58 protein-coding genes (2 of these 58 running past the window's edge) are annotated in these 57,278 nt (G+C 40.7%); 15 read left to right on the top strand and 43 right to left on the bottom strand.

Annotated elements, in window-relative coordinates; translation table 11 throughout:
* On the bottom strand, window positions 1-1,411 hold the 5' portion of the coding sequence (gene mutS / locus D7D53_RS09750) for a DNA mismatch repair protein MutS (RefSeq protein ID WP_120770821.1). 1,124 nt of this gene lie to the left of the window's left edge; 1,411 of the gene's 2,535 nt are visible here — the first part of the coding sequence; the start codon lies at window positions 1,409-1,411; its stop codon lies beyond the left edge, outside the window.
* Window positions 1,412-1,461: 50 nt separating this feature from the next.
* A complete protein-coding gene (gene argR, locus D7D53_RS09745; protein WP_001231476.1) occupies window positions 1,462-1,908 on the bottom strand; it encodes an arginine repressor in 447 nt (148 codons plus the stop codon).
* Window positions 1,909-2,043: 135 nt separating this feature from the next.
* Here argR and argS point away from each other — a divergent pair, with 135 nt between their 5' ends.
* Window positions 2,044-3,735, top strand: coding sequence for an arginine--tRNA ligase (gene argS / locus D7D53_RS09740; RefSeq protein WP_120770820.1), 1,692 nt, complete (start codon window positions 2,044-2,046; stop codon window positions 3,733-3,735).
* A gap of 328 nt (window positions 3,736-4,063) precedes the next feature.
* Window positions 4,064-4,309: a hypothetical protein gene (locus D7D53_RS09735; protein WP_000084858.1), complete on the top strand. Its 246-nt coding sequence runs from the start codon at window positions 4,064-4,066 to the stop codon at window positions 4,307-4,309.
* Between the two features lie 166 nt (window positions 4,310-4,475).
* Here D7D53_RS09735 and nrdI read toward each other — a convergent pair whose 3' ends face one another.
* From nrdI to D7D53_RS09710, 5 genes are all read right to left on the bottom strand, one after another.
* Window positions 4,476-4,940, bottom strand: a complete 465-nt coding sequence (gene nrdI / locus D7D53_RS09730) for a class Ib ribonucleoside-diphosphate reductase assembly flavoprotein NrdI (RefSeq protein ID WP_120770819.1) — start codon at window positions 4,938-4,940, stop codon at window positions 4,476-4,478.
* Window positions 4,941-5,013: 73 nt separating this feature from the next.
* Window positions 5,014-5,547 carry an ABC transporter permease gene (locus tag D7D53_RS09725; RefSeq protein WP_049487383.1) on the bottom strand — a complete coding sequence of 178 codons (534 nt, stop codon included), beginning with the start codon at window positions 5,545-5,547 and terminating at the stop codon, window positions 5,014-5,016.
* 60 nt (window positions 5,548-5,607) lie between these two features.
* The gene (locus D7D53_RS09720) at window positions 5,608-6,894 is read right to left on the bottom strand and encodes a response regulator transcription factor (protein ID WP_049510499.1); all 1,287 of its coding nucleotides are present in this window, start codon (window positions 6,892-6,894) and stop codon (window positions 5,608-5,610) included.
* Between the two features lie 11 nt (window positions 6,895-6,905).
* Window positions 6,906-8,576, bottom strand: coding sequence for a sensor histidine kinase (locus tag D7D53_RS09715; RefSeq protein WP_342767990.1), 1,671 nt, complete (start codon window positions 8,574-8,576; stop codon window positions 6,906-6,908).
* Window positions 8,554-9,168, bottom strand: coding sequence for a YesL family protein (locus tag D7D53_RS09710; protein ID WP_120770817.1), 615 nt, complete (start codon window positions 9,166-9,168; stop codon window positions 8,554-8,556). Before D7D53_RS09710 ends, D7D53_RS09715 begins: the two co-directional genes overlap by 23 nt.
* A 134-nt stretch (window positions 9,169-9,302) precedes the next feature.
* Here D7D53_RS09710 and D7D53_RS09705 point away from each other — a divergent pair, with 134 nt between their 5' ends.
* Window positions 9,303-9,872, top strand: coding sequence for an MptD family putative ECF transporter S component (locus D7D53_RS09705; protein WP_120770816.1), 570 nt, complete (start codon window positions 9,303-9,305; stop codon window positions 9,870-9,872).
* A gap of 87 nt (window positions 9,873-9,959) precedes the next feature.
* Here the strand turns inward: D7D53_RS09705 and D7D53_RS09700 are convergent, their stop codons facing one another.
* From D7D53_RS09700 to D7D53_RS09610, 18 genes are all read right to left on the bottom strand, one after another.
* Window positions 9,960-11,204 (bottom strand): MFS transporter, encoded by a 1,245-nt coding sequence (locus tag D7D53_RS09700; RefSeq protein ID WP_120770815.1) that lies wholly within the window; start codon window positions 11,202-11,204, stop codon window positions 9,960-9,962.
* A 184-nt stretch (window positions 11,205-11,388) separates the two neighbouring features.
* Window positions 11,389-12,126, bottom strand: coding sequence for an Rgg family transcriptional regulator (locus tag D7D53_RS09695; protein WP_245941797.1), 738 nt, complete (start codon window positions 12,124-12,126; stop codon window positions 11,389-11,391).
* 262 nt (window positions 12,127-12,388) lie between these two features.
* Window positions 12,389-13,081 (bottom strand): methionine ABC transporter permease, encoded by a 693-nt coding sequence (locus tag D7D53_RS09690; RefSeq protein WP_000444647.1) that lies wholly within the window; start codon window positions 13,079-13,081, stop codon window positions 12,389-12,391.
* 1 nt (window position 13,082) lies between these two features.
* Window positions 13,083-14,144, bottom strand: a complete 1,062-nt coding sequence (locus D7D53_RS09685) for a methionine ABC transporter ATP-binding protein (protein ID WP_000085666.1) — start codon at window positions 14,142-14,144, stop codon at window positions 13,083-13,085.
* Complete coding sequence (locus D7D53_RS09680) at window positions 14,137-15,510, bottom strand: M20 family metallopeptidase (RefSeq protein ID WP_120770813.1); 1,374 nt, start codon at window positions 15,508-15,510, stop codon at window positions 14,137-14,139. Before D7D53_RS09680 ends, D7D53_RS09685 begins: the two co-directional genes overlap by 8 nt.
* A 99-nt stretch (window positions 15,511-15,609) precedes the next feature.
* Complete coding sequence (locus D7D53_RS09675) at window positions 15,610-16,464, bottom strand: MetQ/NlpA family ABC transporter substrate-binding protein (RefSeq protein ID WP_120770812.1); 855 nt, start codon at window positions 16,462-16,464, stop codon at window positions 15,610-15,612.
* Window positions 16,465-16,617: 153 nt separating this feature from the next.
* Window positions 16,618-17,448 carry an amino acid ABC transporter substrate-binding protein gene (locus D7D53_RS09670; RefSeq protein WP_000724956.1) on the bottom strand — a complete coding sequence of 277 codons (831 nt, stop codon included), beginning with the start codon at window positions 17,446-17,448 and terminating at the stop codon, window positions 16,618-16,620.
* A gap of 208 nt (window positions 17,449-17,656) precedes the next feature.
* The gene (locus tag D7D53_RS09660; RefSeq protein WP_000253922.1) at window positions 17,657-17,980 is read right to left on the bottom strand and encodes an AzlD domain-containing protein; all 324 of its coding nucleotides are present in this window, start codon (window positions 17,978-17,980) and stop codon (window positions 17,657-17,659) included.
* On the bottom strand, window positions 17,970-18,665 hold the full coding sequence (locus D7D53_RS09655; protein WP_000659742.1) for an AzlC family ABC transporter permease: 696 nt from the start codon (window positions 18,663-18,665) through the stop codon (window positions 17,970-17,972). The genes D7D53_RS09660 and D7D53_RS09655 overlap by 11 nt, the downstream gene beginning before the upstream one ends.
* 125 nt (window positions 18,666-18,790) lie before the next feature.
* Entirely contained in the window at window positions 18,791-19,303 is a 513-nt protein-coding gene (locus tag D7D53_RS09650) for an HdeD family acid-resistance protein (protein WP_120770811.1), read from the bottom strand.
* A gap of 49 nt (window positions 19,304-19,352) precedes the next feature.
* On the bottom strand, window positions 19,353-19,574 hold the full coding sequence (locus D7D53_RS09645) for a TetR/AcrR family transcriptional regulator (protein WP_004250194.1): 222 nt from the start codon (window positions 19,572-19,574) through the stop codon (window positions 19,353-19,355).
* A 143-nt stretch (window positions 19,575-19,717) separates the two neighbouring features.
* Complete coding sequence (locus D7D53_RS09640) at window positions 19,718-20,944, bottom strand: MFS transporter (protein WP_000862437.1); 1,227 nt, start codon at window positions 20,942-20,944, stop codon at window positions 19,718-19,720.
* A 71-nt stretch (window positions 20,945-21,015) separates the two neighbouring features.
* Window positions 21,016-21,681 (bottom strand): CPBP family intramembrane glutamic endopeptidase, encoded by a 666-nt coding sequence (locus D7D53_RS09635; protein WP_023948227.1) that lies wholly within the window; start codon window positions 21,679-21,681, stop codon window positions 21,016-21,018.
* Window positions 21,682-21,921: 240 nt separating this feature from the next.
* The gene (locus D7D53_RS09630; RefSeq protein ID WP_023948225.1) at window positions 21,922-22,785 is read right to left on the bottom strand and encodes an XRE/MutR family transcriptional regulator; all 864 of its coding nucleotides are present in this window, start codon (window positions 22,783-22,785) and stop codon (window positions 21,922-21,924) included.
* 103 nt (window positions 22,786-22,888) lie between these two features.
* Window positions 22,889-23,899, bottom strand: coding sequence for a tRNA (adenosine(37)-N6)-threonylcarbamoyltransferase complex transferase subunit TsaD (gene tsaD, locus D7D53_RS09625; RefSeq protein WP_120770810.1), 1,011 nt, complete (start codon window positions 23,897-23,899; stop codon window positions 22,889-22,891).
* Entirely contained in the window at window positions 23,889-24,326 is a 438-nt protein-coding gene (rimI, locus tag D7D53_RS09620) for a ribosomal protein S18-alanine N-acetyltransferase (protein WP_000569837.1), read from the bottom strand. Before rimI ends, tsaD begins: the two co-directional genes overlap by 11 nt.
* A complete protein-coding gene (gene tsaB / locus D7D53_RS09615; RefSeq protein WP_000865703.1) occupies window positions 24,323-25,006 on the bottom strand; it encodes a tRNA (adenosine(37)-N6)-threonylcarbamoyltransferase complex dimerization subunit type 1 TsaB in 684 nt (227 codons plus the stop codon). Before tsaB ends, rimI begins: the two co-directional genes overlap by 4 nt.
* Window positions 25,007-25,110: 104 nt before the next feature.
* Complete coding sequence (locus tag D7D53_RS09610) at window positions 25,111-25,326, bottom strand: hypothetical protein (protein WP_120770809.1); 216 nt, start codon at window positions 25,324-25,326, stop codon at window positions 25,111-25,113.
* 278 nt (window positions 25,327-25,604) lie between these two features.
* Here D7D53_RS09610 and D7D53_RS09605 point away from each other — a divergent pair, with 278 nt between their 5' ends.
* Together D7D53_RS09605 and rnjA are read left to right on the top strand one after the other, a co-directional pair.
* Complete coding sequence (locus D7D53_RS09605) at window positions 25,605-25,838, top strand: DNA-dependent RNA polymerase subunit epsilon (RefSeq protein WP_000639571.1); 234 nt, start codon at window positions 25,605-25,607, stop codon at window positions 25,836-25,838.
* Window position 25,839: 1 nt separating this feature from the next.
* Complete coding sequence (gene rnjA / locus D7D53_RS09600; protein WP_000331986.1) at window positions 25,840-27,519, top strand: ribonuclease J1; 1,680 nt, start codon at window positions 25,840-25,842, stop codon at window positions 27,517-27,519.
* A 36-nt stretch (window positions 27,520-27,555) separates the two neighbouring features.
* Here the strand turns inward: rnjA and mnmG are convergent, their stop codons facing one another.
* From mnmG to D7D53_RS09570, 6 genes are all read right to left on the bottom strand, one after another.
* Window positions 27,556-29,469: a tRNA uridine-5-carboxymethylaminomethyl(34) synthesis enzyme MnmG gene (gene mnmG, locus D7D53_RS09595; protein WP_120770808.1), complete on the bottom strand. Its 1,914-nt coding sequence runs from the start codon at window positions 29,467-29,469 to the stop codon at window positions 27,556-27,558.
* Window positions 29,470-29,478: 9 nt separating this feature from the next.
* Window positions 29,479-29,934, bottom strand: a complete 456-nt coding sequence (locus tag D7D53_RS09590; protein WP_162927900.1) for an NUDIX hydrolase — start codon at window positions 29,932-29,934, stop codon at window positions 29,479-29,481.
* Window positions 29,935-30,074: 140 nt separating this feature from the next.
* Window positions 30,075-31,196, bottom strand: a complete 1,122-nt coding sequence (gene mnmA, locus D7D53_RS09585) for a tRNA 2-thiouridine(34) synthase MnmA (RefSeq protein ID WP_120770806.1) — start codon at window positions 31,194-31,196, stop codon at window positions 30,075-30,077.
* Between the two features lie 591 nt (window positions 31,197-31,787).
* Window positions 31,788-32,417 carry an ABC transporter ATP-binding protein gene (locus tag D7D53_RS09580; protein WP_033682448.1) on the bottom strand — a complete coding sequence of 210 codons (630 nt, stop codon included), beginning with the start codon at window positions 32,415-32,417 and terminating at the stop codon, window positions 31,788-31,790.
* Window positions 32,414-34,522, bottom strand: coding sequence for an amino acid ABC transporter permease (locus D7D53_RS09575; protein ID WP_033682450.1), 2,109 nt, complete (start codon window positions 34,520-34,522; stop codon window positions 32,414-32,416). Before D7D53_RS09575 ends, D7D53_RS09580 begins: the two co-directional genes overlap by 4 nt.
* A 54-nt stretch (window positions 34,523-34,576) precedes the next feature.
* A complete protein-coding gene (locus D7D53_RS09570) occupies window positions 34,577-34,861 on the bottom strand; it encodes a lactococcin 972 family bacteriocin (protein ID WP_033682452.1) in 285 nt (94 codons plus the stop codon).
* 381 nt (window positions 34,862-35,242) lie between these two features.
* Here D7D53_RS09570 and D7D53_RS09565 point away from each other — a divergent pair, with 381 nt between their 5' ends.
* Together D7D53_RS09565 and D7D53_RS09560 are read left to right on the top strand one after the other, a co-directional pair.
* A complete protein-coding gene (locus D7D53_RS09565) occupies window positions 35,243-36,106 on the top strand; it encodes a helix-turn-helix domain-containing protein (protein WP_033682453.1) in 864 nt (287 codons plus the stop codon).
* A 428-nt stretch (window positions 36,107-36,534) separates the two neighbouring features.
* Window positions 36,535-37,416, top strand: coding sequence for a hypothetical protein (locus D7D53_RS09560; protein WP_120770882.1), 882 nt, complete (start codon window positions 36,535-36,537; stop codon window positions 37,414-37,416).
* An 87-nt stretch (window positions 37,417-37,503) separates the two neighbouring features.
* On the opposite strand, the gene apf is transcribed toward D7D53_RS09560, so the two are convergent.
* Window positions 37,504-38,151 carry an aggregation-promoting factor gene (apf, locus tag D7D53_RS09555; protein WP_120770805.1) on the bottom strand — a complete coding sequence of 216 codons (648 nt, stop codon included), beginning with the start codon at window positions 38,149-38,151 and terminating at the stop codon, window positions 37,504-37,506.
* Window positions 38,152-38,390: 239 nt separating this feature from the next.
* On the opposite strand from apf, the gene sdaAB reads away from it, so the two are divergent.
* From sdaAB to D7D53_RS09540, 3 genes are read left to right on the top strand one after another with little or no spacing between them, the layout of a single operon-like run.
* Window positions 38,391-39,062 (top strand): L-serine ammonia-lyase, iron-sulfur-dependent subunit beta, encoded by a 672-nt coding sequence (sdaAB, locus tag D7D53_RS09550; protein WP_049487361.1) that lies wholly within the window; start codon window positions 38,391-38,393, stop codon window positions 39,060-39,062.
* Window positions 39,063-39,070: 8 nt separating this feature from the next.
* Complete coding sequence (sdaAA, locus tag D7D53_RS09545; RefSeq protein ID WP_120770804.1) at window positions 39,071-39,943, top strand: L-serine ammonia-lyase, iron-sulfur-dependent, subunit alpha; 873 nt, start codon at window positions 39,071-39,073, stop codon at window positions 39,941-39,943.
* Window positions 39,944-39,964: 21 nt separating this feature from the next.
* Window positions 39,965-40,597: an HAD family hydrolase gene (locus tag D7D53_RS09540; RefSeq protein ID WP_120770803.1), complete on the top strand. Its 633-nt coding sequence runs from the start codon at window positions 39,965-39,967 to the stop codon at window positions 40,595-40,597.
* A 108-nt stretch (window positions 40,598-40,705) separates the two neighbouring features.
* On the opposite strand, the gene D7D53_RS09535 is transcribed toward D7D53_RS09540, so the two are convergent.
* Window positions 40,706-42,556, bottom strand: coding sequence for a polysaccharide biosynthesis protein (locus D7D53_RS09535; RefSeq protein WP_120770802.1), 1,851 nt, complete (start codon window positions 42,554-42,556; stop codon window positions 40,706-40,708).
* 67 nt (window positions 42,557-42,623) lie between these two features.
* The gene (locus tag D7D53_RS09530; protein WP_407829557.1) at window positions 42,624-43,661 is read right to left on the bottom strand and encodes a glycosyltransferase family 2 protein; all 1,038 of its coding nucleotides are present in this window, start codon (window positions 43,659-43,661) and stop codon (window positions 42,624-42,626) included.
* A 150-nt stretch (window positions 43,662-43,811) separates the two neighbouring features.
* Between D7D53_RS09530 and D7D53_RS09525 the strand changes: the two genes are divergently transcribed.
* The 5 genes from D7D53_RS09525 (at window position 43,812) to D7D53_RS09505 (ending at window position 48,057) form a co-directional block, all read left to right on the top strand.
* A complete protein-coding gene (locus D7D53_RS09525) occupies window positions 43,812-44,978 on the top strand; it encodes a CynX/NimT family MFS transporter (RefSeq protein WP_120770801.1) in 1,167 nt (388 codons plus the stop codon).
* Between the two features lie 138 nt (window positions 44,979-45,116).
* Window positions 45,117-45,443 carry a PadR family transcriptional regulator gene (locus tag D7D53_RS09520; RefSeq protein ID WP_000273858.1) on the top strand — a complete coding sequence of 109 codons (327 nt, stop codon included), beginning with the start codon at window positions 45,117-45,119 and terminating at the stop codon, window positions 45,441-45,443.
* Complete coding sequence (locus D7D53_RS09515; protein ID WP_120770800.1) at window positions 45,430-46,023, top strand: DUF1700 domain-containing protein; 594 nt, start codon at window positions 45,430-45,432, stop codon at window positions 46,021-46,023. Before D7D53_RS09520 ends, D7D53_RS09515 begins: the two co-directional genes overlap by 14 nt.
* Window positions 46,016-46,930, top strand: a complete 915-nt coding sequence (locus D7D53_RS09510; RefSeq protein WP_120770799.1) for a DUF4097 family beta strand repeat-containing protein — start codon at window positions 46,016-46,018, stop codon at window positions 46,928-46,930. Before D7D53_RS09515 ends, D7D53_RS09510 begins: the two co-directional genes overlap by 8 nt.
* Before the next feature lie 62 nt (window positions 46,931-46,992).
* Window positions 46,993-48,057 carry a DUF6574 domain-containing protein gene (locus D7D53_RS09505; RefSeq protein WP_120770798.1) on the top strand — a complete coding sequence of 355 codons (1,065 nt, stop codon included), beginning with the start codon at window positions 46,993-46,995 and terminating at the stop codon, window positions 48,055-48,057.
* A 65-nt stretch (window positions 48,058-48,122) separates the two neighbouring features.
* On the opposite strand, the gene D7D53_RS09500 is transcribed toward D7D53_RS09505, so the two are convergent.
* The 9 genes from D7D53_RS09500 to D7D53_RS09460 form a co-directional block, all read right to left on the bottom strand.
* Window positions 48,123-48,983 carry a DUF4299 family protein gene (locus D7D53_RS09500; protein WP_120770797.1) on the bottom strand — a complete coding sequence of 287 codons (861 nt, stop codon included), beginning with the start codon at window positions 48,981-48,983 and terminating at the stop codon, window positions 48,123-48,125.
* 121 nt (window positions 48,984-49,104) lie between these two features.
* On the bottom strand, window positions 49,105-50,091 hold the full coding sequence (gene trhO / locus D7D53_RS09495; RefSeq protein WP_001030024.1) for an oxygen-dependent tRNA uridine(34) hydroxylase TrhO: 987 nt from the start codon (window positions 50,089-50,091) through the stop codon (window positions 49,105-49,107).
* Between the two features lie 132 nt (window positions 50,092-50,223).
* On the bottom strand, window positions 50,224-50,520 hold the full coding sequence (locus D7D53_RS09490) for a bacteriocin immunity protein (RefSeq protein ID WP_061864778.1): 297 nt from the start codon (window positions 50,518-50,520) through the stop codon (window positions 50,224-50,226).
* Window positions 50,521-50,588: 68 nt separating this feature from the next.
* Window positions 50,589-51,278, bottom strand: coding sequence for a CPBP family intramembrane glutamic endopeptidase (locus tag D7D53_RS09485; RefSeq protein WP_061864779.1), 690 nt, complete (start codon window positions 51,276-51,278; stop codon window positions 50,589-50,591).
* Window positions 51,279-51,513: 235 nt separating this feature from the next.
* Window positions 51,514-52,995 carry an ABC transporter substrate-binding protein gene (locus D7D53_RS09480; RefSeq protein ID WP_004263115.1) on the bottom strand — a complete coding sequence of 494 codons (1,482 nt, stop codon included), beginning with the start codon at window positions 52,993-52,995 and terminating at the stop codon, window positions 51,514-51,516.
* A 103-nt stretch (window positions 52,996-53,098) separates the two neighbouring features.
* Complete coding sequence (locus D7D53_RS09475) at window positions 53,099-54,022, bottom strand: carbohydrate ABC transporter permease (RefSeq protein ID WP_000818352.1); 924 nt, start codon at window positions 54,020-54,022, stop codon at window positions 53,099-53,101.
* A gap of 13 nt (window positions 54,023-54,035) precedes the next feature.
* Window positions 54,036-54,965 (bottom strand): ABC transporter permease, encoded by a 930-nt coding sequence (locus D7D53_RS09470; RefSeq protein ID WP_049552653.1) that lies wholly within the window; start codon window positions 54,963-54,965, stop codon window positions 54,036-54,038.
* A 209-nt stretch (window positions 54,966-55,174) separates the two neighbouring features.
* Window positions 55,175-57,055, bottom strand: a complete 1,881-nt coding sequence (locus D7D53_RS09465; RefSeq protein ID WP_120770795.1) for a beta-N-acetylhexosaminidase — start codon at window positions 57,053-57,055, stop codon at window positions 55,175-55,177.
* Window positions 57,049-57,278, bottom strand: partial view of an ROK family protein gene (locus D7D53_RS09460; protein WP_162927925.1) — the final stretch only. Its footprint extends 640 nt past the window's final position; the window shows 230 of its 870 coding nt (coding positions 641-870); its start codon lies beyond the right edge, outside the window — the gene reads right to left on this strand; the stop codon is at window positions 57,049-57,051. Before D7D53_RS09460 ends, D7D53_RS09465 begins: the two co-directional genes overlap by 7 nt.

Below are 57,278 nucleotides of genomic sequence, written 5' to 3'. Positions count from 1 at the left end.
TTCCCAGTTGCGAATTGGTCACATGGAAATAATAGCCATCCTTCTTATTGTAGTCAATCTTAAGCGTGCTGATACCAGAGTTTTCTCGCTCCTTAGCCTCAATCTCAGCAATCCAGCTAGCCCCTTCTCTGAGAACGCGACGGTACTTGTCTAAAGTCTCATCAAATCCAGTCCGGATAATACCACCTTCTGTAATCACATGGGGAGCTTCAGGAGCAATCGCTGCGCTAATCAAACTCTCTAACTCAGGGATTCCATCCAGTTGTTCAATGAGATAGGCTAGAGCAGGTTGCTCCATCCCTTCTAAAATCGCACGAATCCGTGGTACGCTAGACAAGGTAGTCGCCAACTGCAAGAGATCCTTGGGATTGGTTTTGCCAAAAGAAACACGACTAGCCAAGCGTTCAATATCATAAACACCCTTGAGACTGTCTGTCAAATCACTGCGCTCAAAGAAATGGTCGAGGAAGACCTGCACCACTTCTTGGCGTTGGATGATTCGCTCCTTGTCAATCAAAGGACGATGAATCCAAGAACGTAACAGACGCATACCCATTGCCGTCTTAGTTTCATCTAAAAGCCAGAAAAGACTGCCTTGCTTCTTGCCCGAACGGGCATTCTCAACCAAATCCAGACTAGCCTTGGTCGCATAATCCATCTGCAAGAAATCTTTGATTTCATAGCGGATAACAGGCTTGAGGTGGTTCAATTCCCTCATCTGAGTCCGATGAACATACTGAAGCAGTTTACTAGACGCCGCTTGCTCCACCGCTGCCAATCGTGAATCCAGCAAATGAAGGTCCTCAAAGCCTTCTTTTTCATAAGAGAGCACCAGATTCATCTGGCGACTGAGGATTTGTTCTTCCTCCTCAGACAAGTCATAACCCAACACCACTTCTCGCGCCTTAAGGTTACGGACTTCCCCACAAACCAGCGTGAAATCCAATAAACCTGTCACATAAAAGTCACCGGTCACCAGGTCCATATAAGCTAGACCAAATTGATTGCCTTCGCGGTCTATAGCAACCAAAAAATTATTCTGACTGTCCGGCTTACTACTGTCGACCACTGTCCCTGGCGTAATGACTTGAACAACCTCTCGTTTCACAACTCCAACAGCTTGTTTAGGATCTTCCATCTGCTCTGCGATAGCTACCTTATAGCCCTGCTCAATCAAGACATCGATATACTGTTGGGCAGAATGATAAGGAACACCCGCCATAGGAATCGGATTGTCGGCATTCTTGTTGCGACTCGTTAAGGAAATTTCCAGAATTTGCGCAGCATTGACCGCATCCTCATAAAATAATTCATAAAAATCACCCATCCGAAAGAGCAAAAAAGCATCTGGATATTGCTTTTTAATATCCACATACTGTTGCATGCCGGGTGATAGCTTTTCTGTCGTCATTGTCCGTCTCTCCTTGTCAAAAATAAGTCTTGAGAGCAACTCCCAAGACCTTACTTATCTTTCATCAAATCTAGCAAACGATCTTCCATGAGTTTGGCAACGTGCTGGTCTCGACAAATGACCAATAAGGTATTGGCACCAGCAACTGTTCCTAAAATCCATTCATCCTTGTTTGCATCTACAATATTTGCTAAAACAGAGGCTTCGCCCAATTTGGTATGAAGTACCAAGGTAAACTCTGCTCTTGCAACACCTTCTAAATGATGAGACAAAAATTCCACCAAATCAATCTTTTCTGTCTCATTTGCTAGTACATAATACACCATATCATTTTTCTTGACCTTGGTCAAGCCGATTTCGCGCAAATCACGAGACAGGGTTGTCTGCGTCACAAAAACATTGTGCGCCTCCAACCGATCTTGAATTTCTTTTTGTGTACTTAATTTCTCCTCAGTAATCATTTTTTTTATTAACTGATGACGATCTCTTTTTCTCATAAAATCCTCTTATATGCATATTTATAACTAATTTTATAACTATATTATACCAAAAAAACAGGAGATTTCAAAAATTTTTTCTTCTTTCTTTAAAATTGTGATAAAATAGTAGAAAAGTCCAAAAAGGAGCTCTTAATGAATACAAAAGAATTGATTGCTAGCGAATTGGCTAGCGTCATTGATAGCCTGGACCAAGAGGCTATTTTAAATTTACTGGAAACCCCTAAAAACTCAGAAATGGGAGACATCGCTTTCCCTGCTTTTTCTCTTGCAAAAGTCGAACGTAAAGCACCTCAAATGATTGCGGCTGAACTGGCTGAAAAGATTAACAGCCAAGCCTTTGAAAAGGTTGTTGCAACAGGACCTTACGTTAACTTTTTCCTTGATAAATCTGCCATTTCTGCTCAAGTATTGCAAGCTGTTATCACTGAAAAAGAACACTATGCTGACCAACATATTGGTAAACAAGAAAATGTTGTTATCGATATGTCTAGTCCAAATATCGCTAAACCATTCTCTATTGGTCACCTGCGCTCAACTGTTATCGGAGATAGCTTATCACATATTTTCCAAAAAATCGGTTATCAAACAGTCAAGGTCAACCATTTGGGAGACTGGGGTAAACAGTTTGGAATGCTGATTGTTGCCTACAAAAAATGGGGTGACGAAGAAGCTGTAAAAGCTCATCCAATCGATGAACTCCTTAAACTCTATGTCCGCATCAACGCTGAAGCTGAAAATGACCCTAGCTTGGATGAAGAAGCACGCGAATGGTTCCGTAAACTTGAAAATGGAGACGAGGAAGCTCTCGCTCTTTGGCAATGGTTCCGCGATGAAAGTTTAGTGGAATTTAACCGCCTTTACAATGAACTGAAGGTTGAATTTGACAGCTACAATGGAGAAGCCTTCTACAACGATAAGATGGATGCAGTTGTAGAAATTCTTTCTGAAAAAGGCCTTCTTGTTGAGTCAGAAGGTGCCCAAGTTGTCAATCTTGAGAAATATGGAATTGAACATCCTGCCCTCATCAAGAAATCTGATGGAGCAACTCTCTATATCACACGTGACTTGGCTGCAGCCCTTTACCGTAAAAACGAATACCAATTTGCTAAATCTATCTATGTCGTTGGTCAAGAGCAATCTGCCCACTTTAAACAACTCAAAGCCGTCTTGCAAGAAATGGGCTACGACTGGAGTGACGACATTACTCACGTTCCTTTTGGTTTGGTTACAAAAGAAGGTAAGAAACTCTCTACTCGTAAAGGGAATGTCATCTTGCTAGAGCCTACTGTTGCAGAGGCTGTTAGCCGTGCCAAGGCCCAAATCGAAGCTAAAAATCCTGAACTGGAAAATAAAGACCAGGTAGCGCATGCTGTTGGAGTTGGAGCCATTAAATTCTATGACCTCAAGACCGACCGTACAAATGGATACGACTTCGACCTAGAGGCTATGGTATCCTTCGAGGGTGAAACTGGACCTTACGTTCAATACGCCTACGCTCGTATCCAATCTATCTTGCGCAAAGCAGATTTCAAGCCAGAAACAACTGGCAACTATAGCTTGAATGATGCTGAAAGTTGGGAAATCATCAAACTCATCCAAGACTTCCCACGTATTATCAACCGTGCGGCGGATAACTTTGAACCTTCTATCATTGCTAAATTTGCAATTAGCCTGGCTCAAGCCTTTAACAAATATTATGCACATACACGTATCTTGGATGAAAGTCCAGAACGCGACAGCCGTCTAGCCCTCAGCTATGCAACAGCAATCGTTCTCAAAGAAGCCCTTCGCTTGCTTGGAGTAGAAGCACCTGAGAAGATGTAAATCGCCAAAGTTACTTGATTGCAGAGCAATCTAAGTAACTAACGCCAAATCCTATTCGGACTTTGGCTAGGCGCTTCACTAGTTTTAGGACATAAATATGATTGATTTATGTCCTAAAACGTCGTAATCTTAAAGTTATTGGAACTAAAGTTCCTAATTGTTAGACGCTAGCCGCTTATATGCGGACTAGCTAACTGCTTCACTAGTCATGGCCCCCTAGATATAATCGATTTAGAGAACATGACGTCGAAACTATGGTGATTTGGTTAGGCGCTTCACTAATTCAATCTACTCACTACTACTTCTTTATCATACAGGGAGATATCCTATGAGCCAATATGCTTATATCCTCGTTGTGATTAGTTTGGTTTTCCTTTTTCTGCTCAATAAGTACGAGAAGGAGAGACTGCAAAAACTCTACCAAGAACAACTTTTAAAGGATGAAACATTTAGGACTGACATCAAAGAGAAAATTCACACAACTGAAAACATCAATGATGTCATTGCTTACATCAATAAAACTTATCACCTAGGAATGTTGCTATCAAAAGACATTACAGATCAATTGAAATAATCAAAAACCGAGAAGAAAGCTTCTCGGTTTTTTTAGGGCATAATTTTTATCTTCCAACTATAGCAAATAACATTTATATTAAAAAGTTTATAGGTAATTTTCATCTCTGCTATAGAGGGGGATATAATAAGTTCTTTCTTCTAATGATTGAAAGATCGTTATCAGCTCAACTTTCCAACTCATACAAATCTGCAATAATCCCTGCGACACGTTTGATATCTCCCAGCATACCTCGCATTTCAAAGTCAGCTAATACAGGGAAACCAAAACGTTGACTGTATTGCTTGGCTGTCAGGCAGTATTGGTTATTAAAGTTACGATTTCCTGAACCAACCACACCAAAACACTTACTAGCATTATCACCATAGGCGATAAAATCTCCCACTGGCGTTGTCAATATCTCGACATCTCCGTTATCCACGCCATTCCCACCTTCTAGGTAAGTCGGCAAAAAAGCAACATAGGGATGCTCCATTTCATAGAAATCTTGGCCTTCTTTGACCAAATCCTTGATATGAATCTTTTGAACCTCAATTCCCTCGTACCGGGACAAGAGATAGTCTTTCAAGCGCGTCACAAAACTCTCCGTATTTCCGCTCAAACTGATGTAGACCAAGGAAACTTTTTTCATGTTCTCCTCCTTTTTTTAAATCATAAAAAATAACTACCAAGATTGTATCTTGATAGTTATGCTTTGTCAACTCTTAGGCAAGTTCTTCCTCTTCTTGAGTTTCTGTCAATTCTTTTTGCTGACGCCACATTTTATAGAAGACGATTGCTAGGAAGATAACATTGAGTACGATCCCAAAAATAGCAGAACCTTTGGCACCAAGCTCCGCTCCCATACGGATGTTAGGATCTGTAAAAAGTAAAACCGCATCCTGAACGCCGATAAAGTTGTAGATAGAACCAACGATGGCAACGAAGACATAAGCAAGATAAGTGTAGTTGGCCAATTGGATGTTTTTACGAACAAGGAAAACCAAAGACACAACCACCAGAATAACAGATAAGACAACCAAGAGAATGTTGAAGATAGAATGACCATGCTCCGATACCTTAATGGTGTAAGCAACGAGCTCCTTAGCATAAGTAGCATTAACACCTGATGCTGATGTTTCTAGATTGTTCATACCCTCCGCAGTGGGTACTGGAGATATGATTCCAAATAGTGACATTGCTGAGAGTAAGGCTGAAAAAATCAGTAATACCCATAGATAGATTGGTTTCTTTTTCATAATAGAACCTCCTGATATTATTATCGATATTATAGCACTTTTTGTAAAGGGATACAAATATTATAGTGTGGTTTCCACCTGTTTTCGGTAGGCTTTTGGCGATTTTCCGCACAATTTTCGGAACACTTTATAGAAATATCCAACATTACTGTAACCAACAGCATAACAAATATCTTCAATACTGTCACTAGTTGAAAGCAAGAGCTGCTGGGCAGCCTTAATGCGTTGTTTATTTAGTAACTCTGCGAAGGTCGAATTGGTTTCACGCTTAATCAACTGTCCCAGATAAACAGGATTGATAAAGAGATCCTTACTGATATCCTTGAGAGAAAGTTCTTTCTGATAATCACTCCCAATGACTTCTAGCACACTAACCACATTTTCATTCATCCGATATTGTCCAAAGAATCGAGTCAGAGTTTCCTTGATATAAGGAACCAATTCATCGAAGGTTTGAATAGCATGAATCGTTTTGACAATATCCGTCAAATCATCAGCCTTTAGATGTTCAAACAAATGAAAGACATCCATGACAAACTGGATAAAAAGCTGTTTGGTAATCGGAACACGCGGCGTATTTTCAAGAACCACCTTCTCCAAGAGATTTAACTCTTCTACGATTTGATTGAGATTCCCCTGAATGATAACCCTATAAATCGGTTCGTAGTAGGCAAAGAGACTCTCAGACCGTTGTAGATTTACAGAGCCGTAAAAGAGGGCTTTCTCAGCATTCAGCTTCCAGCGTTCAAAGTGTTCTTGATAGGGAGCTTCAAAGGGAGTAACGACTAAACCATCTAGGGGTTGGTCAGAAATGAAAATCTGCCAGTCTTGACCCAAGACATAGTAGGGAATGGTGAAAGAGCCTTGTTTTTCCTTGGATAGGCCTATCCACCAATTCTCCTTACCTCCTAGATAACTAACAAATCCAGCCTCGTCTAAATCTTGACTGAGGATCTGACTTTTCTTTCCTCTCTCGCCGAGCTGACCTGCAATCTTCTCCAGCAGATTTCCCAACTCTACCTTATCAACAGGTTTGACCAGATAGTCCACCACACTAAGGTTCATTGCTCTTTTTACATAATCAAACTCCTGATAACCTGAGAGCAGGATATAGGCAGCATCTGGTAAGATTTCTTTCATCTCCCGAATCATATCAAGCCCTGTTTTGTCGGGCATATTGACATCGGAAATGACTACATCGACGGGATTTTTCTGAACATATTCTAGGGCTTCATCGGCATGACTGGCTGTTGCGACGACCTCCATATCCCACTTATCAAAAGGAATCAAACGTTTCAGACCTTCTGTCACCATGTACTCATCATCTACTAATAATACTTTATACATTTTCTCCCTTTCTACTCATCTTGAATTGTAATACGATACTGAACACCTGCTTGCTCCGCAGACTCTATAGTAATGGCATAGCGATCCCCAAAATAGAGCACAAAACGCTCATGGACATTGACAATCCCGATAGACTGCTTTTGTTCACTATAACTGGCTTGGTGTTCAAAATGTCTCTGCCTTAACTTTTCTCGGATATCGACCAGCTTTTCAGTCGACATTCCACGGCCATTATCTACCACCAAAATTTCTACAAAACCAGCCTGTTTAAGCGCCTTGATGCTAATCACATTATCTGTCCGTCTGTGGTCAACACCATGCGCGAAATAATTTTCTACCAGCGGTTGTAAGGTAAACTTAGGAATCTTCATATTCTCTAACTCTGGGTCTATCTTGAAACCATAGGCAATGGACTTGGGATAACGAACCATGCAAAGATAACTATATTTACGACAAAATTCTAATTCCTGCTTGAGAAGAGTTTCTCTTTCGTCCGAAATATTATTACGCAACAGGCTACTGAACTCATAAATGATATCTGCCAACTCATCTTGACTTTGCATGACTGCGTACATGCGCAAGAACTCCAGCGTATTGTACATGAAGTGAGGGTTGATTTGCGCCTGCAAGGCCCGCATATTGGCATCTTTTTGACTAAGCTCTAACTGATAAATATCATGGATATTCTTTTCCAATCGATCCAACATATCATTGGTCGTCTCCGCGATTAGGAGCAATTCCTGATCCTTTTCAAGTGTGTCAATACGAAGACCTTCCTCTCCTTGGGCAATAGCTTGGATGGAATCCACTAAATCCACTACCTGCTTTTGATAATTTGAAAAAGTCTTCCTCAAAGTCAGATAGAGAATGACAATAAAGAGAAGGCTCAAACCCACAATCAAAGCAGAGCTGGCAACTGTTCCTTGTAAAACAAAGTTTTTAGGAACTGCCACCTGAACCTGATATCCATGAGAAGTCATACCAACAAACCAGTTCTCATGTTCCCTATTGACCCTCTCACCAATATGAAAAATCTCCGTATCAAATGGTGATGTCACAGTAACAGCCATCGGAATATGACCTCGGGTATTGTCAATGGCATGATATAAAACTTCTGGATCCAAGGAGATGTATATCACTCCTATAGATTGATCCGTTGCTGGATCCAGAACTGGAATTCCAAAACTATTGGCCTCTGGTTTAAAGGCCTCAGCTGGCAAGACATGACCACTTCTTTTATCCCTTGTTGAAACATAAACTTCTTTAAAATCCTGCAAGACGATTGCAACACCCGTTATAGAGTCATTTTGGACATAAAGATCATCAATGTTTTCATACAGAGAAATAGAAGTTGACGAAGCTGCTTGATGCTCCAACAGCCAATAAAAATACTCAGAAGTTGACAAGCTAAAGTACTTATAAACCCCTTGTATCCGGTCTTGATTGGCTACCAAATCTTGCGCTAGCTGGGCTGACTCGCGATAATAATACTCTACCTCATCGACTGTTCGAGTGGTTACACGTTGGGCTACTCTCTGGGCTTCCTTTTCCCGTGAATCCCAGTCAGCGTAAGAGAGTAAGATTGCAAAACTCGCAATAATAATCATCATAACTGAACTGTAGGTTCTTAGAAGCGTATGTAGCCAAAACTGCTTCATTCTATCTTGTCGCCAATTTTTCATGGATACTTTCATAGACCGGTTCCAACATATCACTGATAAAGAAATGCCACATCCCAATTCCTACAAAGAAGAGCAGAGCAGGCATATAGTAACCAATTGCCACAAGTAACACTGTCCCAAGGAGAACCTTGGCCACAGCTGCTAGGCTCATAAAGATGCCAATCAAGGATAGTTTGAGGCTATTTCGATAGGATAAGTCAAAATAAACTTGTAATTTCAAAGACACTGTATAGGCCAAAAAGAGCAGGGCGACTACTAGGACATTCAAAAAGGTAGCAATCAAATGAATGATGGTTTGATGAGGCAATTGCACCAAGAGATACAAGCCATAGATTAAAACTAAATCCACCCCTAAAAAGCTATAGAAAATCAGGTTGCTTGAGACAAAATTTTGCTTGTAAAGAGACCAAGCCTCCTTCAAACTGTATTCCCGAAAGCTATAACCATGTTCTGCATACAAGCTCATCAAGGTGGCACCAGCTGGCGCTAGACCAAGGATAATCCCTCCTGCCAATGTTAATAGCCAAAAGAAGGCTGTCGCAATCATTCCTAAAAAGAAACGATTAAAGACAAAGTCTAAAAATCTCCCCATGATATCCTCCTAAAAATAACTATGAAACTATTATATCATATTTCAAACGTTTTCAAAAACTTCTAGTATCCATTTACAATCCCATCAAACCATGGTAAAATGAGAATTGTGAAAAAATTATCAGGAGACAATTCATGAAGAAATCTATCTTAACTACACTTCTTTTTGCAGTTCTTTACTTCCTCTGCATGGGGATTGGTGTCCTTTTGGGCAATCTCCTTGACCAAACTGGAAACATGTTTTATGCACCTGCCTTTACTGCCCTTGTCGGCGGTAGCGTCTATATGATTCTAGTCGCAAAAGTTCCGCGCTTTGGAGCCATTACCACTATCGGCCTTGTCATCGCCCTCTTTTTCTTGGGGAGCAAACACGGTGCCGGTGCCTTCCTTCCTGGAATTATCTGTGGTCTCCTAGCAGATGGAGTAGCTCATTTAGGAAAATACAAGGACCAAACAAAAAATTTGCTTTCTTTCATTATTTTCGCCTTTAGCTCAACTGGCCCAATCTTACTCATGTGGATTGCTCCCAAAGCCTATATGGCAACCCTTCTAGCAAGAGGAAAATCCCAAGAATATATCGACCGTATCATGGTCGCACCAAACCCTGGAACCGTCCTTCTATTTATCGTAAGTATTATCATCGGAGCCCTAGTTGGTGCCTTGATTGGACAAGCCTTGAGTAAAAAATTTGCACAGAAAATCTGATAAATAAAAAGAGCCAGGCGGCTCTTTTTTATTTATGACTCAAGACTTAGTCAAGAAGATTTTTCTAGTAATCCTGAGCTTTCTAGGTTAAAATTTTTTACCTGAAAAACTTCTTTTTTCTAACGATAAAATGAACCCTATCACACTCCCTGCTAAAAAGACCCACCAACAAATCCTGATATCTTGTAAAGCTAAGAAGGAAAATACAGACATCCCCAAGGGTAATGTTAAGGAAAAAATCATACTCAAGAGATTATTACTTCGAGCTAATACATCCGCGCTCAAATTAGACAGTAACAGAGTATCTAATTTAGGCATTGATTTCGACATCAAATACATGACAAAAGCTAAGCAAGCAACACCTACTAGAGGAGAAAAATCTAAAATATTAGCAGTAGCAAGCAAGACAAACAGAATTGCATTGAGCGATAACAAACTTGAAAACGACAATTTTCCAAAATAATCATGGGGAGTTAGGCTACCAAGAATAGCTCCTCCCAAGCTGACACATTCAATTAAAAATAGGGCTTGAGCATAGCTGAGATGGTAGATAGTATGGTCTAATAAGTAAAAGTGATAAATACCTCCAACAGCTCCTCCCAAAGTATTCATTACCAAAATGACAAGGATCATTTTAAACAATGATTTACTTTCTCTCTGCCTAAAGATATCATCCATGTCCGCATAGATTGCCTTAACTTGTTGAAGTAAACTAATCGACTCATTCTCTACCGTTACAGACAAGTGCGTCAGTTCTCTTCTATTTTTGAACAAAATAAGAGAAGATAGCAAAAAGAAACCAGCATTCACAATTGCAACAAAAGAAAAATTTTGATGGCTGGTTGTGAGTAACCACACTCCTAAGGCTTGACCTCCTAGATTTGATAAATAGGAAACAAACTGAGTAAAGGAATAAGCTTCATAGAGCTTATTTTCCGAAATATTATGCTGGATAATCGGCATACGAAGGCCTGCTGTATAATCTGATAAAATATCCGAACAGATATTAACCATACAGATAAAAGCAAACGTTACGAAGTTCTGGTCATGAATCACACTAGCAATCAAAAGAAATAGTAGACTTTGCACACAACCAACCCAGATAATTGTTCCTGCTTTATTTCGAGTATGATCAGCCTTAATCCCAACATAAAAAGTAAATAGGAAAGGTAAAATCGTAATTATATTCGCCATAAATACAGCTATATTTTTAAAGGGTAGACTCGCAGCGTAAACGATAAATACCAGATTATAAATATAAGCTCCACTTGAGCTCAAAAACCTTGATAAGGTCAGTATTCTAAATAAATGATGTCTTAAGAATAGTTTCATAACAGGCCTTTCTCACATTTCAAAGAGTATTCTATTGAATCCAGTCTAACAAAAAAAGCGGGGCTCCCCACTTTTTTGTAATATATTTTTTCTGAAAATAGAAACTCTAGCGCCTAGAAACTACTAATTATCAATCCATCTACAAGGCTATTTATTTTTCATCAGTCGATGTAACGAGAATATATTACAAATCTTTATTTGAAAGCTGATTTGCAAAATAGTTTTCATAGTATCTTGCACCACCTACATACTCTAAATCTTGTAAGATTGTAATGCCTCTCTGGATTTTTTCAAGACCCTTATTTTCTACATTAAAAATAGTATCATAATACCCTTTAGCAATCATATAAATGATTTTAAGATAAGCTTCAGATTCTGGTAAATCGCGGTTTTCAATCTGAAAGGTAAAATAGTCTGCTTTTAATTTATCCTTTTCCTCTATCGCTTTAAAGAGTCCATTAATTAAAATGGTATCAATAGCGACTTTGTTACTAGGTAAAGAGCCTAATAAATCCGTCTTTTGTAACATCTCCCTAGAATATTTAAAATAGAGGGGCAGAGGAAACAAAGTAGAAATCGTTGAAAATAGTTCTAATTCATAATTTCCCCAGATATCAATAGTAAAAAAATAGTCATAGAGAAAAGTCAGTTCTTCATCCGTTGCCCTTATTTCTGAAGCAAAAAACACAAGAAGGCTTTTGATACGAATCATTTGTAAAAGATAGCTCTTTTCACCACTTAATCTATACTTTTGAGTCGTCTCTTCATACAAGGAATGGAGAGAATCAATCCCTCCTCTGTCATATAAATCCCAGAGATTTTCTTGAAAAGCCAAAACCTTTTTCTGAGAAAAACCACGTACCAAGTACATAAATTCATTCAAATCAGAGTGGATGTTATCTAAGGCAGTAATCAATTTCATAGATGATAAGTCTGCTTCTCCACGCTCAAATTTGCTCAGCATGGAATAAGTAAACTCTCCTCCCGTCGCCTCCTGTAGAGATACATTCCGACTCTTTCTCAATTCTTTAAAAACTTCTCCCAGATTTTGCATATTGACTCCCCACAATTCTTAACTCTCTTACTCTTAAAAGTAACGGTTGATAGCAGCTAGTACAGAGAATTTTAAGTCTTGACTATAACGACAACTCCTATGAATGATGTACAGATTGCCTAGCTCTTTTTTATTTATGACTCAATTTCTTAGTCAAGAAATCTCCCAAGAATTGGATTGCAAAGATAATCAAAATGATAATGATGGTTGCCAAGATAGTTACATCGTGATTGTAGCGGTTAAATCCATAGGCGATGGCTACGTTACCGATACCACCAGCTCCAACCGCACCGGCCATAGCTGTTTCTCCAACAAGAGAAATCAAGGTCACAGTCGTCACACGGATCAAATCTGGAAGACCTTCTGATAGGTAAACACCTACGATATCCCAGAATGTCGCTCCGCTAGCTTGAGCCGCCTCAATGACACCACCATCTAGCTCAGCCAATACCACCTGTACTTGACGGGCAAAGAAGGCAAAGACTGCAAAAGATAGCGGTACGATAGCCGCATTTGGACCAATGCTTGTTCCTACGATTAGATGAGAGAAGGGTGACAAGACTGCCAAGAGGATGATGAAAGGAACCGCACGGAAAATAGAGGTGATTTTATCCAAAATCCAGAAAACGACTTTATTTTCCAAGACACCACCTGGCGCTGTCAAGACAAGGAAGAGACCTGCAACAAGCCCCAAGAAACCTCCGATGATGAAGGAAAGAACTGTCATATAAAGAGTTAGGTAGATGGCTGTTCCCCAGCCTGCTTGACCAGCCCAACCCATTTTATAGACATTTGGCAAATAGGTTTGAATCAATGATTCCATCTTACTGTCCTCCCTTCAATACTTTTAGTTGTACGCCTGCTTGACGAATGGCTTCTTGAGCACCTGCTAGCGCTGCTTTTTCACCTGACAAGACCACAACCAATTCTCCAACAGGAGTGCCGTCAAGGATTTCGATATTCCCATAGAGGATATTAGCTGTTACTTGGTAATGCTTGTACAATTCATTCAAAAGTGGCTCGTCTGTCGAAGCACCTGCATACTTGAGTTGCACTAAAAGACTGTTTTCAGACAAGTGTTCCACGATTTCTTGCTTCTCAATCTTGACCATGGCTTCGTCAATACCTGTAGCTGTTGAGATAAAGTCTTGAGTCAAGGGTTGTTTAGGGTCTGAGAAGATTTCAAGAACACTACCCTCTTCAATTAAATGCCCATCCTGCATAACTGCCACACGATTGGCAATATCTTTGACAATCTGCATTTCATGCGTAATCAAGACAACAGTCAAGCCTAATTTTTGGTTCAAATCTTGCAACAAGGCCAAAATCTGCTTGGTTGTCTTAGGGTCAAGGGCAGAAGTTGACTCGTCTGAAATTAAGATTTTTGGATCATTTGCCAAAGCACGCGCAATGGCCACACGCTGCTTTTGCCCTCCAGATAGTTGTGAAGGGTAGTTTTCAGCACGGTCTGCCAAGCCAACCAAGTCCAACAACTTAGCTACTTTAGCCTTCTTTTCTTCCTTGCTGAGTCCAGAATGTTTAAGGGCAAAGGCTACATTCTCCTCTGCTGTCTTTTGGCTCATCAGGTTAAAATGCTGGAAAATCATTCCGATATCCTGACGTTTACGACGCAACTGCTCGGCCGTCAAGGTCACCTTGCCATCAAAAATCACATCGTCGTCAATGGTAATTTTCCCTGCAGATGGCTTTTGCAAAAGGTTAATCACCCGTACAAGGGTTGATTTCCCTGCTCCAGAATATCCAACGATTCCGTAGATATCCCCTTCTTGGATGTGAATGGTCACATCCTTGACCGCTGTGATGGTTCTCTTCTTCTGATGAAAAGTCACATCGATCTGATCTAACTTGATAATATCTCTACTCATAGCTTCTAATCAGCTCCTCTACTAATTCAATATGGGTGTAATAATCGGCGATTCGCACATTTTCATCTCCACCGTGGTCCCGGCTATTAGCATTTCCTAGACCGAAGGCCACCATTGGCACCTCTAGGGCGTCAAATACCGTATGCATAGGCCCAGTGCCTGCTGTAGTCGGCAAGACTGAAACGCCCTGTGGATAGAATTTCTTGGCCAACTCGATTACATTGAGAATGGCCGGCGCGCTCATATCGCTTCGATAGCTCATCTCTCCCAAGGTATAGTATAATTCTACCTTATCAAAGCCATTTTTGTCTAGCTGTTTCCGAATTTTTTCCAGAACATCATGCGGTTCTAGGCCAGGAACCAAACGAACTTCTAACTTAGCACTAGCTTCTGCAGGCAAAATCGTTTTAACCCCTTGCCCTTGGTAACCTGACTGAATCCCTTCGATATTAAGGGCTGGCTCGAAAAAGAAACGTTTTAGGAAGGCAGCGCGTTCCTCTTGTAAAAGAGGCAATTCTAAACCATAAATCTGGCTGATTTCCCCAGGATTGCGTTGGGCATAAGTATCCACCAATGCCAATTCCCGTTCATTTGGCTCATGTACTTTTTCGTATAAACCTTCAACCAAGATACGGCCATCTGCGGCACGAAGAGACTGTAAGGCTTGAAGGAGGTACCACGGGGCTGATTCCACAACCCCACCATAACTAGAGTGGATATCGACATCAGCGCTTTTTACCTTGGCATCAAAGGTCACAATCCCCTTATTTCCACCAGAAATTTCCAGCTGTTCCAAGGCATTTTTGGTCCCTTGTTCCCAGACCAACAAATCTGCCCCACGGAGTTTATCCGCATGTTTTTCCAGATACTTATCTAGGTCTGTTGAAGCCGATTCCTCCGCTCCCTCCATGATAAAACTAATGTTGACAGGCAGGTCATCATGGTGCTGCATATATTTTCTCAAAGCACTCAAACGAGCCGTGATATGACCCTTGTCGTCATCAACCCCACGTCCATACATGAAGCCATTGCGGACTGAAAGAGTAAAAGGATCCTCTGTCCACACCTGATCCCCATCTGCTGGCACAGTGTCATAGTGGTTATAGAAAATCAAGGTCTTGGCATCTGGACGCGAACTCTTGAAATGTGCCATGACAAAGGGCGCCGTATAAGTATCATCAATCTCCACTTCAGCCCCAACGCGCTTGAAAATCTCACCCAGATAGGTTGCGACTTCCTTAAGTCCAACCTGCTGGGCAAAAACTGATTTCTTAGAAATCAAGGTACGTAAAACCTCAAAATAATGCTGGGCTACATGATCCTTTTCAAATTTTTCGATCTGTTCTTGTTCGCTAGGAAAAACCATATTCTCTCTACCTTTCTATGAACGAATAGTCTTCTTTACAATCCATGCTCTATACAAAAGCAAGAGGTGGAATTTTCTCTCCCACCTCCCTGTTTCTTATTACCAAACTGGTTGATCCAAACCGTCTGATGTTTCTTCGATCACTTTTTTCACTTCATCTGTGTGGTAAGCTGCGATCACTTTCTTGATAGCATCAGCCTTAGGTGATGATTCCCAATCTTTTTTCGCAACGATGATGTTGTACCATTGTTTTGAGTTTTCATCAGCTTGTTCTTTGAAAAGTGCTTTCTTGTAGTCCAATTTTGCTTCTGTAACAAAGGTATTGTTTACAACGGCAGCGTCAACTGATGACAATGAACGAGCTGTTTGGCTAGCGTCCAATTCAGTGATTTTCAAGTTCTTTGGATTTTCTTTGATGTTAGCAACTGTTGCAAGAGCAGTTCCTGACACGTCCAATTTAATCAAGCCAGCTGATTGAAGCAAGTAAAGCGCACGGCTTTCGTTTGTAGCGTCGTTCGGTACAGCGATTTCTCCGTTTGCTGGGATGTCTTCTACTTTAGTGTACTTGTTGTCACTTCCATTCAAACCTGAGTAAAGGCGAATTGGAGAGATGTAAGTATCTGCAATCGCTACAAGGTCTTTTCCGTTTTCTTTGTTCCAGTTGTTCAAGAAGTTATAGTGTTGGAAAGCGTTCAAGTCTACTTCACCATCAGCAGTTGCCTTGTTTGGTTGTGAGTAGTCTGTGAACTCTGTAAATTCCAAGGTAATTCCGTCTTTTTTAACCAATTCTTGGATTTTGTCCCAACGTTTTTCTTCAGAACCGCTACGGTTAACAGTTGCGATTTTGATAGTTGTTGCATTGTCTGCTTTCTTTTCTGAGTTTCCGCAAGCTGCAAGAGCCAAACCTGCGACTGCAGCAAGGGCTGCTACACCAAGCCATTTTTTAATTTTCATGATTCTTTCTCCTTAAAAATAATACCGTACTAGTATCTCACAATTTATTTGATTTCACAAATTGTTATTAGATAGTCAGATATATAGTTTAAAACTATATCCTTAAAAACTGAGAAATCATCCACCTTATTCAGAATGGATGATTTCAAAAAATTATTTAATATCAGCTTCTGCTGGTAGGTAAGTGTCTCCGAAGAATTGTTTAGACAATTTTTCAAGAGTTCCGTCTTTGTAGAGTTCTTGGATACGTTTGTCTACAAATGATTTCAACTCATCTTGACCTTTAGCAAGAAGTGGGTAAACGTAAGGCTGTTGGTCGCTTGGAAGTTCGATAACTTTCAAGTTGTCCAAACCTTGGTCCTTGATGACTGTTTCAACACCGATTTTATCAAAAATCTTGTAGTCAAACTGGCCATCGCTCAAGCGTCCCATGATTTGTTGGAAGTCCGCTTTAGTATACTTTAGGACAGTTGGATTATCTGAATGTTGTTTGTTGTAGTCTTCTAGCTGTTTAGCTGATGTTGTCCCTTGAACAACTTCTGTTGATTTTCCACCGATATCATCAAGCGATTTAATGCTAGGGTCATCTTTTTTCACTACAAGAACGTTAGGGTTTTTAGCAGTTGGAGCTGCATAAAGGTATTTTTCAGCACGTTCTTTAGTGTAGCTGATGTTGCTAACAGCCATATTGTAACGGTCAGCATCAAGTCCTGCAAAGACACCTGACCACTCTGTCTTCTCAAACTTGACATCATATTTGTCAGAATCTTTAAAGATAGCGCGAACCACTTCAATTTCGTAACCAGTCAATTCGCCATTTTCTTCATAGTTGAATGGTTTTGGTGTAGCATTAGTTGCAACGATAATTTCTTTCTTGCTAGCTACTTCTCCTTCTTTCTTAGCACCACCTGAGCAAGCTGCTAGTACACCTGCAGCAACAAGCCCTAGGGCAGCAAGAGATGAGTATTTAACGATTTTTTTCATGTCATTTCCTCCAAAATAGAATACCTTATAATCTTAACAGAAAAAGACCATTTGCGCCATTATATGATATCTATATCTGTGATAGGTTTTCTTTATGGCTGATTTATACTCAATGAAAATCAAAGAGCAAACTAGAAAGCTAGCCGCAGGCTGTACTTGAGTACGGTAAGGCGACGCTGACGTGGTTTGAAGAGATTTTCGAAGAGTATTAAAAGACCAAACGCAAGAGTGCAATTAAGACCACTCCAAAGAGAACTGTTCCGACTAGATTGCGATAACGAAAGGCTACCCAAGCTGTTGGAAAGACTGCTAAGAAATCCAGCCATTTGATTTGAGGAAGGCTCCCAACCTTACCTGTCACTACACTTGAAAGAATCAAGGCAAAGATAATAGAAACGGGCAAGAATTTCAAAAAACGCTCAACGATAGCAGGCAAGCCCTTATACTTGACTAAGATGAAGGGAATGATACGGGGAATCCAGGTCACCAAGCCAGAGAAAATAACTGCTAACAAAAGATACTTACTGACCATCTAACACCACCCCCATGCTACAACCAAGTAGCGTCGCAAACAGAACAGCTAGAGACTGAGACACCACTGTCAAGAGTAAAAAGAAGGATACCGCAACAACTGCTAGGATAATGAGCAGATTGCGGACTGGAATCCGTCTTTGCATAATCTGGAATTGCGAAGCAAAAATTCCGATAAACATCCCAACCAAAGCAAAGTCTAGCCCAAAGATTTCTGGATTTGGTAGCAGACCACCTAGAGCCGTTCCAACCACTGTTCCCACAAACCAAGCCACATAGCTGTTGAGATTGTTTCCGTGCATCCACATCGGATTGACCTTGTCTGTATGGGCCAATTCGCCCATCAAAACGCCGTAGGTCTCATCTGTCAAGAGACTAGACATACCAATATTTTGCCAGAGACTGGTATGACGGAAATAGGTCGATGCGTGTAAGCTCAGCAAAAAGAGACGCAAATTAATCAAAAAGACCGTCATAGCAATAGCTGCCACGGGCGCCTGAACCGCAATCAAGGCCAACATGGCAAACTGGGCGCTCCCAGCATAAACAAAGAGGCTCATCAAGCCCATCTCAACAGGTGTCACATAGGGCGCACCGATAATCCCACAGGCCAGGCCGATACTGACATAACCAAGGGCCGTTGGCATAGCTGCCTGCGCCCCCTCCCAAAATCCTTTTTCTTTCATCTTTCTCCTCATATTGTCTTAATAGGTGGGCTGAAAAGGCTCCAGCCATAGCATGGACTATTATAACACATTCAGGAAAGAGAAAAAAGTCTGCTGATTGTAATCAGACAGACTCCATTTTATTCTTATTTAATCTTGAAGAATTGAACAATTGCCACAATACCTTGATAAATAAAGACAAAGGCAATGGTGTAACTAATATAGAGACCGGTCATCAATGGGTGTCCCATCAGGATTAAACCTGCTACGATTCCTAAAATCCCCATCCAAACTAGAGGGGTACCTACCGATTTATCCGTCTTACGAACCTTGAAACCAACGATAGTTTTTGTAATACCATTTGTCAAGGCCCATAAAGAAATGATAAATGGTACAAATGTTACCATTTCAATAAAGCTACCTGAGAATAAGGTAAGAGCGAGGATGAGGGTAACAATTCCTCCAAATAAATTCCAGCCATGCTTTTCTTCTGATTTGAAGTATTGTACAATCTCAGAAATCCCTTGAACTGCAAATACAAGTGCAAACAAGAAAGTCATGGAAGCCAAGCTAATAAGAGGATGTGCAAACATATTAAAACCTGCAAAAACTGCAAAAATACCCGCAATTAGTAACAACCATTTCCAAATTTTCGACATTATTTTTCTCCTTTTTTAGAGGAATCTTCCTCTAGTATTCCATAAATCATCATATCCAAAACCTGTGATAATTGATGTTCATATCCTGAAACCAAGTTAGATAGAGGTCTGATTTCCCTGAAAAATTATGATACAAAACTCCTTTGGCAATACCATCCACTTTACAAAGTTCATTGATGACAAAACCTTGATAGCCTTTTGTAGCAAATTCAAACAAAGCAGCGGTAATGATTTTCTCTCTTCGTAGTCTTGTTTTTTCTTCTTTTCTCATGTATTTACCTCTACATTTTTTAATTATAAACCGATTGGTCTAAAATGTCAAGCAACTTTCTCAAAAATTTAACAGTCTGCTGATTGTAGCCATCATAAACAGACTGGAATCCAGTCTCAAACATATAATATACACATTCTTCGCTAAATGTTTTCACGGATATTCAAGAGTATGATAAAGGCAGCTAGAAGAAATAGCAATAAAACAAAGCTAACTGCCAGAGTTCCAAAGCTAGTAGCAATGGTTACCAAAGCTATTGTAAATAAGCTAGGTAAAACAACTGTAATGGCGCCGATAGAGGATTGAACTGCTCCCATTGACTCCTCAGGTATTTGTTTAAAAATGAGTTCCTGTAATCGAGGAGAGAGGATACCTGCGAAAAAGGCATCCAAGGCACTAAAGATAAGAATCCAGTCAAAACGAACTGCCACAAAGCCAACTAAAAGGAGTAATTGGATAATAAGCGAGGCATATAGGGCTAGTTTTATGGAGATTGTATTCTTCAGATAGCCACTCACAAGGCTTCCGACAATAAGGGCTGACAATTCAAGGGTGGATAACAAGGCAAGAGATTGACCTGTTTGTAAATTCAAAAAGGGCTGATTCCTCAAAAACAGAGTAGAAACAGGAACTGTAACATTTATCACTGCTTGACTAATAGAGATAATAAACAAAACCAAGAGCACCTTATTCATATTCCATATCAATTTTGATGATTGGAGCAGATGCTGGCAAAAGGATTTTACAGAGAGTCCTTCTTGATAGCTAATCGTTTTTTCTACTTTCAAGAGGTCTGTTTTTATGAAAAGAATACCTAAAAATGCGATTAAAAAGGTCAGAGCATTCAGTAAGGAAATAGACTGGATAGATAGAATACCTAGTAAGACTCCTCCTAGAATATTACTGATTGTTTTCACTAAACTAACAGTTGACTGTTTAAATCCAATAGCTTCTGCCAGATGGTCTTGCCCAATAATTCTAATGAAAATCGGAGTGAGCATGGCGCCTGAAAAATAACTCAATGTGTCAGATAAGAGGTTAATCAGACAAATAAATGCTACTAATAACAAGGAAAAGGACTGCCCTGAAAGTGATAAAGAAACGATAGAGTAAAGCAAAAATTTTGCAAAACTAATCATTGTATATTTTAGGACACGATGATGTTGAAAATCCGCCAAAACTCCCAGAAAGATTTGCAGAACTTGAGGAAGGGTTTCTGAAATCGTGATCAGTAAAATCGCCAAAGGGGCAAAAGATGCATCTGCCACATAATTCAAAAAGGCCAGATAAAAAATCGTATCCCCAACCGTTGAAATCCACTGGTTGATGGTTAATTGCCTAAAATCTCTATTTTGAAGAAATACTTTCATCACAACTCCTTTTTGAATTCAAATGGGAATCTTTCCCCAAGGATAGACCACGATACTACTAACAACCAAAATTACAGTAACATCAAAAGCTGACCAATGCCATTGTAGACTATATGCAATCCAATAGGCCAATAAATTGACTTTGTTACTCTAAATAAGACTGCAAATATAAGGCCGCCACCCATATAGTAGACAAAGTCTGTCAAGACCCAACCATGACTACTAATGTGCAAGATTCCAAATAATATAGCTGATCCGAGTACATCCAGTCCCCATTTCTTCCCTTTTTCCAGAGCAGTCATCACTAATCCACGATAAATCATCTCTTCAAAAATGGGGCCTGCAATCACAGGATAAAAAAAATACATCAAAAATGCCGTAGCTCCTGTAAAAGTAGGAGCAGCATGTTGATAAGAAATTTCATTTCGAGTAGGTGGAAAAATAAAAAATGTAACAAAATTCCAAATAACAAAAGCAAGAAGAGCTAGAAAAGAATAGAAAAGATAGGACCCTTTAAACTTTCTACTATTGATTTGTTGCCATCTCCCTGACTTAGTCATAGCAAAAAAAGCAAGAAGAACTACAAGAAAATTCAACATCATATCCGACAAATAGTAGGCAAAGTCAGATAGACCAGTAACAAGGTTGCTGCGTAAAACTAGACCACTGAACTTCTGGTCAGCAATAACTAGTAGAAAAGCTATAAACAAGTAGTAGCGTGAGATTATCTTTTTCATTCTATTTTCTCCTATACTATGAAATAAAGATAGTATAACACGAAAATTGGCTTATTTTAAAAAATCGCATATTTGACATTTTTGCTTATAAAAATTTCAGATTTGCGATTTTGGTATATTTGATTATTTCACTGGTATAATAAAGTTATCACTAATTAAGGAGTGGAGCAACTATGAAAAAACAAATTTTAACATTATTGACAATCGTTGCTGAGATTATTATCATTTTCCCGTTTCTAACTAATCGATAAGTTCTTTGTATTGCTGAAAACGCAATGCGAAGAGGGCTGTTAATTGTGGATTTTCTAATACTTGCAGAGATTGGATAAAGTGTTCAATCTCTTTTTGATTGTTTCCTTTGGTTTGAAGGAAAATACTCATTTTCTTTAAAAATTGCCTCAATACTTTTTCAAAAACATCGTATGGACGAAGCATACTCTCCAGCTCAGCTTCAAAGATTGGGATGTAAGAGAAAAGTTTGCGCTCCATGAGCTCTGATATAATATTCAGAAATCCACTTTTCATATACAGTCTATTATGTACCAACTCTTTAAATTCCTTAGATTTCTCAAGTAAAGTGGTTGATAAAAATATCAAATCTTGATTGCTCAAGAAAGGCATGGTATTACAGAATATATAGAGTTCAAACCAGGTCCAAGACTCAATAGCGTAGAGGTAGGTAGTTAAAAACTCGCTATCCTCCTCTGCTAGCGGATAGCTTTTATCTAAGGAATGGATAGCATCTTTAATCACAATGGCATTCAAACGACGATAGGTCTCTGCCATCTGTTCTTGCTTGATTTTCTCCAACAGTTGCTCTAAGCCAGCGATATCTTGGTGGGCAAAGCGATCCACAACCTTTCTGCCAAATCGCATATGTGGAGATTCTTGATAGTTGTTGAGTTTGTGCCCAAATTCATCAAAGGTCACATTGATCCCTTGGATAGCTAGGATTAGCTTGTCCGCAGATAGCATAGACTGCCCTAGTTCAAACTTGGACAACTGAGAAGCTGTTAGTCCCTCACAGGCCACATCTGACTGCTTGAGTTTTCTCGCCAAGCGCAATTCCTTGTAAAATTCCCCCAATTCCATTCTCTCAATCATCTGACTACCTCCTAGCTTTTGCATATTATATCATTATTTTTATGGTTTTGTCAAAATATTCTGACATTTAAGAGAGCAAAAAAGCCAGCCTTAAGCTGACTCCTTATTCCATGGTATCAAAAGCGAGACTTGGTTTGGCATTGAGGTCCAAGTTTGCAAAGTTTTCTTTGTTCCACTCGCTGACGCTGGCATAGGCAATCATTCCTGCATTGTCTCCGCAGAGTCGCAGAGGTGGGATGATGACATTGACATCTGTGATTTCAGCCGCTAGGCGTTCTCTGAGACCTTTATTGGCTGCCACACCACCTGCCACGACAAGAGTTTTAACAGGGTATTTCTCCAAAGCCTTCTTGGTTTTTGCCATGAGAATATCCAGGACAGCTGCTTGGAAGGAAGCACACAAAGCCTCTGTGGACAAGCTTTCTCCCTTTTGCTCGGCATTGTGGTGAAGATTGATAAAAGCCGATTTCAAACCTGAGAATGAAAACTCCAGATTATCTTCCTTAATCATGGCACGAGGAAAATCATAAATATCCTGTCCCTGATGAGCTAGCTCATCAATCTCACGACCGGCAGGATAGGTCAAGCCCATGACACGGCCAACCTTATCATAAGCCTCACCAACCGCGTCATCTCGCGTTTCCCCAACAATCTTGTAGTCACCAGCCTCCGAAACATAAACCAACTCTGTGTGTCCACCGCTGACCAAGAGGGCTAGCAAGGGAAACTCCAAAGGCTCCACACTCTGAGCTGCCATGAGGTGGCCAGCCATGTGATTAACAGGAATCAGTGGAAGTCCGTGAGCCCAAGCAAAGGCCTTGGCAGCTGACAAACCAACTAGCAAGGCTCCGACCAAGCCTGGTCCGTAGGTAACCGCCACAGCTGTCACATCCTCTTCGGTAATCCCTGCTTCTGCCAATGCCTCCTCGATACAGGCTGTAATGACCTCGACATGGTGACGACTAGCCACTTCCGGCACTACGCCGCCAAAACGTTTGTGACTCTCAATTTGACTGGCAATGACATTGGACAAGAGCTCATCGTCGTTTTTCAAGACGGCAACACTGGTCTCATCACAGGATGTCTCAAATGCTAAAATATATCTATCCTTCATCTATTTCTCTCTTCATGATGATGGCGTCCTCGACTGGGTCATGGTAGTAGGCCTTTCGCTCAGCGATGACTGCCATCTTTTCTTTCTTGTAAAATGCTTGCGCTCTTTGATTTGACTTTCTAACTTCGAGAAAAATCTCCTTGTCTGTCGGCAATTGAGCAAACAAGGTCGAGGCAATCCCCTGACCCTGATAGGCTCCTTTAACAGCGATTTGCAGGACTTCTGCCTCAAAGATATTTTCCTGCACAGCTAGAAAGCCAATCACTTCTGCCCCATCATAAGCCAGAGCATACCAAGTCTGGTCTTGGGACAGGTCTGCTTGGATTTGTTCCAGAGTCCAAGGACTGACTGGGTAAACAGTTACCATGACAGCGTAGATGGCTTGAGCCAAGTCAGGCTGTTGTTGGATTCGTTTGATTTCTATCATAGGCGTTTAATGTAAGACTCGCCAGACTCGGTGTGATTCTTGAGCCAGTTTTCCTCAGCCTCAACACGTTTGAGGTAGTTCGGCACAAAATCATGCAAGGAGTCTGCTTCCTTGTCCCAAGCCAAAAGAGCAAGATTAGCTGCATTTGGCAGGGTTTCTTTGTAATTAGTCCTTGGCAAGTGTTCTTGAATCTGCTCCACAAAGGGGGCAACTTCTCCGACAAAGGTAACCTGACTAGCCCCCTTGATTAACTCAATCACTCGCTCAAAGGGTAAGTGCGCTTCTGGCATGACAGACTTAGCATTTTCATAAAATCCTGCATAAACATTGTTGCGACGCGCATCCATCAAAGGAACGAACAAACCTTCTTGTTGGTAGGGCACCAAAGCCAAGAGGCTAGACATACCAACCAACTCAATGTTCAGAGTATGAGCAAGTGTCTTAGCAGTTGCTACCGCAATTCGCAAACCTGTGTAGCTACCTGGCCCTTCCGCCACCACGATTCGGTCCAAATCCTTGGGCGTCCAATCCAAACTTGCCATCAAAAAATCAATGGCTGGCATGAGGGTAATACTGTGATTTTTCTTGATATTAATCGTCGTCTCGGCAAGAACCTGCTTGTCCTCTAAAATAGCTAGAGAAAGAGCCTTGCTAGACGTATCAAAAGCTAATACTTTCATAACACATTCCTATCTTTTTGTCTGCTTACTATTATACTACAAAAACTGGCACATGGGAATTTTCTTTATCCCCAAACAAAAATGCCCCAGCATAAGCAGGGCATCTAAGCATTTAATCCAAAATAAAATACAAACCAAACGACATAGGTTACGAGGAGGAGAAAAAGCGAGTAGAGAGTCACAAAGGTAATTTTCCACAAGAACTTGGTTTGTCGTCGTTCCAGTTTGGCAAATAGAAGATTCCCCGCATAAACGCAAGCAACAAAAACAATAAAAGCTACCAAGCGAACTCCGATAGCAAAAGAAAATAAGTTATACATAGGGCAGCCTCCTTGACTTAAAATCTATATGGAATTATGACAAGCGATAAAAATCATTTCCATTATCAAGATAACATATTTTCTTTATTTTTACAAACGCTTACCTTTGAGTGCTTATATGACTTTCTCGTTTCCGTCTTTTACTAATTTTTCATTTTGTGGTATAATTGAAATAATTGTAACGAATCAAGGTCAATCTAGACACAAATTGGAATGAAATCAAGCAAATCTATGCTAAAAGTTTGGAATAAGCTGACCTGTAAATAGAAAGGAACTATATGATTTACAAAGTTTTTTATCAAGAAACAAAAGAACGTAGCCCACGTCGTGAAACTACACGCGCACTTTACCTAGACATCGATGCCAACTCAGAACTTGAGGGCCGTATCGCTGCTCGCCAACTTGTCGAAGAAAATCGCCCAGAGTACAATATCGAGTATATCGAACTCTTGTCTGACAAATTGCTAGATTACGAAAAAGAAACTGGCGCCTTCGAAATCACGGAGTTCTAATATGGCCTATACTCTTAAACCTGAAGAAGTTGGCGTTTTTGCCATCGGTGGTCTGGGAGAAATCGGGAAAAACACATACGGAATTGAATACCAAGACGAGATTATCATCGTAGATGCTGGGATTAAATTCCCAGAAGATGATTTGCTGGGTATCGACTACGTCATTCCTGATTACTCATACATCGTGGACAATATCGACCGCGTCAAGGCTGTTTTGATCACACACGGACACGAGGACCACATCGGTGGGATTCCTTTCCTACTCAAGCAAGCAAATGTCCCTATCTACGCTGGACCACTTGCCTTGGCTTTAATCCGTGGAAAACTCGAAGAACACGGCCTCTTGCGCAACGCCAAACTTTACGAAATCAACCACAACACTGAGTTGACCTTTAAAAATCTCAAGGCAACTTTCTTTAGAACCACTCACTCTATTCCAGAGCCTTTAGGGATTGTCATTCATACTCCTCAAGGAAAAATCGTCTGTACAGGTGACTTCAAGTTCGACTTCACTCCAGTTGGAGAACCTGCGGACTTGCACCGTATGGCTGCCCTTGGTGAAGAAGGCGTACTCTGTCTCCTATCTGACTCGACAAATGCAGAAGTGCCAACCTTTACCAACTCTGAAAAAGTCGTTGGCCAGTCCATCATGAAGATTATCCAAGGCATCGAAGGACGCATCATCTTTGCATCCTTTGCCTCAAATATCTTCCGTCTCCAGCAAGCAACAGAAGCTGCTGTTAAGACTGGACGTAAGATTGCGGTCTTTGGTCGCTCTATGGAAAAGGCCATTGTCAACGGAATCGAACTTGGTTACATCAAAGCTCCTAAAGGAACCTTTATCGAGCCAAATGAAATCAAAGACTATCCTGCAGGCGAGGTTCTGATCCTCTGTACAGGTAGTCAGGGTGAGCCAATGGCAGCTCTCTCTCGTATCGCCAACGGAACCCACCGTCAGGTACAACTCCAACCCGGAGATACTGTCATCTTCTCTTCTAGCCCAATCCCTGGAAACACTACTAGCGTCAACAAGCTGATTAACATCATTTCTGAAGCTGGTGTCGAAGTTATCCACGGTAAAGTGAACAATATCCATACATCTGGACACGGTGGTCAGCAAGAGCAAAAACTTATGCTCCGCTTGATTAAGCCAAAATACTTCATGCCTGTCCACGGTGAATACCGCATGCAAAAAGTCCACGCTGGACTAGCAGTGGATACTGGTGTCGAGAAGGACAATATCTTTATCATGAGCAATGGTGATGTTCTTGCTCTTACTGCTGACTCAGCTCGTATCGCAGGTCATTTCAACGCCCAAGACATCTATGTCGATGGAAATCGTATCGGTGAAATCGGTGCAGCTGTCCTCAAAGATCGTCGTGATTTATCTGAGGACGGTGTCGTTCTAGCAGTCGCAACTGTTGACTTCAAGTCTCAGATGATTCTGTCTGGCCCAGATATCCTCAGCCGAGGCTTTGTCTACATGAGAGAGTCTGGTGATTTGATTCGCCAAAGCCAGCGCATCCTCTTCAATGCGATTCGTATCGCACTGAAAAATAAGGACGCCAGCGTGCAATCTGTCAATGGTGCCATTGTCAACGCCATTCGACCATTCCTCTATGAAAATACAGAACGTGAACCGATTATTATCCCAATGATCCTCACACCAGATGAAGAATAAATCATAAAACAGCCCCGTTTTCGGAGCTGTTTTTCTCTATGCTTTCTTTTCTTGATTTTTAGAAATACTACGATTTTTACCTTCAAGATACACCATCAAAATAGAAATGTCTGCTGGGTTTACTCCCGAAATACGGCTGGCTTGGCCGATGGTTTCTGGATTGATGAGTTTGAACTTCTGACGGGCTTCGGTTGCGATAGAATCAATGTCGTCCCAATCAATATTGGCTGGAATGCGTTTTTCTTCCATGCGTTTCATCTTGGCAACCTGGTCCATAGCTTTGGAAATATAGCCTTCGTACTTGATTTCTGTTTCAATCAATTCGATAATCTTGTCATCCAAGTCCTCTGCAGCTGGTCCGATGAAAGCCACCACATCTTGGTAAGAAACTTCTGGACGGCGAAGGAATTCCTTGGCTGTCACTGCATCTGTCAACGGCTTGAAGCCCATCTCCTCAACCTTAGCATTGGTTTCCTTGACTGGCTTGAGTTTGATGCTGTCTAGGCGCTTCATCTCATTGTCAAATTGATTTTTCTTGATTTCAAAACGAGCCCAGCGTTCATCATCCACAAGGCCAATCTCGCGTCCCATCTCTGTCAAACGCATATCAGCATTGTCATGGCGAAGAATGAGACGGTATTCAGCACGACTGGTCAAGAGACGGTAGGGTTCAATGGTTCCCTTGGTCACCAAATCGTCAATCATCACACCGATATAACCGTCACTGCGCTTCAAAATCAACTCAGGCTTGCCTTGGATTTTCAGAGCCGCATTGATCCCAGCGATAATCCCTTGGCCAGCAGCTTCTTCATAACCTGATGTTCCATTTGTCTGACCAGCAGTGAAAAGTCCTGAGATTTTCTTGGTTTCCAGAGTCGCACGCAACTGGTGTGGCAAGACCATGTCATACTCAATGGCATAACCTGTTCGCATCATCTCAGCATTCTCCAACCCTTTGATAGAATGAACCAACTCACGCTGTACATCCTCAGGCAGACTGGTTGAAAGTCCTTGGACATAGACTTCCTCTGTATTGCGCCCTTCTGGCTCAAGGAAGAGTTGGTGGCGTTCCTTGTCCGCAAAGCGCACAATCTTATCCTCAATCGATGGGCAGTAACGAGGTCCCACTCCCTTGACCACACCTGTAAACATAGGCGCACGGTGGAGGTTGTTTTGGATAATCTCATGACTGGTACCATTGGTGTAGGTCAACCAGCATGGCACTTGGTCCTTGACATAATCCTCATCACGTGAAGTGTATGAGAAGTGATTCGGTGCTTCGTCCCCTGGCTGAATCTCTGTCACATCGTAATTGATAGAAGAAGCCTTGACACGTGGAGGAGTTCCTGTCTTGAAACGACCGATTTCGAGGCCTAGTTCCTTGAGATTGTCAGCAAGGTTAATAGAAGCTAGGCTGTGGTTAGGACCTGATGAATACTTAAGGTCTCCAATGATAATTTCCCCTCGGAGGGCTGTTCCTGTCGTCACGATAACAGCCTTGGCAGCATATTCTTGATGGGTCGCTGTACGTACACCGACAACCTTGCCATCTTCAACCAAAATCTCATCAATCATAGTCTGACGAAGGGTCAGATTTTCTTGATTTTCAACTGTCTTGCGCATCTCCTTAGAGTAAAGCTCCTTGTCAGCCTGCGCACGAAGGGCACGAACGGCAGGACCCTTACCTGTGTTGAGCATCTTCATCTGGATGTAAGTCTTGTCAATGGTCTTAGCCATCTCGCCACCGAGGGCATCAACTTCACGCACAACGATTCCCTTGGCAGAACCACCGATAGAGGGGTTACAAGGCATGAAAGCCAGCATTTCAATGTTGATGGTCGCAAGCAAGACCTTACACCCCATACGGCTAGCTGCTAGGGATGCTTCTACCCCAGCGTGTCCCGCACCAATTACAATAATATCGTATTCTTCAGTAAAATGATATGTCATACTTCTCTCCTATTCCTCAAGATGAATGTGTCGCAGTTGGTCGTTCCAATCGGGTAAGGCTGTTTTTAAAAAGGCTGGAACTAGATTGATACCCTCAAGCTTGTCTATGTCAATCCATTCACAGGGCTGCCTTTTCTCATCTTCCTGCATGGTCAACGGAGCATCTTCCAGTAAGTCTACCAAATAATGAAATTCGATGTTGTGATAGTATACACCGTCCTGTTCAAAACGATTTTCAACCACAAAAGCTAGCTGCCCAGCTTGAGCTTTGACACCCAGTTCTTCCCTCACTTCACGGACTACCGCGTCTTCCGTTCTTTCATTGACTTGAATCGCACCGCCGATAGTGTAATACTTGCCCTTGTCTTTGGTAACTAGAAGCTTGCGATTTTGGAGAATCAAGGCTGTCGCCCGAACTCCAAAAACCGTATTTCCTACTTTTGTCCGAAAGTCTTGCTGAGTCATTCTTGTCCTTTCCCTTAAACGACACAAAAACAGTCAAAACTCCAAAGAAGTGCAGGACAAAAAAGCCTGCAACATCCATGAGCTTTGACCATCATTTCTATTGCTTTTATTATTGTAGCAAATTGAGAAAATTTGTCAATCTAAATGTACTGACAAACTTGTCCATCGCGGTAGGCATTGTCAATCAAACCGCCACCTAGACACTCTTCGCCATCGTAAAAGACAACTGCCTGACCTGGCGTGATAGCGCGTTGAGGTTCTGCAAAGATGACTTCCGCCTTATCTCCTTTGACATGTACTGTCACCTTAGAGTCGGGCTGACGGTAGCGGAATTTAGCCGTACATTCTAGCGTAAACTCCTCTGGCATCTCACGAGTAAAGTGAACTTGACTGGCTTCTAAACTTGTTGACATGAGCGAATCATGGTAGAAACCTTGGCCTACATAGAGGATATTCTTGCTTAGATCTTTTCCGACAACGAACCAAGGAGCATTGTCACCGCCGTGTTGCCCACCGATACCGAGACCGCCACGCTGACCAATCGTATAATACATCAGACCTGCATGCTCACCCATATCGCGACCATCCACAGTCATCATGCGACCTGGCTGAGCTGGCAGGTAGTTGCTAAGAAAGTTTTTAAAGTTCTTTTCTCCGATAAAACAAATCCCTGTCGAATCTTTCTTCTTAGCAGTCGCAAGGCCTGCTTTTTCTGCTAGTTTTCGAACTTCAGGCTTTTCCAAATGTCCCAAGGGGAACATAGTTTTTTGCAGTTGTTCTTGCGAAAGTTGGCTGAGGAAATAGGTCTGGTCCTTGCCATTGTCCACGCCTCGAAGCATGTGAACTGTCCCGTCCTCATCACGCGCCACTCGGGCATAATGCCCAGTAGCTACATAGTCTGCCCCCAAGGTCATGGCATAGTCCAAAAAGGCCTTAAATTTGATTTCCTTGTTGCACATAACATCTGGATTTGGCGTGCGCCCTGCACGGTATTCCGCTAGGAAATACTCGAAAACGCGGTCCCAGTACTCTTTTTCAAAATTGACAGAGTAGTAAGGAATGCCGATCTGGTCTGCTACCGCAGCCACATCCTTGTAATCTTCGGTCGCCGTACAAACGCCGTTTTCATCTGTGTCATCCCAGTTCTTCATGAAGATACCGATCACATCGTAGCCCTGCTCCTTGAGAAGAAGAGCCGTCACCGACGAATCAACACCACCACTCATCCCCACGACAACACGTGTTTTAGAGTTATCACTCATGGTAAGTCTCCCATCTATTCGTTTATTCACGATTGAAGGTCGTGTGTGCTTCACGATTGAAGGTCGCTTGAGCAGTATTCATTATAACATGCTTGGTTAGAGAAGACAAGAAAGAGGCTGATAATCTGCCAACCTCTTTCATAAAATAATCAATCCTTCAACAAAATCCATTGTTGAAATGCTGTTCTTAACCATTGATAGCTCAGATTTCCCAGAATAGAGCTGTCCTAACTATCGAACAGATTAAATCCATACATATCCACGCAATTCTACGTTTAGAATTACCATAAAATAAATGTTTTAGGGATATTCTAAGTCTTTTACTGCTTAAAATTTTACGTTCAGAAGGATTTTAAAGCTAGAATAGCATAAAAATCATGAAAACTGAACTATTCGAAGCTTCAGAGTCATACGATTTCCATAGGAAGTATCTTTTTAGTACGTGTGGTTAGGAGGTAATTTTAGGGAATCTCCCAAAAACAACCGATTTCCTATTTTTATCAATCAAAAATGTTGATAAATGAGTGTTTTAAAATTAAATTTTAAAGGTATCCTTAAATTTAAAGATTTTTGATAAGATTTCTGTATTTTTCACAATTCAATGACACGATGACATTGTTGGGCTACATAAGCATCGTGGGTCACAATAATGACTGTTTTCCCTTCTCGATTCATCTCTAAGAGAAACTTCAAGACCAAATCTCTATTTTCAGGATCCAGAGAACCTGTTGGTTCATCGGCTAAAATCAGCTGGCTGGGTTTTAAGATGGCTCTAGCAACTGCAATTCGTTGTTGCTCCCCACCAGACAACTCGGAGACCTTTTGATGCAAAGTAGCTGACAAACCTACTCTCTCTAAAATCTCTTCCACCTTTTTGAGCTTGTCTTTCTTAGACAATTTCACATATTTCAGCGCCAGCATAAGATTGTACTCGACCGTTTCATCATCAATCAGAGCAAAATTTTGAAATAGATAAGAGATATGTTCACGGATTATTGTTTGTGACTTGGCAGAATTGACCGCTAGATTTGTCTGACCAAAAATCTCATACCGTCCGCTATAATCACCATCTATCAAACCTAATAAATTTAACAAGGTCGACTTACCACTACCACTCTTACCAACAATGGCTACCAAATCCCCCTGATCAATCCTGAGAGACAAGTTATCCAAAATCACTTTTCCCCCAATGGTTTTGGTAATATTTTCCAACTCAATCATAAGATGCCCCCTTTCAATAACTCTACTAGACTTCTTTTCTCCATCCTAGAAGCCAAGGCTAGCACAAATAGTATATCCAAACATGTAAAGCCTGCAAACAGTAGAAGTGGCAAAAGCGCATGGGCAAAGAAAATCAAGATTAGAAGAGGGAGACTATAGCCCAGCAAGAGCAGAACGAGGAGAGGACGATAGCGATCAACCAGCTTCCACCCCATAAACTTCTTGGTAATGATATCTGTTCGCTTCAATAAGAAAGTTGTTACTAGTAAGAAGTAGGAAATCATCATGCTAAGGAAACCAAATAAAGCAAAGAGTATATTAAGATTTCGAACTGCATCTCGATAAGAATCTACTTTCTCTTGTTGAATGGCTTGAATCGATGAAAATTTTAAATAATTCCCATCTGATAATTTCTCAACTAACTCCGTAATCACTTTTTGATTTTGTTCTGTATTTTCAACTTTCATCGGATTGTTTAAACCTGTCGTTGACAAGCGAGTCTTTTCTTCCCACATCATGTCTTGATCATTTACCAGACTAATGATTGGATTGTGGAGATTTTCCTTTCGCTCATTATTATAAGGGAAGAAAGACCAATCTCCTTCATAGTAGGCAATTTCTACATCCATATCTTCTATCCTTTGCTTTTGCTGATCTTCATACCTCATAGAAAGATAGGCTATGGATTTTCCCAAGAACTGATTCTTACCTTCTTGTCCTTTGGCACTGGCTGGCATCAAAATAACTTTTTTAGTGCTGGTTTCTGGTAACTTGAATCCCTTGCTCTTTAGAAAATTGCTATTAGCATAGTAAACATCTACCTTATCAGGCAGTTGGTACTGCTGCACTTGTTCTGCTTTGATGACTGGTTTGATAGGAAGACTCGCACTTCGCACATAATTTACTTGTATTTTTGCTAGCAAATCTTGATAAAATTGGTAGAAATAATCTGTAGATTTCCCTGACCCTGCTAGCTCTTCTTGCCACAGGTTATCATTGAGTTGGAAGGTTTCTAAGGTCAAGTAATTCCCTTGGCTTACCCACTGTTGCTGATAAGCAAGTTCTTTGTTTTCTTGTTCTAGACTTCTGCCTACCCCAATCAGTAAGGCCGTCAGTAAAATAGTTGTCCCTATTTTCATCACATAATTGAAGATGAGACCAAGTTTGACAGATGAAAAACCTTTCAATATGGAACTAACTGTCATTTTCTGAATCATCAGGTAGGTCAGCCAACTGATGAACAAATACAACTGTAAAAGCAGAAATTGGGATAAGAGTAAACTTGGGAACAGAAGTTTTGGCCTGTAGTCTAGCACTAAAAATAGTCCCAAGTCAATGACAAGACTTCCACCCAAGAGAAGATAAAAATTAGTCTTTACAAAACCAGCTAAAATCGCCCCGCTTTGAAAACCAAGTAACTTTTGAACCCCCACTCGTTTCATCTCCATCATCGGCTGATAAACTGTTACTAACACAAGAAGTAAAATAGCCAAGACAAAAACAATGGCAGTTAAAAGCAAATCTCGGTTTATGACTTCCACTGCACTTTTATAGGTAGGCTCTAGCAAGGTAGCCTGGTCTATCTTGAAAAAATCGCTCCATTTCTGTACAATCCTATCCTTATCCATCTCTTGTGTAGAAGTTATCGTATAGCGACCATTTAAACTACGAGATGTATCCTTGATATAGGTTTGAAAAGTCATAAGCTGAATAGGCTTGGCTTTTAGAAAGGTCGGAATCGTACCAAGTTTATTAGAAATTTCTTTATTACTGTAGACTCCTTCACCATCTGTGGTAAAATCAAGAGAAGAAATCCCAAACTCTTGGTAGGGGAAGGTATCTTTATCAAAAACACCAGACTTGATTACCTCATCACCACTATCTGTTTTGATGATGGAGACTTTGTACTCCTTTGATACATCCTCAAAAAATCGAAGAACAGACGCTGCAGGTTCGTTAATATCTTTCAAATACAAATCCAAAGAATCTACAGTCTTTCCCATTTCCCGAATCCGAACCGCTTCACGTGTGTAGTTTACATTAAAAACAAAAAAAGTGGTACACAGCAACAGCAGAAACATACAAAGATGACTGATTTTTTTCATAAAAGTACCTCCACTAAAGTTCTCCCTCTCCTAATAGGAGAGGGAAAATTTCACTTAAAATCCATAGAAATATTCTAATCCTGTTGGCGGAATTTTATTAAGGGAAGCTTTAGCCCAAACCTCGGGATCTTCACGATCCTTAGAGATTCTACCTCCATGCTTGACAGTTGCTGTATGAGATCGAGTAGAATGTAAATAATCAGAATATCCAAAAGTTCCTGTCCAACCTACTCCATAGTTCCATTGACCACCATCAACCCATACTGCTAAAGCATTTGTAGTAGCAAGTATACCACATACCATTAAAGATGCAATACCAATTTTAACTAATTTTCTCATGATTTATTTCTCCTATTATCGAGAGCTGTTCCGTAAAAACAGCTATAGTAATTTATCAACAAGTATCGTAGTCCATTGGACTCACGTTTCTTTCATTTTTACAACTAGCGCATTATATCGGCCATCTCCATGGGAAAACCGTAGCAATGCTGAATAAAAACGCAAGAACAACTAAAAAGCGAAAAACTTTTTTATTCATACTCTTTCCTTCCTATCTGTATTTTGTATCTATAGTATACTTCTTCTTTACTCTATTTTAAAATTAGTTAACTTTTTTCACACATTATTTTAGTTTTCTTTTTTACTATCCCTGTTACTATGATACAATATTTTTAATAGGATTTTATTATTTGTTAACTTTTTCACGAAAAGGAGAAAATTATGCGTTATGATTTCGGAAAGGTCTATAAACAAATACGCGAGTCAAAAGGATTGACCCAAGAAGAGGTCTGTGGAAATGTCATTTCAAGAACCAGCCTATCAAAGATTGAAAGCGGCAAGGTAACTCCCAAATATGAAAATATGGAGTTTCTTCTCCGGCAAATCAATATGAGTTTTGAAGAGTTTGACTATATCTGCCATCTCTATCAACCTAGCCAACGAACAGAAATCAGGCAAACCTATCTCAATATGAGCTCAATCCTAGGGACTAGTGAACTCGAAAAACTATTTCAAAAATGCCAAAATTATCTCAAGACCCGCCACGACCTACCTATAGAAGAAATCAGGGATATGCTGGAAGTTGTTATTTATCTCCGTCAACATGGGACTGGAGAACTGTCAGACCAAGTGAAACAGACTATCAACAAGCTTTGGGAGAAGATTGAAAAACAAGATACATGGTATGAAAATGACCTAAAAATCCTCAATACCATCCTTTTTAGCTTTCCCATTGAACACCTCCATCTCATCACTGAAAAAATATTGCAACGCTTGGAAGTCTATAAAAACTATCAACATCTATATGAACTGCGAGTAGCAATCCTACTCAACCTTTCCACCATTTACTTATACAATCAAGACAAAAACATGTGCCAACAAATCTGCTATACTTTACTAGAGGACGCTAAGAACAAGAAAAGCTACGATAGGCTTGCTATCTGCTATGTCCGTATCGGGATTTGTACGGATGATGCGAAACTTATCCAAAAAGGTTTCTCACTTCTAGAGCTGACCGAGGAAACTTCTATGCTGTCTCATCTCAAAAAAGAAGTAGAGACCTATTATCAACCGAAGAAAATATAAAAAGTCGAGGGATTTTCTCGACCTTTTCATATTATTCTATTCGTTATTTCTTAATACCAGCCGTTGTTAAGCCAAAAGTTTTTAGCTCTGCCAAGCCACATAGTGCGCTTACTACTACGTGTCCATGTCACCATGAATCGCCGAACGATTTAACGACAAAGTTTTACTTTTACATTTATCCCAACTCAATTATGACATTTTTTCAAAAGTCAATATATCTCACTTTTTTAACGACAAGAAAGAGGCTGATAATCTAATATTCTCTTTGATAGAAACGGAAATATAATTACAAAAAGGGCAATGAACAGTTAAATCTCGATTCTACTTATAAACTTATTTATAAAATAAGCTAAAAATGATATACTATAATGAGGAGGAGGGCGTACATGATCACTTAAAGATACTTCATCCATGTGCGTAGAACGATTGTGAAAAACTACAAAGATATCCTAAAATCAAAAAATACCATTTTTACTATCATTATTGTTGTAGGTCTTGGACTTTTAATAGGCTTAGTCATTCATCAAGAACATATCCAAGCAGAGAGAGGGAACATCGCTCTCAGCAAACAACATAAGGATGGACAAGATGTCGAACAAGTAAAAAATGCTATTAAAAACTTCAATATTGATTCTGAAACGATTATAGAGGATTGGAAAAAAATTCAAGAATTAAAGCCTACCACTGACGAAGGCAAAAAGACATTAACAGATTTTCTTACTTCTACGGCCGATAAAATCACTAATCATTATACTGAAAAAGCTTTAAAATTGGATATAAAGGAATCCGATAGCCAGTTTGAAGATAAACAAGCACTTGAAACAGCCATCACTTCCTTACAAAAGATACTAGAAATTATTAAAAGTGTCAACTCCACAAGCGAACAAGCTACTATTGATGAAAAAATAAAACCCATTCAAGAACTGATTTCAAAATTCCAAAAGCAAGCTGAAGTCTTGACCAAAAAAGAAGAAGAACAAAAGTCTAATAAAAAAGAAACAGAAACGACTAGTAACGTTGAGGGAAGAGAAAGCTATTCTTCAGAAGGAGGTAGCTACACTCCAAACTATACTGAGTCAAATGGGAACAGATATAATTCACAAGTACCTGTAAGCGAGCAATATTCATCTGATAGTGCTAGAAGCGGGGGAAACACTGCTGTCAATACACGAGATCAAGCTACTGATACTGCAGGAACCCAAGGAGATACGAATACCAATAATAATAGTAATAATGCCGAGGTTCGCGATACTAACAGTAATAATCGCACTAATTCAGCTGGAGAAACTCCAGAATCTCGTCAGCCGTAAACAATCTGTTATTACTACTATTTAAAAATTGTCTTTTGTCAAATAAAAGCACACAAAAAGAGCCATCAAAGGCTCTTTTTCTATTTCTTAATACCAACCGTTGTTAAGCCAGAAGTTTTTAGCAGCAGTCCATGAACCGTAGCGTCCTGCAACATAGGCATCTGCCACACGTTCTTGGTTTTCAGCTGAGTAGTCACCGTTCAAGTATGAATCTGTCAATTGGTAACGTCCAATGTATTGGCCGTTTGTAGCTGTATAGCTACCACCTGATTCTTTTTGAGCGATCCATTCTTTAGCTTCTGCTTCAGATCCACTTACAGTTGAAGCTGGTGCTGAAGCTTCTGTTGTAGCAACCGATTCTTCTGTTACAGGAGCGCTTGCCACTGGAGCTTCTTCTGCTACTTCTGTAGTTTCTGCTACTGGAGCTGAAACAGTTTCATCTTGAGCAGCTGGTGCTGCATAAGTAGTTGGCGCTGGTGTTGCAACAGGTGCTACAGGACCATCGATAACCAACTCTTGACCAACATAAATCAAATGGATGTTGTCAATGTGGTTGTTTTCTGCCAATCTCTCAACAGTTGTGTTGTGAGTTTCAGCGATTTCTGAAAGTGTATCACCTTCTTTAACAGTGTAAGTTGATGATTCTTGAGCAGATACAAATGATGGAGCAAATACTGCAAACAAGGCAGCTACTCCTGCAAGAGTTGTTTTAATCTTTTTAGTTGTTGATTTCATATTTGAAAATTCTCCTTCTTTCTATAGTTCTATCATACCCTTTAAATATTACCGTTTCTTGACACTTTTATGTAGAAATATTACAAAATTATTTTTTATTTCCCTAAATAAGCTATTTTTTGTTACAAAAGATGCTTTTTTATGCTATTTGTAGTGTAAAAAGGTTTTCATCCACAATTAAAGCCAATACTTTCATTCTTTGATATAATAGAGATAAGAATTTTTATAAGGGGAAACTGATGAAATCACTTCGTTTTCAATCTGTCTTTGATATCATCGGACCAGTTATGATTGGCCCATCTAGTAGTCATACCGCTGGTGCTGTTCGTATTGGGAAGATTGTCTCTTCCATTTTTGATGATACTCCGACAGAAGTCGAATTCCAGCTATTTAACTCATTTGCCAAGACCTATCGTGGTCACGGGACAGACCTAGCCCTTGTTGCAGGTATTTTGGGCATGGATACAGATGATCCTGAAATCCCAAACAGTCTGGAGATCGCCCACAAGCGTGGTATCAAGATTGTCTGGACCATTCAGAAAGACAGTAATGCCCCTCACCCCAACACCACTAAAATTACCGTCAAAAATGCGCACAAGACTATCAGCGTAACTGGTATTTCTATCGGTGGAGGGAATATTCAGGTAACCGAACTCAATGGCTTTGCCGTCTCTCTCAATATGAATACACCGACTATCATCATTGTTCATCAAGATATTCCAGGTATGATTGCCCTCGTAACAGAGGCACTTTCCCGCTATGATATCAATATCGCCCAGATGAATGTTACTCGTGAAAAAGCTGGTGAAAAAGCCATTATGATTATCGAAGTCGATAGTCGCAACTGTGATGATGCCATCGAAGAAATTCGAAAAATCCCTCATCTCCACAATGTCAATTTCTTTAAATAGGAGGAAGCATGTTTTATTCTATCAAAGAATTGGTCGAGCAAGCAGATCTGGACTTTCAAGGAAATGTCGCAGAACTCATGATTACAACAGAGTTTGAATTGACCGGTCGCGAACGTGAAGAAGTCTTCCTTCTCATGGAACGCAATCTGGAAGTCATGAAAGCCTCTGTCCAACTTGGCCTCAATGAAAATAAATCTCGTAGTGGCCTGACAGGTGGAGATGCTGCCAAATTGGATCACTACATTAAAAACGGAAAAACTCTGTCAGATTACACGATTCTCTCTGCTGCCCGAAATGCCATTGCAGTCAATGAGCACAATGCTAAAATGGGCTTGGTCTGCGCTACTCCAACCGCTGGAAGTGCTGGCTGTCTCCCTTCTGTTCTCACTGCTGCTATTGAAAAATTAAACCTCAGCCACGATCAACAGCTGGATTTCCTCTTTGCTGCAGGTGCCTTTGGACTAGTCATCGCAAACAATGCCTCTATCTCAGGTGCTGAGGGTGGCTGTCAGGCCGAGGTTGGTTCGGCCTCTGCTATGAGTGCTGCCGCCTTGACTCTAGCTGCTGGTGGGACACCTTATCAGGCCAGTCAGGCCATTGCCTTTGTCATTAAAAATATGCTAGGCCTCATCTGTGACCCTGTTGCTGGCTTGGTCGAAGTTCCCTGTGTTAAACGTAATGCCATGGGAGCTAGCTTTGCCTTCATCGCAGCAGATATGGCCCTGGCAGGTATCGAATCTAAAATCCCTGTGGATGAGGTTATCGATGCCATGTACCAAGTGGGAGCAAGCATGCCAACTGCCTTTCGTGAAACAGCTGAAGGTGGACTCGCTGCCACCCCTACTGGTCGTCGCCTCCAAAAAGAAATTTTCGGAGAATAAGCTTATCAAATAGGAGAAACCATGACCTCTATCACAGCGATTTTTTTCGATCTGGATGGAACCCTCGTTGACAGTTCTATCGGGATTCACAATGCCTTTACCCATACCTTTAAGGAGCTGGGGGTGCCTAACCCTGATGCCAAAACTATTCGTGGTTTTATGGGACCGCCTCTTGAAAGTAGTTTTGCGACCTGCCTGCCCAAAGAACAAATTTCTGAGGCTGTGCAGATATACCGTTCCTACTATAAGGAAAAAGGCATCTATGAAGCTCAACTCTTTCCTCAGATTGTAGACTTGCTTGAGGAGTTAACGAGCAATTACCCTCTTTATATCACCACTACAAAGAATACACCTACCGCCCAAGATATGACAAAAAACTTGGGAATCCATCATTTCTTTGATGGCATTTATGGTTCCAGCCCTGAAGCACCTCATAAGGCAGATGTCATTCGCCAAGCCTTGCAGACACATCAACTAGCACCGGAACAAGCCATCATCATCGGAGATACCAAGTTTGATATGCTTGGAGCTCAAGAAACAGGCATTCAGAAATTAGCCGTCACTTGGGGATTTGGAGAGCAAGCAGATCTACTAAACTATCAGCCTGATTATATCGCTCACAAACCCATAGAAGTTTTGGAGTATTTTCAATAATATAAACTGGGCGACAACCCCATTTCAGAAGAAAATGGAGCAAATCTCTACATAACAAAACGCATATTACCAAGGTTCTTCAGACCTGATAATATGCGTTTTTCTTTTTTATTCAACGTGGGTTGTTTGATTGGCAAAGGCGATAATAGCTTGCTTCAACTCATCTCCACTAAGAGTGCGGAACTCTTCAATCTTTTGATCGATGGCTTCTAGAGGCATGACATTAACCTTACCAACGAAAATCTTATCCATAACCTGGTTATCAACCAGTTCGGTTGATACCAAGAGTTCTTCGTAAAGTTTTTCGCCTGGGCGGATTCCAACTTCAACAATTGGAATTTCGCTTTCGGTGTGTCCACTTAGAAGGACCATTTTCTTGGCCAAGTCATAAATCTTGACTGGTTTGCCCATATCAAGGATAAAGACTTCCCCATCCTTGGCATAAGCACCAGCATGGATAACCAGACGGCTAGCTTCTGGAATAGTCATAAAGTAACGGGTCATGCGGAAATCTGTCACCGTTACAGGACCACCTTCAGCAATCTGACGTTCAAAGACTGGAATCACACTACCACGGCTACCAAGAACATTTCCAAAACGAACTGCACAGTAGGTCGATTGGCTACGTTGGTTAAAGCCAGTGACAATCAACTCCGCCACGCGCTTGGTTGCTCCCATAACATTTGGTGGATTAACCGCCTTATCTGTCGAAATCATAACCATCTTAGGTACTTTAGCTTCATCAACAGCCTTAGCAACATTGTAAGTTCCACGAATATTGTTTTTGAAGGCTTCTTTTGGATTGCGCTCCATCATAGGAACGTGCTTGTGAGCTGCCGCATGATAAACAATAGCTGGCTTGTACTTTTCAAAGACTTGCAAGAGACGATCATAGTCTTGAATATCTGCGATAACTGGTACATAATCAATCCCTTGGAACTTGCGAATCAATTCATGATAAACAAGGTAGATTGAGTTTTCCCCATGACCGAGCAAAACAATGCGTTCAGGATTGAAACGGCTAACTTGTCGACAGATTTCAGAACCGATTGAGCCACCAGCACCTGTAACCAAGATTGTCTTACCTGTCAGTTCTGCGCCCAGACGCGATTCATCAAGACGAATTTCCTGACGGCCCAAAAGGTCTGTGATATCAATCTTCTGGAATCCTCCACCTGCTTGGTGAAGTCCTTGAACAACCGTTTCAACTTTAGGCATCTTGTAACATTTGACACCCAGTTTATTACACATCTGCAAGATACGCTCATATTCTGACGGGTCAAGTGACGGAATCGCAACGATAACACGCTCAATTTGATGGCGTTTGGCTAATTCAGGCAGATTATCATATGAACCCAAAACAGGGATTCCACCAAGTTTTTGACCCTTTTTCTTCGCATCCTTATCCAAAATACCGACAAGTTCTAATTCACTAGTTGGATGTTGATAACTATCCATAAAGAGAGCTCCACCATCACCAGCACCAATCAAGAAGGTCCGACGGTGTTCTCCATCACCACTTCCCTTTTTGCGTTTGGAGTAGATTAACTGCCAAGTAATCCGTGGCAATAAAATCAAGAAAGTACTCAACAAGATAAAGAGGAAGATAAAACGGATAGAGAAGAGGGGCAAGAAGGCATAGCAGATACTATATGACAGGATACTGCTCGCAGTCACACCAAAAAAGATTTTCATGAAATCCGTAATCTTGCTGTAACGACTAATACTAGCGTTCAACCCCCAAAATGCAATCATCAATTGATAAAACAAGAAGGCCAAACTCGTATAGATAATGTAGTCAACAGGCGCTGGATTAATCAATCCGTAGAATAAGATATAAGATACAATGATGGAAACCACCATACTCAAAATATCAAATATTCCCCAGAAAACCTGTTTTTGTTGTTTATTTAAAATTTCCACCAGATCAATCACATAATCTGTGAGTTTTTTATTCATAGAAATTTACTCCTCCTTAAAAGAGTTTTACTATATTGTTATTGTAGCACATTTTAATTTATTTGGCTTATTTTTCCAAATAAATTACTGTTCCCTTGTACTCTTTCTTCCATTTAAATCCTCTAATCAAACCTACAATCGTTCCAAGGCCATAAGCACAGTGAATGGAAAATAAAAGAAAGGGCATCACAATTAGAAATCCATTTTTATGTTTTAATAAAGTCAGCAAAGTGAGTAATGACAAAAGTAGAAAATAGGCACCTAATTGTAAAGTTATGAATACGAATGTGATCGGTAACAATGCTAGACTAAACACAAGACTCAAAACAAATAAACAAGGAACATAGTGAAATAATGATAAACACTTAGGCTGAACATGACTTGTCAAGCCAATCCACAAACCATTTGAATACTTTTGATGCAGCATTTTCTTGAATGTTGGTCGAATATACTGATAAGATAGAATACTTGGGCTATAGCGGATTTTATAACCATGTTCTCGAATTCTATAATGAATATCATTATCTTCAGTTCGGCCAAGTTGCTCATTTACTAAACCAACCTTCTGGAAAACCTCTCGTTTATACATCCCATGAAAAATAGAAGAAACATATCTATCCTCGGAACTCTTTCGATAATTGGCAATGCTACTGCCAAACATATTTTCCTCAACAAGATGCAAGGTCTCTGCCCATTTTCCCTTTCCTTCAACAATCGTCGGTCTAGGTCCCCCACAGACTGATTCACCTTGTTGAATAACAGCCACATTATTCATTACAAAACTTTCAGTAACTTTTGAATGGGCATCAATTTTTAAAATAAGGTCTCCTACAGAATGTTTAACGCCCAAGTTAAAACCACTAGCTTGATTTTTCTTAGGATTGTTATACAATCTAATTGAGTTAAACTCTGTATCTTCTTTTATAAATTCCTGAATGATAGCTGTGGTCCCATCCGTGGACATAGCATTTATAAATAGAATTTCAATATTTTCTTTAGGATAGCTTTGATTTTTTAAGTCTTCAATTAGACCAGGCAAATATTTTTCTTCATTGTATGCACTGATTACAATGGATACGAGAAGACTTTCAACATTTTGAGTCACTACTACTCTCCTGAATTTTTCCTTCCACTATTTTATCATAATTTTCAAGACTTTCCCATTTTTATCTTGAAAGCCCAAAACCTTACTTGACATTATAGGGAAAAAGCCTTAAAATAAGCTGTTATTAAAATCAGCTAGAAGAGGTATTTTATGAAAAAGCAGTCACTCTTTTTTGTTCCAGGTATTATCCTGATTGGTGTTTCCTTGCGGACTCCTTTTACTGTTTTACCCATTATATTGGGAGATATTTCGCAAGGGCTGGGAGTAGAAGTTAGTTCGCTTGGTGTCTTGACCAGCCTTCCCCTCCTCATGTTTACTCTCTTCTCGCTCTTTTCTACCCGATTGGCTCAGAAAATTGGCTTGGAGCATCTCTTCACCTATAGCCTCTTCTTCTTGACCATTGGATCACTTATTCGACTAATCAATCTACCCCTGCTCTATCTAGGAACCTTGATGGTTGGGGCAAGTATCGCAGTCATCAATGTTCTGCTTCCTAGTCTCATCCAAGCCAATCAACCAAAGAAGATTGGTTTTCTGACCACCTTATATGTAACCTCTATGGGGATTGCGACGGCTCTGGCCTCCTATCTGGCTGTGCCTATTACACAAGCCAGTTCTTGGAAAGGACTTATCATCCTCCTCACCCTGCTCTGTCTAGCAACTTTTTTAGTATGGCTCCCAAATCACCGCTACAATCACAAACTGGCTCCGCAAACCAAACAAAAAAGCAAAGCAAAGGTCATGCGTAATAAACAGGTCTGGGCAGTTATTGTCTTTGCAGGTTTTCAATCCTTGCTCTTTTACACAGCTATGACCTGGCTACCTACCATGGCCATCCATGCAGGCCTATCCAGTCACGAAGCTGGCTTGCTGACTTCTATCTTCTCTCTGATTAGCATTCCTTTTTCAATGACCATCCCAAGCCTGACAACCAGCTTGTCTACTCGCAACCGTCAGCTCATGCTCACTCTGGTTTCACTAGCTGGTGTGTTCGGCATTTCCATGCTCTTTTTCCCAGTCGGTAATTTCTTTTACTGGCTTGCCATCCATCTCCTCATCGGAACCGCAACCAGCGCCCTCTTCCCTTATCTCATGGTCAACTTTTCACTCAAGACAAGCGCCCCTGAAAAGACAGCCCAATTGTCCGGCCTATCTCAAACAGGAGGCTATATCCTGGCAGCCTTTGGGCCAACCCTCTTTGGTTACAGTTTTGACCTTTTCCACTCTTGGGTGCCAGCTGTTGCTGCCCTCTTACTCGTCGATCTCCTGATGACTGCGGCCCTCTTTACAGTGGACAGAGCTGATAAAATCCTCTAAACTTCTAGTTTTCCTAGAAGTTTTTTTATATATAAAAATTTTACACATATTTCTTGACAGGGCTTTCTTTTAGATGTACAATGTATGTATAGAAAAATTATATATAAAAATCTTACACATTAGAAAAGGAGGTTCCCCATGTACTTTCCAACATCCTCTGCCTTGATTGAATTTCTCATCTTGGCCGTACTGGAGCAGGATGATTCTTATGGTTATGAGATTAGCCAAACCATTAAGCTCATCGCTAATATCAAAGAATCTACACTCTATCCTATCCTAAAAAAATTGGAAGGCAATAGCTTTCTGACAACCTATTCTAGAGAGTTCCAAGGTCGCATGCGCAAATACTACTCCTTGACAAATGGTGGTATAGAACAGCTCGTGACCCTAAAAGATGAATGGGCACTCTATACAGACACCATCAATGGCATCATAGAAGGGAGTATCCGCCATGACAAGAACTGAATACCTGACTCAGCTAGAAGTCTATCTCAAGAAACTACCTGAAGCTGACCGCATCGAAGCCATGGACTATTTCAGAGAACTCTTTGACGATGCTGGAGTCGAAGGAGAAGAAGAACTCATCGCTAGCTTGGGAACTCCTAAGGAAGCAGCTCACGAAGTCCTCTCCAATCTTCTCGATAAAAAAATCAATGAGGCACCCGCTCAAAAGAATAACCGACAAATTTTGCATATCGCCTTGTTAGCTCTCCTTGCGGCACCCATCGGTATTCCTCTGGGAATCGCCATCCTCGTGTCCCTGTTCGCAATCCTTGTGGCAGCCTTGACTGTCATTCTAGCTTTCTTTGCGGTTTCCATACTTGGTATCATCGGTGGATTCCTATTTTTAGTTGAAAGTTTCACTGTCTTAGCCCAAGCTAAATCAGCCTTTATCTTGATTTTTGGTGCTGGTTTACTGGCTATCGGTGCTTCTTCACTAGTCTTACTAGGTATTTCCTATGTAGCTCGCTTCTTCGGTCTACTCATTGTTCGCCTGGTGCAATTTGTTCTCAAAAAAGGAAAGAGAGGTGACCAGCATGCGTAAGTTTACAAAAGGATTTCTCATTTTTGGTGTGGTGACTACCATTATCGGCTTTATCCTACTCTTTATAGGTATTCAATCTGACGGGATTAAGAGCCTACTTGCCATGTCCAAGGAGCCGGTCTATGATAGTCGGATGGAAGAGCTAACCTATGGCAAGGAAGTCGAAAACCTAGATATTACGCTCCACCAACACGCGCTCACCATCACCGACTCTTTGGATGATCAAATCCATATTTCTTATCATCCATCTATTTCTGCTAACCAAGATCTTGTCACAAATCAAAACGACAAAACTCTAAGCCTCATTGATAAGAAACTGTCTGAAACTCCATTTCTCTCTTCTGGAATTGGCGGGATTCTCCATATCGCAAGTAGCTACTCTAGTCGTTTTAATGAAGTTATTCTCCAAGTTCCAAAGGGAAGAAGTCTAAAAGGGATCAACATCTCAGCAAATCGCGGTCAAACCAGTATCACTAATGCTAGTCTTGAAAATGCGACCATCAATACCAATAATAGCTATCTCCTCCGAATTGAAGGAAGTCGTATCAAAAACAGTAAACTCACAACACCAAATATTATCAATATCTTTGATACAGACCTTACAGATAGTCAGCTAGAGTCAACAGAACATCACTTCCACGCTGAAAATATCCAAGTTCACGGCAAGGTGGAATTAACTTCTAAAGACCATCTCTCAATCACTCTGACGCAAAAAGAAAGCCAACGAATTAATTGGGACATCTCAAGTAACTATGGTTCTATCTTACAAGCTACAAGAGAAAAACCTGGATCAAAATACACAGAATTAAGTAACCCTTACAAAACTGAAAAAGCTGGTGTCAAGGATCAACTCATTGCTAGAGCTGATAATGATATCATTCTAGTATCCACACCAATCAGACGTTGACAAAAGCGCTTACATCTGCTACTATGGAAGCATATTTATCTAACTAAAAAGGAGGTTCTACCATGAAACAAGAATGGTTTGAAAGTAATGATTTTGTAAAAACAACAAGCAAGAACAAACCTGAAGAGCAAGCTCAAGAGGTTGCAGATAAGGCTGAAGAAACGATAGCCGATCTCGATACACCAATTGAAAAAAATACTCAAGTAGAGGAGGAAGTCTCTCAAGCTAAAGTCGAACTTGAAAGCCAGCAAGAAGAGAAAATTGAAACGCCTGAAAACGATGAAGCGAGAACAGAAATAGAAGAAAAGAAAGCATTAGATTCTACTGAGGAAGAGCAAGACCTTTCTAAAGCAACAGAAAAAGTCACTATAGCTGAAGAGAGTCAAGAAGCACTTCCTCAGCAAAAACCAACCACGAAAGAGCCCCTTCTTATCAATCAATCCTTAGAAAGTCCCTATATCCCCGACCAAGCTCCAAAATCTACGGATAGATGGAAAGAGCAAGCGCTTGATTTTTGGTCTTGGCTAGTGGAGGCTCTCAAATCTCCTACAAGCAAGCTTGAAACAAGTAGCACACACAGTTACACAGCCTTTCTCTTGCTCATTCTGTTTTCTGCGTCTTCCTTTTTCTTTAGTATCTACCACATCAAACAAGCCTACTATGGACATATAGCAACTATGCATAATCACTTCCCTGAACAATTTGCTTCATTGAATCTCTTTTCGATTATCTCTATCCTAGTAGCAACAACACTCTTCTTCTTTTCATTCCTCTTGGGTAGTTTCGTCGTGAGACGATTTATCTATCAAGAAAAGGACTGGACGCTAGAAAAGGTTCTCCAACAATATAGTCAACTCTTGGCAATTCCAATCTTCCTCACTGCTATTGCTAGTTTCTTTGCCTTCTTTGATAGCCTACGATTTACAGCTCTCCTGTGTGTGATTAGCATTGGAATCATTCTGCTTGCCAGTCTCCATATCATTACAAGACCAAGTCAATCAAGTGAAACCGACTCCTTCTATCAATTATTCTTGTCTGTCCTTGTGAACGGAGTGATTATCCTCCTCTTCTTTGTAGCTGAAGTGGCACTGATTGGAGATTATCTTCGTATCTTAGCCTTTCTTTAAACTTTAATCCTGTCTTTCATGGCAGGATTTTTTCTATGTCAAAAAAGCAAGTCACTTGACCTGCTTTACTTTTCTTGTGCTAATACTTTAAAATCTTTGTCTAAGATGGGTTGCACTTCTAATTGATTGGCGTCTAGTTGGTGGTAAGATGCTGATGGTAGTGACTCTAGGAATTTTGCATAGTTCAAGCGGGCAGTGGCTTCATAGTCTTCTGGTTTAGAGCCATCTCCTGTGATTTGAACAAAGTCAATTTCCCACTGGACTTCCTTATCCACCAATTGCTCAATATAGGCTGCAGGTACAAATGGTTCTCTCGGAAAAACGGTCTTGACCCCTTGAGCCAGATGGTAAACACCGTGCACTTGGCCTTCTCCATCCTGATAGAAGGAAACTTTTGCAAAGTAGGCATCTGTCTCTTGAACCGCACGCACACGCGCTTCAAACTGTGCCAAGCCATCTTCTTCTAAAAAGCTTTTCAAGTCCTCATGACTAAAGAAAACAGGATTAAAAATTCCTTGGCAAATCGTAAAACGGGCTGCAGTGTCTGTCAGATGGGCTTGAATACTTGCTTGGAAATAAGCTTCAAAATCAAAACCATCTAGTCCTTCAATCTCAGTTCCTGTATAAGCAAGCAGAGCATCTAAAAATGCTTTGATAATCTGCCAGTCTGTCTTCGTGAGTAGGTCAGGAAGATCGACACGGTAAGCCTTTTGACCATCAGCATAACTGACCTTAAAGAGGAATTGTGATTGCCCCACTATCGCACACTCGATATACTCGAGACGATTAAGAGGCTGACGGAGATAGACAGCATCATAGCTATGTGACTCCAAACCATCTACCAAGGCCAAGACGGACTTGGCAGTCAAAATTTCCTGTTCTCCTAAAATGCTCTGTTTATTTGGAATAAAAAATGTTTTCGTCATAACTGGACTCCTTTGAAATCGTTTACATATAGTATACCCTATTTTCCTGAAAGATACAGAAACAAACTTTAGATTTTTTAGTAAAAAGCATAGAAAAACAGCCCCTAAGGACTGTTTAATCTTATACAGTAGCTGCTTGATCCAAGCTTTCACCGATAGCGGCTAGGCGCTCGACAACTTCAGCTTGTGTCAATTCATTTTCTGAAACATAGCGGTTACGTGGGTGAACACGGCACTCGTGTGAGCATCCACGAAGGTACTTGTCTTCATTTTCTTCTGATGTCAAGATACGACGGTTACAGAATGGATTTCCACAGTTGACATAACGTTCACATGGTGTTCCATCAAACCAGTCTTTCCCTACGATAGTTGGGTTGACATGATTAACATCTACGGCAATACGCTCGTCAAAGACGTACATTTTCCCATCCCAAAGCTCACCTTGGACTTCTGGGTCTTTACCGTAGGTTGCGATTCCTCCGTGCAATTGGCCGACATCTTTGTAGCCTTCACGGACCATCCAGCCTGAGAATTTCTCACAGCGAACTCCACCTGTACAGTAAACCACGACGCGCTTATCCATGAATTTTTCTTTGTTATCACGAACCCACTGTGGCAACTCACGGAAGTTGCGGATATCTGGACGGATAGCCCCACGGAAATGTCCTAGATCGTACTCGTAATCGTTACGAGTGTCAAGGACAACTGTATCTTCGTCAAGAAGAGCTTCTTTGAACTCTTTTGGAGACAGGTAAGCACCTGTTGTTTCAAGTGGGTTGATGTCATTGTCAAAGTCGTTGTCTTCCAAACCAAGGTGGACAATTTCTTTCTTGTAGCGAACAAACATCTTCTTGAAGGCTTGTTCACTTTCTTCGTCAATCTTGAACCAGAGGTCTTCCATGCCTGGGAGGCTGTGAACGTAGTCCATGTATTTTTGAGTTGTTTCGTAATCACCTGAAACGGTTCCGTTAATTCCTTCGTCAGCGACTAGGATACGGCCTTTAAGGCCTATTGATTTACAGAAAGCCAAGTGGTCTGCAGCAAATTGCTCTGCATTTTCAATTGGAGTATAAAGGTAGTAAAGTAAGACACGAATATCTTTTGCCATAAGATTTGTTCTCTTTTCTATTCTTAAATTTTCAGAATTTTTCATCTAACTATACTAGTATACCTGCTTAAGAAAACGAATGCAATTTATTTGACTGGAAATTGTAGAAGGGTGACCTGTCCCTACACTTCATCAGTAACCATAGCGAATCGCAGATAATTCTCTTAATTTCTTTATCTGCTCGGCTTGACTTTCTGACAAAGTCAGCTTGTTATCAATTAATACACGTGAGATGTCAATGTTAATTTGGCTCAGAATAAACGGAGTAGAGGTCCCATCGTCCTTTAATCGTCTTTTATAACTCACTAACTGATTTTTCAAAGGAGCAAGTTGAGGCGTATCCTTTATATCTTCCAATAGATGATTTATGATCGTCATGGCTTCACAACGTCTTTCGCTTCCTCCAGCAAACCATTTTAATGTTGTCATTCTCATTTTCCTCCTGAAACTCACTTATAAATTTGATAAACTATCATTCCTAACTCTCGCGTCAGTATTTACCCAAACACCCTCTGTAAAAAAGTCAGCAAAAATGGTAGGGTCGCTACAATATTATTAATCACATGCACCGCATAGGAAGGATAAATGCTCCTGGTATAGCGAGTCAAACCAGCAAAGATGATGCCAAATGTTGCAAAGACGAAGATATCTAACAGACTAGGCAGGCTTGAAAAATGAGGAAGAGCAAATAAAATGGAAGGAAGGAGCAAATCAAGGCCAAATCTCGAATGCTTAAAAAAGGCGTGTTGCAGTAATCCTCTATAGATCAGCTCTTCCATAAGTGGAGTCAGAAAGAACAGGGTTATATAGATACCTAGCTCAGCAAAGTTGGTCCCACTATAACCGATCAATACGGCCCAACCTTCAGCAGTTGACTGAACATGTTTAGCTGCCTGAACGTTAAAAGAGATATAGAGCACTACCACTAGTACTGTCAAAATCGAATACCAAAGCCATTTTTTTCTCGGAATGCGAAAAAGATAGCCGTGCCCTGTCTTAAACAGAATCCAAATCATGACTCCACTAAATAGCAAACTCAAGAGATTTTGAATCCAGACGAAATTGCCAATCTGGGAAGAAAATTGCCAATAATTTTGGACAATAAGCGTCAACTGAGAAAGACCAAATACGAAAAATAAGTAAGAGAAGACTGCGCTTATTTTGAAGACAAGCTGATACTTCTTCATATGAACTCTCCTTTGTAAACTCGAGACATCTCTAATATAAGCTATATTTTCCTAAATCCTTACTCCAAATCCTAAATGCTACTTGAGATTTCCTGAGTGGTTAAATAGTGATAAGAAAAACATGGATATCTATGCTCTCTCGTTTCAAAAAATCACTGCCTCCCCCATACCAACCTGAGGAAAACAGTGATTCAGTTTTTAGGAGTTAGGAATGAATACACGAAATCAATTGATCTTATGATTTTTTGTTTTTCAAGAATTCATCGTATTGTTTTTGCATTTCGTTCAATACTTTATCGTAAGCACCTTCAGATTTCAATTTTTCCATCAATTCTGGAATAGCTTTATCTGGATCTACAGTACCAGTGTTGATAGCTGTATCGAATTGTTGCATTGTGTTAGAGATAGCTGAGATTTCAGATTTCACATTGTCAGTGTTAAAGATGAATCCAAGTGCTGGAGATTCTTTAGCTTCAGCCAATTGTTTCTTAGAATCTTCGATTTGTTGGTCTGTAACGTTTTCGTTGATGTAAAGAATCCAGTTGTTACCAGTGTTCCATCCACCCATGTGAGTGTTTCCTTTGTAGCCATCAAGGACTTTAACACGGTTTTCTTTACCTGGAAGTTTTTCCCAGTTCTTGCCTTCTGGACCGTATACAAGACCATTCAAGAGTTCTGGGTTAGTGTTCAAGAGGTTCAACACTTCCATTGATTTTTCTTTGTTCTTAGAGTTGTTTGAGATAACAAAGTTAGCAACTTGTGTTGTTTGGTTTTTCTTGATGAAGTTAGTGATTGGTTTGATTTGGATATCTTTGTTAGCAACACGTGAAAGCAAGCTGTTACCGTAGTCAGCTGGTCCTACTGTTTCTTCACGAACGAACCAAGTATCTTGTTGAAGGTCAAATGAAGTATCGCTTGTTGCTACGTCTTTTGGAATGTATCCAGCTTCATAGAATTTGTGAAGAGTCTTCAAGTGTTCTTTAAAGCGAGGCACTTCGTAACGGTTTACAATCTTAGTAGTGTCCCCTTCAAGGTCGATAACGAATGGAAGTCCATTTGGAACTGGGTAGTCAAAGTTATCGGATGGGATGAAGTTCTTAGTAACCGCAAATGGCACTACATCTGGAGCTTTTTCTTTGATTTGTTTCAAGACTGGTTCAAGTGTTTCATATGAGTTTACACCTGAAATGTCGATACCGTATTTAGCAAGAAGAGTTCCGTTGAAGGCGAAGTTTTGAGATGACGCAACGTTGGCTGCAACTGGAACAGCGTAAATTTTACCGTTTACAGTATTACCCTTGATGTAAGCTGGGTCAAGTGCTTTGTAAAGGTCTTTACCTTCTTTTTTGTACAATTCTGTCAAGTCAGCATAAGCACCTTTTTGTGCATTTACAACGTAGTTATCTGCAAAGGCGATATCATAGTTTTCACCAGATGATGTGATAACTGACATTTTCTTGCCGTAGTCACCCCATCCAAGATATTGGATATCCAATTTGGCACCAACTTTTTCTCCGATGATTTTGTTAGCATTTTCTAGCAATTCATCCAAGTTATCTGGTTTGTCACCGATTTGGTACATTTTGATAACAGTCTTATCACCTGAAGCTGAGTCAGCAGCTTTCTTGTTACCTGAAAGGTTTCCACAAGCAGCGAGACCAGCAGCCAAAGCGACTACGCTAGCAGATGCAAAAGCATATTTTTTCCAGTTTTTCATGACAAAAACTCCTTTTTTTATTTTTAAACTTATAAACAATATAATGATTTTAACTTCACGCAAGGGAAGTTGGAAAATGAGAAATGTTTTTTCTCGACAAGCACTATTCTTTCACACCACCGATAGTCAAACCTTTTACAAAGTAGCGTTGGAAGAATGGATACAAAATCGCGATTGGAAGGGTTGCGACCACAACCATGGCCATACGACCTGTTTCTTTTGGTAGAGCAACTCCCAGTTGACCAGATAGACCGACTGCTTTTGCAATGTAGTCCATATTTTGTTGGATTTGCATGAGCAAATATTGCAATGGATACAAGTTGTCACTCTTGATGTAAAGAAGGGCGTTAAACCAGTCATTCCAGAAACCAAGAGCTGTCAAGAGCGTGATGGTTGCGATACCTGGTAGTGACAATGGCAAACAAATTTGGAAGAAAATCCGGGCCTCACTAGCACCATCGATACGAGCGGATTCTAGAATAGCTTCTGGAATGGTCTTCTTGAAGAAGGAACGCATCAAGATGATGTTAAATGGTGAGAGAAGCATTGGAACAATCAAGGCCCAAACTGTATCACCAAGTTGAAGTAAACGAGTTACCACGATATAGCCTGGTACCAAACCAGCGTTGAACAACATACTAAGAAGGGCAAAGATCGTAAAGAATCTGCGATACTTAAAGGTTGTCCGTGAAATGGCGTAGGCATAAGTTGTTGTGATAAAGACATTTGTCAATGTCCCAACTACGGTTACAAAGACTGAGATGAAGAGGGCTTGGAGGATTTTATCCTTAAACTGTGCCAAAAATTCAAAACCGTCTAATCCAAATTGGGATGGGAAGAAGCTATATCCATTTTGGAGAATACTCTTTTCATCTGTCACTGAAATAACAATAACGAATACGAAGGGTAGGATACAAGAGAGGGCGATCAAACCAGAAATAGTACTAAAGAAGATATCTGCTTTCTTACTGAAGGAGTGAATGCCGACATTATCAATTTTCTCTTTTTTAATTTTCTTTTCTGCCATATTCTCCTCCTTTCTAGAACAAGGCTGAGTTTGGATCAACTCGTCTTGCAAGTAAGTTTGATAGGACAACCAGAATCAAGCCGACTACTGATTGATAGAGACCTGCCGCTGAAGCCATCCCGATATCCGCTGTCTGAGTCAAACCATTATAAACATATACGTCCAAGACGTTGGTTACGTTATAAAGCTGACCAGCATTGTGGGGGATTTGGTAGAAGAGACCAAAGTCTGCACGGAAGATGTTTCCGACTGCAAGAATGGTCAATACGGTTACCAATGGTGTCAACTGCGGAATGGTTACATTGCGAATTCGTTGCCATTTGCTGGCCCCGTCCACGGTTGCTGCTTCGTAGTAGGTTGGATCAATTCCCATGATTGTCGCATAGTACATGACACTGCTATATCCAAAGCCTTTCCAAATACCAAGGAAAAGTAGGAGATAAGGCCAAATACCCAAGTCAGCGTAGAAATTGATTTCCTTCATCCCAATAGATTCTAGGAAATGGTTGAACACACCTTTATCAATGTTTAGGAAAGCATCTGTAAAGAAACTGATGATAACCCAAGACAAGAAGTAAGGGAACAACATGGAAGTTTGGAAGATCTTAACCATTCTCTTAGAACGGAGTTCACTTAAGATGATAGCAATCCCTACTGATACAATCAAACCGATAAAGATAAAGCCTAGATTGTAGAGGACAGTATTTCGAGTGATGATAAAGGCGTCTTTTGAACTAAACAAGAATCTGAAATTATCGAGTCCGACCCATTTACTATTCACGATACTATCTATAAATCCATTACTGGTCATGTGGTAGTCTTTAAAGGCAACCACGTTCCCAAATACTGGAATGTAGAAGAATAGAATCAACCAGAGTGCCCCTGGCAAAACCATCAAGAGAAAGATCCAGTTGTCTCTCAAGGTTTTTGAAAACTTATTCATAATTTCCTCCCCTTTTTATTTTGATATCCATCTAAAAATTCCTTTTTAGACTTTTGATAACGATTACATTATTAGTATACTCCTATTTGAAGGTTAGGTTAAACTACTAATTATAGAAAAAACTCCACAAATTATTTTATGTGGAGTACTTTTTTAAGAAAGGGATGTTTCACGAGAAACACTCTGCTCAAGGCAAGGTGTTCTTGTTTTTAGGTTGTATAAATGGTTGAAGCTGTCGCAATGGTATGCCACTGGTTGGCTGTTGTGGCTGCGAAGTCCTTGTCTGCGTAGAAGTCTGTAAATGGTAAGATTTCCACTTCTAACTCATCGATGCGGTCAATCTGACCAGCTAGATAAGCCTCGATGCGGCTTTCTGCTCGCTTGATGCGTTGCAAGAGTCCGCCCATACGGATATCAACTGTGTCCAAGCCAAAGACCTTGTTTTCTTTCAGCCATTGGTTGCTAAAGAGAGCATGGAAGTCTTCAATTTGGCTTCTGAGTTCTGGTAATTCTTGTCTGGCGATTTCTTGCAGGCTTTCTTTATCACCTTCTTGGTAAGCCTGACGAATGCGCCGTCCCACATCGACTTTGCTACTTAAAATCTGATTCAACTGGGCCTGAGTTTCAAAGAGGTAGGCATAGTTGCCAGCTTTTTCTTTAATGTTAGCAAGCGTCTCAGCAGCCTGAGCGAAGTGCGGTTTGTCCTGTTCAGGTGTCATGTGTCGATCAAGGATCGGACAGAGAATATCCTGATAAAAGACATAGCGGTTGGGATTGATCCCGCTGAGATTGCCTGGTAGATCTGGTAAGAGGTTAGCAAGGTCAATCTGCATAAATTCCTCAACTGATAGGCCTGTATTGGTCTGAAAATGAGCAGACAAACGGTCTAGGTCATTGCGGTAGCTGAGTTCTGCCCAGATTTGCAAGCTTGGTAGGACAGCGAATTGGGCAGTTTCACCACCATTGTCCCCCCAACCCGTCACGATGACTTCTTTGATATCATTGGCACGACAGGCCTTGTTCGCTTCAAGAGCGATAAGACGGCTGAAATGGTTATTGGGTGTGAAACCAATCCACTTCCAAGCTCCCCCTGCAAAGGCAAGGTCATGGCTAATATTGTGATGGTTGCGGAAGTTGCGATTGTATTTTTCCTCGCTATCCTGATAATAGTCCCAGTAAACCAAGGTCACTCGGTCTTTGAGATGGTCTAGGTAGACACGAGTTTCTTCTGGAATTTCCACATCACGGTCGTACTGACCATCTGCTGACATGAGTTTAAAGAACATATCGCTCCACATCTGGCAGTGGAAACCATATTTGTCAGCAATATCCAGCACGCGCTCCAAGTGTTGGCACATGAGGAGACTACGATCCACAACACCGTTCAGAATCAAGTAGCGTCCCAAACCAACCAAGTGGGCTTCGTCCATCCCGATATTGACCTTACGAGTTTGCAGTTTAGACAGAGTGGCAAACATACCATCAATCAGGTCATAAACTTTTTCTTCGCCAATGAGAAGAATATCCTCCACATCACGGAGTTGCTGGACTTCTTTGACACCCCATTTAACAAAGGCTGACAAGTGGGCCAAAGTCTGGATACATGGCACAAAGGTCATATCAAACTGCTGGGCATAGGCTTCGATTTCCTGCAATTCCTCAGCTGAGTAGGCTCCACGGAAATAGCCAAAGTAAGGATGCCCTTCAATCTGGTAGGTGTCTTCCATGTAAAGCTCAAAGGTTGAGTAGCCCATGAGAGCCAAGACTTCAATCATCTGTTTGGCAGAAGCCACATTTAGTACTGCATTTCGCGAACAGTCTGCCATGTAGGCCAACTCTTCGTAAGCAGCTTGTTCTTCAATCTCTACCTTATCACCTTCTACTAGAGCTGTTGCCAACAAGGACAAGGCACGATAAAGTTGGTGAGGTTTGCGGTAAGTTAGTTGATAGTGGCCACCCTCACCCTTGATAGAGATAGAGGCTTGGTCAGACTGAGCGACAGCTACTTCTACATCTGGTAGAGAAATGTGCTTTTGAAGCAACTCTATAGCTTGATGTTGTTTACTGCTAATTCCTGTAAAAATTACCATTGATTTTCCTCCTGTAGCCAGTTGACAAGGGCACCGTAGAGATTGGCATCTGCATGATAGGTGCAAGCTTGGATAACTGGTGCGACCGTGTATTCTTCGTAGGTCTCGACAAAGTTATCAACAGCCTTCTTGACACCTTGAATAAAATCTGAATTTTGACTGATAGAGCCTCCCAGGCTAATGACATCTGGATCAATCAGATATTGGATATTGAGCAAGCCTT

This window comes from Streptococcus gwangjuense (assembly GCF_003627155.1).
In the GTDB taxonomy this organism is placed as follows: Bacteria; Bacillota; Bacilli; order Lactobacillales; family Streptococcaceae; genus Streptococcus; species Streptococcus gwangjuensis.
The sequence above is the reverse complement of the archived record's forward strand: the minus strand, read 5'-3'. Positions and strand labels throughout refer to the sequence as shown.

What these genes read in the sequence shown, in the direction of transcription:
- D7D53_RS09725 (WP_049487383.1), bottom strand. Translation starts at nt 5,547, where the DNA reads ATGAAAAAGAAACCAATCTATCTATGGGTATTACTGATTTTTTCAGCC.
- sdaAA (WP_120770804.1), top strand. Translation starts at nt 39,071, where the DNA reads ATGTTTTATTCTATCAAAGAATTGGTCGAGCAAGCAGATCTGGACTTT.
- apf (WP_120770805.1), bottom strand. Translation starts at nt 38,151, where the DNA reads ATGAAATCAACAACTAAAAAGATTAAAACAACTCTTGCAGGAGTAGCT.
- mnmA (WP_120770806.1), bottom strand. Translation starts at nt 31,196, where the DNA reads ATGAGTGATAACTCTAAAACACGTGTTGTCGTGGGGATGAGTGGTGGT.
- D7D53_RS09605 (WP_000639571.1), top strand. Translation starts at nt 25,605, where the DNA reads ATGATTTACAAAGTTTTTTATCAAGAAACAAAAGAACGTAGCCCACGT.
- D7D53_RS09630 (WP_023948225.1), bottom strand. Translation starts at nt 22,785, where the DNA reads ATGATTGAGAGAATGGAATTGGGGGAATTTTACAAGGAATTGCGCTTG.
- D7D53_RS09640 (WP_000862437.1), bottom strand. Translation starts at nt 20,944, where the DNA reads ATGAAAGTATTTCTTCAAAATAGAGATTTTAGGCAATTAACCATCAAC.
- rnjA (WP_000331986.1), top strand. Translation starts at nt 25,840, where the DNA reads ATGGCCTATACTCTTAAACCTGAAGAAGTTGGCGTTTTTGCCATCGGT.
- D7D53_RS09715 (WP_342767990.1), bottom strand. Translation starts at nt 8,576, where the DNA reads ATGAAAAATTGGCGACAAGATAGAATGAAGCAGTTTTGGCTACATACG.
- D7D53_RS09570 (WP_033682452.1), bottom strand. Translation starts at nt 34,861, where the DNA reads ATGAGAAAATTAGTTAAAATTGGTATTGCATCTTTAATGGTATGTGGT.
- D7D53_RS09525 (WP_120770801.1), top strand. Translation starts at nt 43,812, where the DNA reads ATGAAAAAGCAGTCACTCTTTTTTGTTCCAGGTATTATCCTGATTGGT.
- tsaB (WP_000865703.1), bottom strand. Translation starts at nt 25,006, where the DNA reads ATGAAAGTATTAGCTTTTGATACGTCTAGCAAGGCTCTTTCTCTAGCT.
- D7D53_RS09520 (WP_000273858.1), top strand. Translation starts at nt 45,117, where the DNA reads ATGTACTTTCCAACATCCTCTGCCTTGATTGAATTTCTCATCTTGGCC.
- D7D53_RS09670 (WP_000724956.1), bottom strand. Translation starts at nt 17,448, where the DNA reads ATGAAAAAAATCGTTAAATACTCATCTCTTGCTGCCCTAGGGCTTGTT.
- D7D53_RS09710 (WP_120770817.1), bottom strand. Translation starts at nt 9,168, where the DNA reads ATGGGGAGATTTTTAGACTTTGTCTTTAATCGTTTCTTTTTAGGAATG.
- D7D53_RS09635 (WP_023948227.1), bottom strand. Translation starts at nt 21,681, where the DNA reads ATGAAAAAGATAATCTCACGCTACTACTTGTTTATAGCTTTTCTACTA.
- D7D53_RS09690 (WP_000444647.1), bottom strand. Translation starts at nt 13,081, where the DNA reads ATGGAATCATTGATTCAAACCTATTTGCCAAATGTCTATAAAATGGGT.
- D7D53_RS09510 (WP_120770799.1), top strand. Translation starts at nt 46,016, where the DNA reads ATGCGTAAGTTTACAAAAGGATTTCTCATTTTTGGTGTGGTGACTACC.
- D7D53_RS09735 (WP_000084858.1), top strand. Translation starts at nt 4,064, where the DNA reads ATGAGCCAATATGCTTATATCCTCGTTGTGATTAGTTTGGTTTTCCTT.
- D7D53_RS09505 (WP_120770798.1), top strand. Translation starts at nt 46,993, where the DNA reads ATGAAACAAGAATGGTTTGAAAGTAATGATTTTGTAAAAACAACAAGC.
- D7D53_RS09655 (WP_000659742.1), bottom strand. Translation starts at nt 18,665, where the DNA reads ATGAAAGAAAAAGGATTTTGGGAGGGGGCGCAGGCAGCTATGCCAACG.
- D7D53_RS09475 (WP_000818352.1), bottom strand. Translation starts at nt 54,022, where the DNA reads ATGGCAGAAAAGAAAATTAAAAAAGAGAAAATTGATAATGTCGGCATT.
- tsaD (WP_120770810.1), bottom strand. Translation starts at nt 23,899, where the DNA reads ATGAAGGATAGATATATTTTAGCATTTGAGACATCCTGTGATGAGACC.
- D7D53_RS09650 (WP_120770811.1), bottom strand. Translation starts at nt 19,303, where the DNA reads ATGTCGAAAATTTGGAAATGGTTGTTACTAATTGCGGGTATTTTTGCA.
- nrdI (WP_120770819.1), bottom strand. Translation starts at nt 4,940, where the DNA reads ATGAAAAAAGTTTCCTTGGTCTACATCAGTTTGAGCGGAAATACGGAG.
- D7D53_RS09660 (WP_000253922.1), bottom strand. Translation starts at nt 17,980, where the DNA reads ATGGTCAGTAAGTATCTTTTGTTAGCAGTTATTTTCTCTGGCTTGGTG.
- D7D53_RS09465 (WP_120770795.1), bottom strand. Translation starts at nt 57,055, where the DNA reads ATGGTAATTTTTACAGGAATTAGCAGTAAACAACATCAAGCTATAGAG.
- D7D53_RS09565 (WP_033682453.1), top strand. Translation starts at nt 35,243, where the DNA reads ATGCGTTATGATTTCGGAAAGGTCTATAAACAAATACGCGAGTCAAAA.
- mnmG (WP_120770808.1), bottom strand. Translation starts at nt 29,469, where the DNA reads ATGACATATCATTTTACTGAAGAATACGATATTATTGTAATTGGTGCG.
- D7D53_RS09700 (WP_120770815.1), bottom strand. Translation starts at nt 11,204, where the DNA reads ATGAAACTATTCTTAAGACATCATTTATTTAGAATACTGACCTTATCA.
- D7D53_RS09610 (WP_120770809.1), bottom strand. Translation starts at nt 25,326, where the DNA reads ATGTATAACTTATTTTCTTTTGCTATCGGAGTTCGCTTGGTAGCTTTT.
- D7D53_RS09645 (WP_004250194.1), bottom strand. Translation starts at nt 19,574, where the DNA reads ATGAGAAAAGAAGAAAAAACAAGACTACGAAGAGAGAAAATCATTACC.
- D7D53_RS09580 (WP_033682448.1), bottom strand. Translation starts at nt 32,417, where the DNA reads ATGATTGAGTTGGAAAATATTACCAAAACCATTGGGGGAAAAGTGATT.
- argR (WP_001231476.1), bottom strand. Translation starts at nt 1,908, where the DNA reads ATGAGAAAAAGAGATCGTCATCAGTTAATAAAAAAAATGATTACTGAG.
- D7D53_RS09480 (WP_004263115.1), bottom strand. Translation starts at nt 52,995, where the DNA reads ATGAAAAACTGGAAAAAATATGCTTTTGCATCTGCTAGCGTAGTCGCT.
- D7D53_RS09485 (WP_061864779.1), bottom strand. Translation starts at nt 51,278, where the DNA reads ATGAAGAAGTATCAGCTTGTCTTCAAAATAAGCGCAGTCTTCTCTTAC.
- D7D53_RS09675 (WP_120770812.1), bottom strand. Translation starts at nt 16,464, where the DNA reads ATGAAAATTAAAAAATGGCTTGGTGTAGCAGCCCTTGCTGCAGTCGCA.
- D7D53_RS09535 (WP_120770802.1), bottom strand. Translation starts at nt 42,556, where the DNA reads ATGAATAAAAAACTCACAGATTATGTGATTGATCTGGTGGAAATTTTA.
- D7D53_RS09575 (WP_033682450.1), bottom strand. Translation starts at nt 34,522, where the DNA reads ATGAAAAAAATCAGTCATCTTTGTATGTTTCTGCTGTTGCTGTGTACC.
- D7D53_RS09705 (WP_120770816.1), top strand. Translation starts at nt 9,303, where the DNA reads ATGAAGAAATCTATCTTAACTACACTTCTTTTTGCAGTTCTTTACTTC.
- D7D53_RS09490 (WP_061864778.1), bottom strand. Translation starts at nt 50,520, where the DNA reads ATGACAACATTAAAATGGTTTGCTGGAGGAAGCGAAAGACGTTGTGAA.
- D7D53_RS09720 (WP_049510499.1), bottom strand. Translation starts at nt 6,894, where the DNA reads ATGTATAAAGTATTATTAGTAGATGATGAGTACATGGTGACAGAAGGT.
- D7D53_RS09500 (WP_120770797.1), bottom strand. Translation starts at nt 48,983, where the DNA reads ATGACGAAAACATTTTTTATTCCAAATAAACAGAGCATTTTAGGAGAA.
- D7D53_RS09680 (WP_120770813.1), bottom strand. Translation starts at nt 15,510, where the DNA reads ATGGTTTTTCCTAGCGAACAAGAACAGATCGAAAAATTTGAAAAGGAT.
- sdaAB (WP_049487361.1), top strand. Translation starts at nt 38,391, where the DNA reads ATGAAATCACTTCGTTTTCAATCTGTCTTTGATATCATCGGACCAGTT.
- D7D53_RS09470 (WP_049552653.1), bottom strand. Translation starts at nt 54,965, where the DNA reads ATGAATAAGTTTTCAAAAACCTTGAGAGACAACTGGATCTTTCTCTTG.
- argS (WP_120770820.1), top strand. Translation starts at nt 2,044, where the DNA reads ATGAATACAAAAGAATTGATTGCTAGCGAATTGGCTAGCGTCATTGAT.
- D7D53_RS09590 (WP_162927900.1), bottom strand. Translation starts at nt 29,934, where the DNA reads ATGACTCAGCAAGACTTTCGGACAAAAGTAGGAAATACGGTTTTTGGA.
- trhO (WP_001030024.1), bottom strand. Translation starts at nt 50,091, where the DNA reads ATGGCAAAAGATATTCGTGTCTTACTTTACTACCTTTATACTCCAATT.
- D7D53_RS09695 (WP_245941797.1), bottom strand. Translation starts at nt 12,126, where the DNA reads ATGAAATTGATTACTGCCTTAGATAACATCCACTCTGATTTGAATGAA.
- D7D53_RS09685 (WP_000085666.1), bottom strand. Translation starts at nt 14,144, where the DNA reads ATGAGTAGAGATATTATCAAGTTAGATCAGATCGATGTGACTTTTCAT.
- D7D53_RS09515 (WP_120770800.1), top strand. Translation starts at nt 45,430, where the DNA reads ATGACAAGAACTGAATACCTGACTCAGCTAGAAGTCTATCTCAAGAAA.
- D7D53_RS09540 (WP_120770803.1), top strand. Translation starts at nt 39,965, where the DNA reads ATGACCTCTATCACAGCGATTTTTTTCGATCTGGATGGAACCCTCGTT.
- rimI (WP_000569837.1), bottom strand. Translation starts at nt 24,326, where the DNA reads ATGATAGAAATCAAACGAATCCAACAACAGCCTGACTTGGCTCAAGCC.